We start from the raw sequence: 57,671 nt of genomic DNA, 5'->3' as shown, positions 1-57,671 counted from the left end.
CAGTTGGTTATAGTGCGTCCAAAGCCGATGACAAGTTGGACAATGACAATATTCTGCAATACATCATTCCAAAAGACCTTAAGGAATTTGGTTTGATTCCAGAAATCATTGGGCGACTACCTGTGCTCACCCATATGAACCCATTGGATGCCAAAACATTGCGTGCCATCTTAACGGAACCCAAAAACGCCATCATCAAACAATATGAGAAGTTGTTCGCCATGGACGGTATTACCTTTACCATTACAGAGCAGGCATTGAGTTATATTGTGGACAAGGCGGTAGAATATAAATTAGGTGCAAGGGGACTACGCTCCCTTTGTGAAGCTGTCTTCACCGATGCCATGTTCACACTACCAAGTAGTGATGAAACCGAGTTCAAGGTAAGCAAAGCGTACGCAGAGGAAAAGCTGTCGTACGAAACCATAAAAAAACTAAAAGTGGTCTCCTAGTCAGACCACTTTTTTTGTGACTTGTTCCAAAAGTTCCAAACAGACTTCCGAAATTATTTTTTCATCGGAATAGAGCATGTGGCCGAAACTGGGTACAATCCTAAAATCGGCACCAACTTGTTGTGACCATTTCAAATCTGGTTTATTGGCATCACACTCGCCATAAATAAGGTTAAGACGAGTATCGGGCCTATCTTCCTCAAATCGGATACGGGTCGCCGAAATCGCCGTCAACGATTTCATCGGTAAACCTTGCAATGCCGCTTTATAGGCAATGGTACCTCCGGTGCTAAAAGCCAAATAATGGGCTGGCCTGGTTTCCTTTTTAAGCAAACTGGCAACTGCCGTATCAATGCCGCCTTCAATAAAGGCGCGGTGTACATTTTCTTCGGAAGAAACTGGAAGGTCAATATTTCCCAATTGCTGGCAATCATGAAATACGATGTCATAATATTGTTGAAGGTATCCAAAATAGGATGCTATCCAAAGGCCCTTTTTTGCTCCCCACATATCGGAAAGAACTACAAGTTTTTCTGCCATGATCTTTATGGTTTAGTGTTTAAAAGATTTGCTAGGGGAAATTCAACATTAAACGGGTAAAAACCTTTTTTATTTGTTCAAAAGGAAAGTTTGGACGATAAAAGGTTAAAATTACGAAAACGTTTTCGTAAAGATAGGTAAAATAATGTTACACCCTTGTTTCCATGTTCATTCGGAGCAGTTCATCAATATATCCACGCTCATTGGAAAGCCTCGGGATCTTGTGTTGGCCACCCAGTTTATTCTTGGATTTGAGCCAGTCATGGAACAAATTTTTACGGGCCACATGTACTTTGGGCATTTTTAATGTGATGTTGTTGTAGCGCTTGGCCTCATAATCGGAGTTGAGCGATTTTAGGGCATTGTCCAACACTTCGGTAAAATAGGCCACATCTTCGGGTGGCTTTCTAAACTCGATGATCCATTCATGTGCCCCTTTTTCTTTGCCCGTCATAAAAATGGGTGCGGCGGTATAGTCCATGATCTCCGCATCGGTTTTCTGGCAAATTTGCTTCAGGGCCTCTTCTGCATTTTCAATGATCAGTTCTTCCCCGAATACATTGATGTGGTGTTTGGTCCTACCCGTAATCTTGATGCGGTATGGGTTTTTGGAGGTGAACCGGACGGTATCCCCTATCTTATAACGCCAAAGCCCAGCATTTGTGGTAATCACCATGGCATAGTTGACCCCCAGCTCCACTTCCCACAACGGAATGGCCCAATCTTCAATTCCATTGGAATCCATGGGAATGAACTCATAAAAAATACCGTAATCCAGCATCAACAAAAGCTCATCGGAATTGTTTCGATCTTGTATACCGAAAAATCCTTCGGAGGCATTATAGGTTTCATAAAAATTGAACTTTTTGCGGGGGAGCAGTTTCTTGTATTGGTTCTTGTACGGGGTAAAACTGACCCCTCCATGAAAATACACCTCGAGGTTCTCCCAAATCTCGAACAGGTGACTTTTGCCGGTCTTCTCCAAAACCTGATTGAGCAAAACCAACATCCAAGATGGCACGCCCGCCAAACTGGTCACGTTTTCCCTAATGCTTTCCTCTATGATCGCCTCCAACTTAGATTCCCACTCACTCATTAGGGAAACCCTATTGCTAGGTGTACTGCTATATTCGGCCCATAGGGGCATGTTATCTATTAAAATAGCGGACAAATCGCCAAAAAAGGTTCCATTGTCCTCATAGAGTTCCTTGCTTCCACCCAATCGTAAACTTTTACCGGTAAACAGTTGGGAGTTTTCATTGTTGTTGAGATAAAGACAGAGTAAATCCTTGCTTGATTTGTAATGACAGTCCTCCAAGGCCTCATTACTTACCGGGATGAATTTGCTTTTTGCATTGGTGGTACCACTACTCTTGGCGAACCATTTTATGGTCGTGGGCCAAAAGAGGTTCTGTTCTCCACGACGGGTGCGCTCTATCATGGGTGCCACATCCTCATACCCTACAATGGGAACCCGGTTACGGAATTCGTCATACTTGGGAAGGTCTTCGAACCCATACTGTTTTCCGATCATGGTTTCCTGGGAAAAGTCGAGCAACTGCCTTAACACCTCATCCTGAACATCCAACGGATATTTGAGAAAAAGTTCTATTTGGTGGTAGCGCTTTCTCAATAACCAAGAAGCTATGGAGTTGAATAATGGTATGGGCATTTTAGGTATCTTTAACCAAGAAATTCAGTTGGGTGCAACAGCTAAAATAGCTTTTCTGGCATTCATTTTCAAATAAGAAACAAACATTCATCACAACATGCTGTACGAAGGAGTCCTGCGCAAAATGCATACAGAGAACGGCCACCCCATACAATACTTTTTAACCTTGGGAAGCGATTTTTTGAACCTGAACCAGTTACTGAACAAAGAACTTAAAATTGACTTTATCAAATTTCAATGTTTAAACTGTGAGAAGGACAGACCCATATACCGACAAGGGTTTTGTAAATCATGCTTTTATGAAACACCTTCCGCGGGCGATTGGATCATGAAACCCGAATTGAGTACCGCCCATTTGGACCAGGAAGACCGCGACCTAGAGTACGAGAAAAAAATGCAGTTGCAACCCCATATCGTGTATCTGGCCAATTCCAGTAACATTAAGGTCGGGGTTACCAGAAAATCCCAGATACCTACCCGTTGGATAGACCAGGGAGCCCATGAGGCCATAGAAATTGTGGAAGTACCCAATAGGTATTTAGCCGGAATTACCGAAGTGGCCCTAAAAGACCATGTAAGTGACAAGACCAGTTGGCAAAAAATGCTCACCAACCGAATTGAAGATGTGGATCTGGTGGAATGGCGCAATAAATTGAAACCATTCATCCCTGGTGAAGTGTCCGAATATTTTATAAATAACAACCAAGAGACTCATTTGGACTTCCCCGTGCTGCAATACCCCGAAAAGGTAAAAAGCCTGAATCTGGACAAAACACCAAGTTACCAAGGAATCCTAAAGGGCATCAAGGGACAGTACCTCATTTTTGAGGACAGTACGGTCTTTAATGTTCGGGGTAGTGAAGGATATTATGTTGGGGTCGATTTTAATTAAAAGCTTGAAACAAAAACCAAAATGAGCAAAACCATCGGACTAAGGGAAGCGATTTCCATCGGCATTGGAGGCATGGTGGGAGGTGGTATTTTTGCAGTTCTGGGTTTGGCGGTTTCGTTGGCCAAAGGCGGTACGCCACTTGCGTTTCTTTTTGCCGGGATCATTGCCTTGCTCACTTCATACAGCTATGTAAAACTATCCTTGGCCTACCCCGATCGCGGCGGTACCGTAAAATTTATCAACCAAGGTTTTGGACAAAGTATTTTTAGTGGAGGCATCAACAACCTGCTTTGGTTGAGCTATATCATCATGTTGTCCCTGTATGCTTCGGCCTTTGGTTCCTATGCCCCTAATTTGTACGCCATCACTGGTGGACCAATGGACTTTCATATCTATGCTACCTTTATCATTCTATTGGCATCGGGAATCAACTATTACAGCATCAAGGTGGTTGGGGCTATTGAATCGTATGCCGTGATCATCAAACTGATCATTTTATTGGCCTTTATCGGTGTGGGCATTTATGGGTTGATGGGAAATAGTAATCTGGAACAGCTTTCACCTGCCAATTGGGAAACACCCATCAAATTGTTGACTGGCGGCATGGTCATTTTTGTGGCCTATGAAGGGTTTGAACTCATCGCCAACGCGGCACCCGATATGGAAAATCCCGAAAAAAACATTCCACGCGCCTATTACATCTCAGTCATATTTGTGATTTTGCTCTACATCATCATAGCGGTGGTCACCGTAGGTTCCCTCCCATTTAATGAAATTGCGACGGCCCAAGACTATGTGTTGGCCGAAGCGGCGAAACCGATGTTGGGAAAGGTTGGTTTCACTATCATTACCATTGCAGCCCTTATTTCTACCTTTTCAGCCATCAATGCCTCCTTATACGGCGGTAGTCGTGTAAGTTTTGAGATTGCCGAAGATGACGAATTGCCCCGTGAATTTACCTATCAACTCTGGAATCAGCCCGTCGGCCTTCTGATTACCACTATCCTTACCCTTACCTTAACGAACACATTGAAACTCGAAAGCATTTCCACGGCCGGTAGCGTTGGGTTCCTGTTGATCTTCGCCATGGTAAATCTAACCGGATTCAAATTGGCCAAGGAAACCAAAAGTAACAAGACCATTGCCTTGACAGGATGTATCCTTTGCTCCATTGCCATGTTAGCATTGTTACAACAACAATTCGGTTCCAATATCATGGGGGTAATCGTGGCTGTATCCTTAATTGGCTTTTGCTTTGCCGTGGAGGCCATCTACAAATGGATGGAACGACGTAAGAAATAGATTCTGCTACCCTTTGATTTTCAGTAACTTTTTGTGAAAATTTGTCAAAATAGCTTTATTTTAAGGAAGTTATCTTTCCAAATTATGGAATTTGATAACCTGCCAAACCAAAACCGACCGCATGAAAAACTTTCCCAATGCCTTTGTCATTCTTCTTGGGGTGATTGTCTTTTCCTGGTTGTTCACCTATGTTGTTCCACAGGGCAGTTATGAAAGATTTTTGGAGGAGGAAACCGGAATTACACGGGTAGTTAACAATTCCTATCATTCTGTTGATGCGGAACGACCCAGCTTTTTTGATCTTTTGGTCTCCATTCCTGAAGGACTGGAAAAAGGGGCTGACCTAATCGTCCTGATTTTTCTGATCGGCGGGTGTTTCTATATCATTGAAAATACCGGAGCACTCAGCGAAGGGCTGGCTAAACTGGTCAACACGTTGAATGGCAAGGAATCCTATGCCCTCATTATTTTAACTACATTGTTTACCGCTGGAGGGGTCTCCATTGGTATGCAGGAAGAAGTAGTCGCCTTGGCACCTGTATTGATCTTGTTTGGCAAAAGTTTGGGTTATAATACCCTCACCATGCTCCTTGCAAGTTATGGCTCAACGGTAGTGGGCAGTTCGTTCAGTCCTTCCAATCCTTTTGCGGTTCTTATTGCGCAGAAAGAAGCGGCAATCCCTTTATTGTCTGGGGGAACCTTTCGTATGGCCGTGCTTTTAGCAGCATTTTTAGTATGGATGGTCTACCTTTTGCGTTATGCCCAAAAAAACCGGATTGAGAAAATCTCGATGAATCCCACGCACCAAAAAATGGGAATTCGACATAGCGTCATTTTGTGGTCGCTCTGTCTGACCTTCGTCGTCGTAATTCTTGGCATCCTCTATTTGGAATGGGGTTTTAATGAAATGTCGGCCTGCTTCTTTGCCTTGGGCATTATAGCAGCGTTACTTGCCAAAATGAATTTGAACAAAACCACCGAAAACTATATTGATGGTATGAAGGAAATGCTTTTTGCGGCCCTGATTATGGGATTGTCGAATAGCATCTCCATCATTTTATCGGACGGTATGATCATGGATACCATTGTGTATGGGTTGTTCGGGCCTTTGCAAAACTTTTCCCCGGCCACTTCGGGCATTCTTATGATGGTTTCCCATTCTTTGCTCCACTTTCCGGTCCCCAGCTATTCTGGGCAAGCCGTTCTTACCATGCCCATTTTGGTGCCCTTGTCCGATTTAATAGGTCTCTCCCGACAGACATGCGTATTGGCCTACCAATACGGTGCTGTGATGGCCGATATGATCGTTCCCACCAACGGTGCCCTCATGGCTGTTTTGGCCATCGGCAATGTTCCTTATAACAAATGGTTTAAATTTGCCATCATACCAACCTCGCTCATGCTTTTAATCGGCGCCGCAGCCATTATTGTTGCCGTTGTCATTGGTTATCAATAAAAGTGAATGCGAATACTACCAAAGAATTGAACATGCTCAAATTTTTTAGAAAAATTAGAAAAGGTCTTGTCGAAGAGAGAAAAATCAGCAATTATGCCCTATATGCCATTGGTGAAATTGTATTGGTGGTCATTGGAATCTTAATTGCCCTTGCCATTGACAATGCAAACGAACAACACAATAAACGGGAAAAGGAACAGGTATACCTGATCGGACTGAAAAAGGAATTTGAAACCAGCCAAATCAAATTGAAGGAACTGATCAGTGTAAACAAAAGGAGCTACAAGGATTCCAAGACGATTATCGGCTTCATGCAAGATCCTGAAGACCTTCCCAATGAGGAAGAATTATCCAATCTATTTTACAATGCCTTTGCTTTCGATATTTCCTTCAACCCAAACAATTCGTTGCTTCAAGAAATGATCAATTCAGGAAGTTTAAAGGACCTGTCCAACCCACAACTTAGGGTTTTGCTCACCAACTGGATTTCCAACTTGGAGGATATCACTAAACAAGAGGCAATGCTGGACCAAGAACGGAATCAAATCATCAATATGTTCCGCACGAACGAATATAGCATCAAAACCATTTACGACCTTACAGGGGTTTCCGGTGATCTGGGATTATCGGTTGGAAAGGAACGGTTGAGCAACCTCACCATTTTGAAATCCACGGAATTTGAGAACAATATGTTGATGTTCATCCTAACCAGCATTACTACGGAAACCATGCACTACAGCCCATTAATGCAAGGCATGGACGAGATTCTGGCAACCATCAATAGTGAGATTAGGGAATAAAAAAAGGGGCGATTAATTCGCCCCTTTTGATTTAGTTTACGGTATCCTTTTTCTTTTTCCCCAGCAAACCTCCCAAAACGGATTTTGCTGTGTTCTTTACGTCTTCTTCTTTGGTCGTGGTCTTGGTAGTATCGGTTTTGGTTTCCTTTTGACCTCCCAGTAAATTACCCAAGGCCTCTTTTACCCCAGAAGACTTGGTAGCGGTGGTATCGCCCTCATCCTTTTTGAACACATCAGACAAAAGGTCCTTGGCGGTATCCTTTCCTTTGTTCACCAATTTCTGCTTTTGGATTTCCACCAATTTGGTCGTCAAGGTCTTTACCCCAGAGGTGAGGTCTGTGCTAACGGTGGGATCTGTAAAACTGCCTCCAATATTGGCGGTCACAGGAACGGTCACTTCTTGTAAGCTGTTGTCGTTCAATTTGGCTATCAAGTTGTTCACTTCAGTGCCCAAATACTTGGCGGGAACGTCCAGGGTGGCGGTGTATTTCATCTGCTTGTCAAACGTATGGCTACCGGCCACGTTTATGGCCATGTCCTTGTATTTTAATGTGAAAGGTTTCACCTGAACCGTTCCATTATCGAAACTCAAGGCCGTCTTTAAACCTTCCAAATTGATTTCCTTGGCATTTAAAAAATTGAGTTTGCTGTCCAATGCCGAAACCAAGGGAGCCTTTTGTGTATCTACTTTTGGTGAAAGCAGTTCAGCTAACAAATTTCCGGAAATGGTGGCTAGGTTCGGGGTAAAATCTTCCTTTAAATTTCCTGCTAGTTTGATTTCGGAATTCAACTTACCCTGAATAGCGGTTGCAATAGGCGTCAATACTTTAAAGAGTTCCAATCCGGCAAAAGACTCCCCGATATTGAAATTGCTCATACCCAAATCCACATCGAAAGTGGAATTTTCCCCTTTGGTTGAAACGGCACCGCTCAGACCTAAGGTTCCACCAAACAAATCAGAAGTTAGATTTTTAACTGTTGCCGTTTCATCCTTGATGACCAAAGTACCTTTCACATTTTTCAGTTTCAGGTCATCATACAAAACGGTATTGGCAGCCGCTTCCACCGTACAGTCCAAAAAGGATGGAATCTTGATTCGTTCCTCGCCAGTAGTAGTGGTCTCGGTTTGCGTCTGGCCCTCCGCTACCGTATCCTCCATCATAAAATCGTTCAGGGCGAATTGATTCGAGGTCAACTTGAAATTCCCTTCCACATTTTCATTGTTGAACATAAAGCCCAACAAGTTGGTCAAGGTTCCCGTAGCGTTAAAATCCGTACTGCCCGTTTTCCCCTCAAAAGAATTCAGGGTAACGGTCTGTGGGTTAAAGGTCATGGCAGCATTACTGATGGCCACAGGATTCTTCATTTCTTCAGAAGTATATTCGAACCCGGTCAATTGCATGGTTCCGGCGGTTTGGGTATTCTGGTACTGCTTTTTTTCCAAAGATTCCATGTCAAAACTCGTGGTCACATCCGCATTCAAAATACCCTTCAAATTGAAATCTTCGGGCATTGGATAGGCACTGGAGATATTGGCCAAATTGATCTTACCATCCATGTGGGCGTTCACTTTGGTGTTCCCCATCAGTTCCCGGATCTTGGCATTCATGTTGAATTTATCCTGATCAATGGAGAAGGATAATTTATTGATGTTCACATACGTATCTTCGGTGATACCCGTTTCGTTGTTGATCTCGGTGTCGATATACACGTTGCGAACCGCTTTGGGCAAATCCGGATACTTGAACGAAGCATTGTCCGAATTAATGGCAATCTTGAATGTAGGAATGTGTTCATCGTCCACAATACCCTTAAATTGACCGTTCACCTCAAAGTTCCCGGTAGTTTCCACGGTTTCAATGTTTTTGGAATACGCTTCGGGAATCACGGCCAAAAAGTTTTTGAAATCCGAAGAAGGTGTCTTGAAGGTGATATCCACCTCTTGGTTATCGTCGTTCAACTTCACAAAGCCATCAAAAACCAAAGGCAACTGGTTTACCATGGCCTTGTTCTCCAAAAAGGAATATTTGCTCTCGGCCAGATCAATACCGATCAAGGCATCCAAGTTGATTTTGTTCTTGTTCAGGTACAACGTGCTGTCCATCTCAAAAGAAACCAAGGCATCGGTCATGGTCTTCAATTCAGATTTTTCAAGGGACAGGTCTCCGGTACCGGTATGGTTCATTTCTGAAATGGCCAAACGCATACCACTGGAAAGATCGTGGTATACAATCTCCGAATTGGTGATGCTATAGGAATCCATGGCCAAGGTGAAGTTGTCATCAGATGCATCTGCGGTTTCTGTTGTAGCACTTTCATCCTCCTTGGCGATGTCGTAATTGGCATTTTCATTGACATCTACCTTAATGTTCACCTTAGCATGATCCACATTCAATTTTTGAAGTACGATAGGCTCCTCCGCTGATTTGAACAATTCCTTGATGGACATGGTGAGTTCTATATCGCCCGCATAAAACAACGTATCCCCTTCAAAGGGAGCTTTGTTTACGAGGGAGAGATTGGTGAGTTCCAAATTGGCATTCGGGAAACTCTTGAGCAAGCTCAAACTGGCATCTTCAAAATCGAAGGTAGCGTTGATGCTGTTGTTGACTTTGTCTTTGATGATCTGTTCGATCTTCCCTTGAAGGAACAATGGAAGGGCGATAATCAGAACAAGTAGGATAAGTAGGGTTATACCGGTAATCTTTAGGACTTTTTTCTTCATACCTTGATGTTTTACAGCAAAATAAAGGAGAAGTTGTTAATCCAAAGAAATTTCCTCCCCTATTTTTAAGTTAAATCTTTTACGCATAAGATATACGAGCAAATAGAGGAAAGGGGTGTCCAACACCGCAATAATAATTTTAAAAATAACACCGCTTACGAGCAGACCATAAAATTTATCCCAAGGCAAAACCCCAAAAAGACACAATAGGGTAATCACGGTTAGGGTATCAATAAACTGGGAAGAAAAGGTGGAAAAGTTGTTCCGAAGCCACAACATTCGGCCTTCGGTAACCTTTTTCCAATAATGATAGATTTTTATATCGATGTACTGTGCGGCCAAATAGGCCAGCATGGAGGCCAACACTCCCAAAGGCGACAAGCCAAATACCTTGCTGAAGGTAACATCATCCACTGGAGAAGTGGGAATGGCTTCTGAAAAATTGGCCAAAAGAATGATGCCCATGGAGAAGAAAGAAGCAAAAATACCAGCCGTAACCACCTGATTAGCCTTCCTTTGCCCATACACCTCGGAGACTAAATCCGTAATCAAGAAAGTGACTGGGTAAGGCAAAATCCCCACGGAAAGCTCAAACAACGGCGCACCAAAAACAGTGACTTCCCCAAAGGGGTTCCAGTGAAAAAACTTTTGAAAAATGAGGTTGGACACCACCAACGAGGTAATGAACAGGGCCCCTAGGTAGAGGTAAATGGTAAATGCCGCTCTTTTGTCCCTTTGCGTCATCCCTCCTATTTAATATTCAAACTAAACGGCATCTTGGCCTGTATTCCTTCCTGTTTACTCAGATCCTTAAACTCCTTCAACATCTTGTATGCTTCGGTTCCAATTTCTTCTTGAATGAGTTCCTGCCCAATTTTGGTCTTCATTCCACCCAAATCTTCCATGAAGCGTTCAAAATCGGTTTTGTATTTGGGATATTGACGTATGCCGTAAGATTCCAATCCCGCCATTTCGGCTGCAGCAGCTATGGCATCGTCCAAATTCCCCAGTTCGTCCACCAGACCATTGGCCTTGGCATCCACACCGCTCCACACCCTACCTTGTGCCAACGAATCCACTTGGGCCACGGTCATATTGCGGCCTTGGGCCACACGCTCCAAAAAGGTACCGTACGTTTCCTCTATGCTTTCCAATACTACCTTCCGGAACGAATTGCTCATGGGTTCAAATAAGGAATAATCCACAGAGTTTTTGTTGGTCCCCACCTGCTCTGCGTTGATCCCTACATTCTTGGCCAATTCATTCACGTTGGGAATCGTCCCGAACACTCCAATGGAACCAGTGATGGTAGTGGGTTCGGCAAAAATCTTGTCACCACCTACCCCAATATAATATCCTCCAGAAGCTGCCACGTTTCCAAAAGAGACCACCAAAGGCTTTTCAGCCTTGGCCAATTGCATTTCCCTCCAAATGATATCGGACACTAAGGCACTGCCCCCAGGCGAATCTACCCGGAACACAATGGCCTTTACATTTTCGTTTTTGGCGGCCTTTTTCAACGCGTCCACAATCAGTCCCTGGCCGATGTAGTCTTTACCCCCTTCTCCAAAAAATATTTCCCCTTGAGCATAGATCACGGCAATTTTATCCGAACCGGAAAGCAGCTTGTTCTTGTTAGTATTCTGAATATAATCCGTCAAGGAAACATAGTTTAATTCGTCATTTTCCCCAACACCCATTTTCTCCTTTAGCAATCCTTCATACTGGTCAAAATGCAGGGTGCCATCCAACAACCCTGATGCCACGGCCAATTTTGGTGTTCTGCCACCCAATGTATCGGCTATGGTATTCAAATCAGCTCTGCTGATGTTTCTTGATGCGGACACATCATCCAAGATCACGTCCCAAATAGAAGTAAGCAATTCCTTGATCTGCGTGCGGTTCTCATCGCTCATGGTATTGGACAAAAAGGGTTCCACTGCACTTTTATATTTTCCGTGGCGGATAACTTCCATTTTGATTCCCGTTTTTTCCTGAAGGTCTTTGTAATAAAGGACTTCCGTGGCCAATCCTTTAAAATCCATCGCACCGACAGGGTTCACATATACCTCATCGGCCACACTGGCCAGATAATAATCCTTCTGGGAATAAAAATCGGAATGCGCCATGACAAACTTGCCCGAAGCCTTAAAGTCAAGCAGTGCCTGCCTGATTTCCCGTGTTTGGGCCATCCCTGCCTGTAAAAAACTGGTGGTGATGCTGATTCCCTCAATATCATCGTCCGTTTTGGCCACCTTAATGGCGTGTATAATCTCATCCAGACCCATTTCCGAAGCCCAAAGGCCACCAAAGGGATCGGTATCATCAACTCCCGTATAATCCATGATGGGCATCATCAGTCCGATTTCCAAAATGGAATTCTTTTTCACCAATATGCCTTCCTCCGAATTTCCCATCAAAATCAAAAAGATGAAGAACATCCCCATGATTATTGCAAATGCCACCAAGCTCCCTAAAATGGAAGCCAATAGGTTCCTCAAAAAGTTCATCCAACAAAATTTAATACGTGCCAAATATAACCATTGTAGTATTGTTTTGTTTACTTTGTTCCTTCGATTATGGGCAAAAAACACAAGGTATATTTATCGCTCGGGAGCAATTTGGGAAATCGCCTTGCCAACCTGCAAAAAGCAATATTTCGGATACAACAGCAGGTAGGTCTTGTGCTGGATATTTCCTCTGTGTATGAAAACCCTGCTGTTGGTTTTGAAGGTGACGATTTTCTGAACATTTGTGTTTCGGTGCTGACACCGCTGGATCCAAAGACCTTGCTCGATACTCTTTTGGGCATTGAACAAGAATTTGGCCGGGTGCGTTCCCAAGATGATGGGTACAATTCCCGCACTTTGGACATCGATATCATTTACTATGGTCAAGAAATAATCAACACGGAGGATTTGGTCATCCCGCATCCGCAAATGCAACACCGAAATTTTGTCTTGAAACCACTGTCCGATATTGCCCCGCAGTTTTACCATCCCATATTTCAGAAAGACACCCGAAATCTACTCCAGGAATGCAGGGACAAAAGCAAGTTGACCAAGACAAAGCATAAACTGTTCAAGGACCGAATCGGGCTTTTTTCTCAGTTGCAGTTGATTTCCATTGAAGGGAACATCGGTGCCGGAAAGACGACCCTTTCCACCATGATTGCCCATGATTTCAATGCCAAATTGATTTTGGAACGATTTGCCGATAACCCTTTCCTGCCCAAATTCTATGAGGACCAAGCGCGATATGCATTTCCTTTGGAAATGTCATTTTTGGCGGATCGTTACCAACAATTTATGGACGACACCTCCCAATTTGACCTCTTCAAGAATTTTATGGTGAGTGATTATGACATCTTCAAATCGTTGATCTTTGCCAAGGTGACCCTGCAACGAGAAGAGTACAACCTGTACCGAAAAGTCTTCAACTTTATGTACAAGGAGGTGAAAAAACCGGAAATCTATCTATATCTCTACCAGAACACGGAACGCTTGTTGGCCAACATTAAAAAACGGGGAAGGGATTACGAGCAGAACATTGACCCTGAATATCTTGAAAAAATAAACAGGGGTTATCTGGATTTCATCAAAAGCCATCCGGATCAGAACAGTGTGATCGTGGATATCAGTGAGATGGATTTTGTGCAACGACCCGAGGATTATGAAACCATTTTGCAAAAGCTGGAAGACAACATTCTTTCCTCAAACATTTAAGAGAATTTTTGCAAAATATTTGGATATAACGATTGGTTTTATTTTCTTAGAGCCCTCAAAATACGAAACTAACTAACTCAAGCTTTATACAGAGCCCCATAAAAAAGGGGCTTTTTTCATTTCTGGAGCTCAAGTTTGGACCAAACGTCCCACACCGCTATCCCCGCACTTACCGAAATATTGAGGGAATGCTTGGTTCCCAATTGCGGAATTTCCAAAACAGCATCACTAGCCGATACCACTTCTTGGGAAACCCCCTTCACCTCGTTGCCAAAAATCAATGCAATGGTTTCTGTCGGTTTCACTTGAAACGCATTCAACATGATGGCATTTTCCGCCTGCTCCACTGAAATGACCTTAATCTGGTTGGATTTGAGTTCCTCTACCAATTCCAGGGTATCCTTTCGGTATTCCCAATCCACACTCTCCGTGGCGCCAAGTGCCGTTTTACGAATATCTTTGTGGGGAGGGGTGGCCGTAATGCCACAGAGATAGATCTTTTGCACCAAAAAGGCATCCGCGGTCCTGAACACCGAACCAATATTGTTCAAACTTCGGATGTTATCCAAAACCAAGATGATGGCCGTTTTTTCCGCTTCCTTAAAACTGGCCACATCTAGTCGTTCCAATTCGCTATTTTCCAGTTTTCGATTCATTTTTTTAACCATTGGGGACAAAATATCAACAATAATTTTCGGAACCTGATGAAAGCGATATATTCGTCTTCCACCCAATTTTGGGGCAAAAATAAAAGAATAAAATCGCCTACAAATTGTTATTCCTGTGAAAACAGGAATCCACTCAAGCACGATTGAATAGATTCCGTATCAAGTGCGGAATGACAAACTGTTCTAAAATTTTGTTTGAACGCAACTATGGAATTGATTATAGAGTCTATAATTTTCAAATGAATCGATTTGGCAGCCAATAAGACAAAGAAGGTAACCCCGTTGATGCAACAATACAATGCCATCAAGACCAAACATCCTGATGCATTGTTGCTCTTTCGTGTGGGCGACTTTTATGAAACCTTCGGGGACGATGCCATTAAGGCCGCCAAAATATTGGGCATTATCCTGACCCATCGGAACAATGGTGGCGATAAAACGGAATTGGCCGGATTTCCGCATCATTCCCTAAACACCTATTTGCCGAAGCTCGTAAAGGCTGGGCAACGGGTGGCCATCTGCGACCAGTTGGAAGACCCCAAGATGACCAAGAGTATCGTAAAACGTGGGGTAACGGAATTGGTGACCCCCGGTGTGGCCCTTAATGACGACATCCTTACCGCCAAGAGCAATAACTTTTTATGTGCCGTTCATTTCGGAAGAAACAAACTGGGCATCTCCTTTTTGGATATTTCCACAGGGGAGTTTTTAACCTCCGAAGGTTCCGTGGAACAGGTGGACAAACTCCTTCAAAACTTTGCGCCCAACGAGGTACTGGTCTCCAAAAACCATAAAAAAGAATTTGCCGAATACTTCGGCAACCAATACCATAGTTTTTTTACGGAAGATTGGATCTTTCAGGAAGATTACGCCCAAGAAAGCCTGAACAACCATTTTGGCACCAAAACCCTTAAGGGTTTTGGCATAGACCATCTGAACCATGGCGTTATTGCCTCGGGAGCCGTATTGCATTACCTATCGGAAACACAGCATAGCCGCTTACAGCACATCAACCAGATCCAACGCATTGCCGAGGAGGAATATGTGTGGATGGACCGGTTCACCATCAGAAACCTAGAACTGTACCACTCGCCCCACCAAAATGCGGTGACCTTATTGGACATCATCGACAATACATTATCGCCCATGGGTGGACGTTTGTTGAAACGCTGGTTGGCCCTTCCTTTGAAAAATCTGGAGAAAATCCAGCAGCGCCATCAAGTGGTGGCCCATTTGAAGGAACATGACGGACAATTGGAAAAAATGCAACATTGGATCAAGCAAATGGGCGATCTGGAGCGTCTCATTTCCAAATTGGCGACCGGAAAGATCAATCCCAAGGAAGTCATCCAACTTAAAAATTCGCTGGAAGCCATCGTGCCCATAAAATTAGCGGCACAGGACAGCAGCAACCCTTCCCTCCAAAACATTTGGGAACGCTTGGATGCCTGTGAGGCCCTTCGCGCCAAGATCAAAGAGGTCTTGAACGAGGAGGCCCCCGTAAACATTGCCAAAGGCAACACCATCGCCACAGGTTATTCGGAGGAATTGGACGAGTTGCGCAACCTAGCCTTCTCCGGAAAGGACTATCTGGACAAAATGTTGGAGCGCGAAACGGAACTGACCGGGATTACTTCCCTCAAAATCGATTCCAACAATGTGTTCGGTTATTATATTGAGGTGCGCAACACCCATAAGGATAAGGTTCCTGAAAGTTGGATCCGCAAACAGACCTTGGTGAACGCCGAACGCTATATCACCGAGGAACTCAAGGAATACGAAGCCAAGATCTTGGGGGCCGAAGAGCGTATCCTGCACTTGGAGCAACAATTGTTTGAACGTCTGTTGGTATGGATGCAGGAATTCATCACCCCAGTACAACAAAATGCCCATTTGATCGCGCAACTGGACTGCCTTTGCGGATTTGCACAGCTCGCCAACGAAAATAATTATGTGCAACCGGTCATGGATGAGTCTACCGAACTGGACATTACGGAAGGTAGACACCCTGTTATTGAAAAACAGCTGCCCTTGGGTGAGCAGTACGTGACCAATGATGTATTGCTTAACCGTGAAGACCAACAGATTATCATGATCACGGGACCGAACATGAGTGGTAAATCGGCTTTGTTACGGCAAACGGCACTGATCGTGCTCTTGGCCCAAATGGGAAGTTTTGTACCTGCCTCCGAAGCTAAAATTGGGGTCATTGACAAAATTTTTACCCGTGTGGGGGCCAGCGATAACATTTCCATGGGAGAATCGACCTTTATGGTGGAGATGAACGAGACGGCTTCCATCCTCAACAACCTTTCGGAACGCAGTTTGGTATTGTTGGATGAAATTGGCCGTGGCACCAGCACCTATGACGGGATTTCCATTGCGTGGGCCATTTCGGAGTACTTGCACGAACACCCAGCCAGGGCCAAAACGCTTTTTGCCACCCATTACCACGAGCTGAACGAAATGACCACCACCTTTACCCGTATCAAGAACTACAATGTTTCGGTAAAGGAACTGGAAGACAACGTGCTTTTCCTTCGGAAATTGGTGCCCGGGGGTAGTGAGCACAGCTTCGGGATCCATGTGGCCAAGATGGCGGGCATGCCCCAACAGGTCATCCAAAAAGCGAACAAAATTTTGAAAAAACTGGAAAAATCACATTCCAGTGAAGAAATCTCGGATAAACTCCAAGCTTCCCAAAACGAGATGCAACTGAGCTTTTTCAACTTGGACGACCCGCTGTTGGAAGAGATCAAGGAAGAAATCCTGCATTTGGATATCGACACGCTTACCCCTGTGGAGGCCTTGATGAAACTCAACGAGATCAAACGATTGTTGAGCAAAAAGAAGAAGGCCACTTCCTAGTTCACCCGATTGAATTCCTCTTTTTCCAGATTTCGCGATTTTTTGTTGGCGTTCCCCCCAAAACTTCTGGAATAGGTCAACCGAAAGATTCGGGTAAAAGCCGATTCATCCCGATACCGCGACCGTGTGTCAATATCAAAAACAATAGGGGTCATCCCACTGATATGGGTATGGATATCCAAACTCCGGAACACATCCGAAACACTGAACTGCAAGGTTCCCCAATCGTTCTTGAATTGTTTGGAAACCCCAAAGTTCATCACCCCGAAACCTTCCGTGGAATTGGTGCCGTTGTAGTGGTCAAAATTGTACCAACCCGATAATTCCACATCCATTTGCCAAGGCAATTTGATGCTTTGGTTAAAGTTGAGGCTCTGGTAGAAATAGGTCTTTGCTGCCGGATTGGGGCTGTACGAAATCTTATAATCGCGAATGGCCGAAGTGGATGAAACATTGAGTCTGGCCCAAGGTGCCCATTGCACGGGAACGTTCAAAAAGACACCGATGCTTTTTTGCTCATCCGCATTTTGAGGGGAAATCACCAAAATATCATTCTGCGGGGTGGACGTCAGTTGATACCGGATGATGGGATCGATTTCCTTTTGAAGCGTCAATCCCATGGAAAACCCATTTTTCACATATTCGAGTTGAAGGGTATTTGTGATGCCCGGCCGCAACATGGGATTGCCGGTGAAAATGGCTGTGGGATCGTTGTAGTAAAGACTTGTCACCAAATCGGAATAGGCTGGCCTGCTGATCCGGCGATGGTAATTGAGGTTGAGTTGTTTGTTTTCGGAAAGTTGGTATTGATAAGAAACAGACGGAAAGAATTGACGAATGGCAAAATCCTCTTCTGAAGTGGACAAGGTTCGCCTCCAATCCTCATAACGCAAACCCAGGTTGACCTTCGATTTTTCATGGAGTTGCACATGGAACTGCGAATACAGTGCCCACAGTGTTTCATCACTCTCGATGAGGCTTTGGGAGCGGGAATCCACGATCCATTCATCCTCCACCAAGGTTTCAATCTTGCTATCGTTGGTATTGTCGGAATAGCTTCCCTTAAACCCAAACTCGCCTTCCACTTTATCATTGAAGGTATGGCTGTAATCCAACTTGAGCACCCCCAATTGGATGGTGGACTCGCTAAAACCTCGATTGCCATCCGTGAAAATTTCGTTTTCCGGGTCATAGGGCTCATCGTTTTCATCAAAATACTCGCTCTTTGTGGTGGCAGGGCTGTCATTGGTATAATTGAGATAACTCAAATCCACCCCAAAACTGGAATGGTCGGTTAGGTTGTTAGTCAAATACAGGGAAGAAATCAGATTCGTCTTTGTAGCGGTACCGTCAGAAACCAAATGCGACCTGAAATAATCCTGCCCTTCAATAATTCTTCCATTGTTCACATTGGACATGGATCGGTTCTTGGCAAAATTCAAAGTGAGTTCCCCGCCTAGTTCCACTTTTGGTGAAATTTGATACCCCATTCCTAAATTCAGGTTATGGGCATTGTTGTTATTATTGAAATAGGTTGAAAAAAAGGCCTGACTGGGAGCTCCAAGTATAGGTTGAAAACTCGTTCCCGATCCCTCAAATCCGTTTTTGCCATGGTCATGGAACAGGGAATAACTGGTATTGAGGTGCATTTTTTCCGTTCCGAAGGAATAGCCCAAAGAAGTACTAGCTTTTTCCCAATAGCCATACCCCAAACTAGCACTGTAGTTCCATTGGCTGCCCTCGTTCATTCCTTTTTTAAAGATAATATTGATGATCCCCGCTCCCCCATCCGCATCGTATTTGGCCGAAGGCGAGGTGACAAGTTCCACCTTTTCTATATTGTCCGCCAAGGTGCTCTCCAAAAGGGCCATCACATCTTCCATGGACATCGACACCCTTCGACCGTTGAAAAGGACGGTAACCCCACTTTGCCCGTTCAAGGAAAACTGGTCGTCCCTTCGGTCCAAAATCACCCCGGGTAACCGTTCCAACAGTTGCAGGGCATTGCTTCCCTTGGTCATCACACTGCTCTGTACATTGATCACCTGGCCTTCCGGGGTGCGTTGTACCCAATCCCTTCGCGCCGCCAATACCACCTCATCCAGTTCGTTCACATTTTCGGTCAACACCAAAGTGCCCAATTGAAGTGATGGCACACCTGAATTCAAATGAAAGGGTTCCGTAAAGTGATCAGCAAAACCGAGATAGGTCACCCGTACTCGAAATGGACCTACTCCAGTTGGCTCCAAAGAAAAATGACCCGCGTCGTCCGTGATGGTGCCGGTCACCAACGTGGTATCAGAAGCCTGATACAGCACCACATTGGCAAAAGGTATGGGATTGTCCTGTGCATCGCTCACCCTACCACGAACTTGACCAAAGACTTGCCCTATTCCAATGAACAGCATAAGACCTGCTATGATTTTTTCAGCAGTTAAACTATTGACTTTCATGCATTTTGAATTGATTTCCATCAAATGAAGGCCACTTCAATATGCTTTCATAATTGGATTGACCGCTGGGGATGCTTCATTGATTTCCTGCGTCTTTTCCTAGATAATAATGCAAAATGCAGGTCGTCAATTATTTGTGGCAGGTCGTCAATTTGGTTCGGGCACATAATCAAAAAAAGTAACTTGTACCGATTTATGAATTTGTTGATGGATCTCAACCGACTGAAAAAGACTGCCCTGCGACTCAAACTGTACCATATCCCCTTTTGGTTGGGGTATCATTTGGTATGGCTTACCATCAACGTGGGCAGTCTTTCCGAGGTTTGGGAGTATTTGCTCCACAGCGACTCTTCCCTCAAATTCTATTTTTATGTGATCTTTCAGATCATTGGGGTGTATTTCAACCTGTATTACCTCATCCCAAAGTTGTTGTATGTCGGGCGCTATGCCAGTTATATTTTTTCGGTATTGGCTACCATTTTGGTCTGCAATGCCTTTATTGTGAGCGGTTACTTTTTGGCTTCCTATCTCTCCGGAAAGACCTTGTTCGAGCTCTTTGGGGTGTATCCCAACCAGTTCACTACCATCTATTTTGTGTGGGCCTTGCCCTCCACGATGGCCAGCATGACCTTGGGGATGAGCATTAAACTGGGCAAGAATTGGCTTCAAGCGGAGAAAAGGCGGTTGCGATTGGAAAAGGAACACTTGGAAACCGAGCTCAAATACCTGAAATCGCAGATCAATCCCCATTTTTTGTTCAATACCATCAATTCCATTTTTGCGTTGATCCATAAAAACCCCGATCTGGCGTCTGAATCGCTGGCCAATTTTTCGGACATGTTGCGCTTTCAATTGTACGAGTGCAACGATGAGCAGATTCCGTTGGAAAAGGAACTTCGGTTCATTGAAAACTTCATCGACCTGGAAAAACTGCGGTTGGACCCCGAACATACCGAAATGCAGTTCGATATTTTGGACCAGACGCTGCATCAAAAATCGATTGCCCCCTTCATCCTGATTCCGTTTGTGGAGAATGCGTTCAAACACGTTTCCAAAGGAAAGGGGCAACCCAATTTTATCCGGATGACGCTGAAAGTGACCGACGCCTATCTCAAATTACACATTGAAAACAGTAAAGGCCTCGACGGACTCAACAACGAGGATGAACGGCCCAGGGGCATTGGACTGACCAACGTGGAACGTAGGCTGCATTTATTGTACCCAGAATCGCATTCGCTACTTATTGACGATCAAAAAGATAGATTTTCCGTACTATTGAAACTGGAATGGCAAAAAAGCTGAAGTGCATAATCGTGGATGATGAACCGCTCGCCAGGGAGGTACTGCAGGAATACGTGCAGGTAATCGACCATTTGGAATTGGTGTGCACGGTGGAAAATGCCCTGGAACTGGACCAAATGTTGGAAAAACAGGCCATTGACCTCATCTTTTTGGACATCCAGATGCCGTATCTGACTGGGTTGGATTTTCTAAAAGTCCGCCACGATCTGCCCATGGTCATCATCACCACGGCCTTCCCCAATTATGCTTTGGACGGGTTTCGGTTTGATGTGATCGATTACCTGTTGAAACCCATCACCTTCAACCGTTTTTTTAAGGCGGTGACCAAGGCAGTGCGGTACCATTCCTATAAATCGGGCACCCAGGAACCTACCGAGGCAATAACCGAACAACCTTATTTTTTTGTAAAGTGCGACGGGCGGTACCAAAAAATCTATACCTCGGAAATCCTATTTGTAAAGTCCCTGGAAAATTATGTGCTGATCCACACGACTTCCGACAAGCACATGAGTCTCATGCCGTTAAAGACCATTGAGGAAAATCTGGACACGGATGCCTTTATACGGGTACACAAATCGTACATTGTGCCCATTGCCAAAATTCGGTCTTTGGAGAACCACGAACTGATCTTGGAAGAAGGCCATAAAATTCCCGTAAGCCGAAATTACGCCAAGCAGGTACAGGACAAGGTGCTGAAGGACAAGGTCATCAAGCGGAAAGAGCCCTAAAGGGCTCCCTATTTGGCATTTCAAGAAAGGGGGTGAAGTAAAATTTGGTCGTTTTTCCTCTTTATATTTTTTTTGAAAACACTTTACATTTTAAAGAATTGTATTAAATTTGCATCCGCGCTTAGAAAAAGTGCAGAGTTCTTTAAAATGCGAAAATAGCTCAGTTGGTAGAGCATCACCTTGCCAAGGTGGAGGTCGCGGGTTCGAATCCCGTTTTTCGCTCAAAAACGCTGCTTGCAGCGTTTTTTTGTTTCAAGTCCAGGCTCGAGTGGTGGAACTGGTAGACACGCCGGACTTAAAATCCTGTGGGCATTTGCCCGTGCGGGTTCAAGTCCCGCCTCGAGTACAAAGGAAAAGCCAAGGATTCAACTCCTTGGCTTTTTTATATCAGGTACAACATAGGTACAACAAATCGCGGCTTTAATCTTCTGCTTCTATCTTAATTTTAGATTGTTCCAGCTAAAATTTTATGCTATTACTAAATTAATCTCCGTTTTTCTTTCTTCTCCCTACCCACAAAAGCGCCCTTAGGGCGCAAAATTCTCGGACTATATCCTTCGACCGTATCAAAACCCTAGACTGTTCCCCTTATATTTCGAGAAATCCGTGAACTCGTCCTTGAACCCATTGAAAAGTTCTTCCTCTTTGTAGCCTTTGCCTCCCAATATATTTCCAAGAGCATAGACTCCCTTACGTAAAATACGTGCCTGTTCGTTGGCCATCTGTTTTTGGGAAACCGAGACCAAAGCCTCCTTCAACCCGTTTTCCATATGATGTTCCAGAATTTGTATGGGAAAGTTGGGCCTTACCCCGTCCAAAACGAACAGATAGGCCGCCTTTTTGTACTGCCCCCGCTCTATTAAGTGTGTGGCCCAAAGGCTTTTCAAATCGTCCCGCCCGGATGTCTCGATGTTCTCCAAGATTTCCGGTTGCCCGTCCAAAACCATATTCAGGTCTTTCGACGATTCCAGATAGGCTTGTATTTTCGTGGCGATCGGAACGCTTACCGGATACTTGGAATATATCGACCCGACACAAAGCCTCTCTTCCCTTCTTTCAAAATAGAATCCTTTGGCATTGAAAAACTCTATATAATCTTTCGGGGATTTCTCGAAGGATACCTGTATACGTTCAGCATATTTATGATAGGATTTAAGGCCCAGCCGTTCAAACCGTTGCCTGTATCTTTGTTCCATGGCCGCGTAAAGGTTCGGGAACATCAATGGCAGAAATATCGCCGTCGGGCTAGGGCGGATTTCTTTTTCGGTATTGTCGTTCAGAAGTCCGTCCAATATTTTTTCGTTCTCCTTTATGAAGAAAGGGGAAGCATAAAAGTCGATTTGCTTGGGCAATTTTATTTGGCCCAAGTTCAGTTTGACCTGATATCGATGGGAATTCGAATATCGTAGAACGCCACTACCATAATCGGTGCCAAGGCTTCGAACAAGCTCGAAAAGGATTTTCCGTTGGTTTGGCGTATCGAATAACCGCTTGTCGCTAGCCTGTTTTATAAGTTCGACCTTCCCTTTTAACTGCTGTTCTTCCTTGACCGATTCCGAAACGTACAGCTTGTCCTTTGAGATTTTGAATTGTTCCCGTATCAGTTTGCTCAATTCTTGGTTGCTGATATGCAGATACTTTTTGATAAATTGGAAACGTTCAGATTTGACCATTTCCGTTACTATCGGTTTTATGGGCATCTTTTCAATATGTTCGGAGAAAAGAAACTGCCTCCCCGAACTATGATAGGTGTCCTTATAGGCTTCCTTGTAACACTTTTGAAGTTCCAGTTTTAGCTGCTTGCTTTCCCCGTTTATCTGGGTGTGTTCGGTCTTGAAGAGTTGAGGGTTTTGACGGATTCCGATAGTGTGTGCTATTTCTTCCGCTCTGAGGACGTAGCCCGACTTGTCATAAATGGTAAAGTCTATGGCATTTTCTTCCCTGTCATATTCGATCTTGCAATCCAGGTTTTGATAGGCTCCCAAGATGTCTGGCAAATGTTCGGGGTCTATCGTCCTGAAAAGTCCGTAAGTGGTCTGTAGTTGTTTTTCCAGCCGTTTTTTGACCATCGGCAACAGTTTCGAGCTTTGGTTCCGTTCAAAGACCTTTTGCAGTTTTGGACCGCTCAATTGGGGATGGACGGTATACCCGTTGATGAACCTTGATTTATAGCCATCCTTTACCGCGACTCCATAGGACACTCCTATCCTGCCGTTCCGCTCGACCGTCCTTAATTCGATATGATGATTCTTTAAGTGTTCCTTAAGTTCCTCAAAACTGCGCACCTTGTACTTTTGCAAAGCGATGTTCGTTATGTCCTGTATATAGAACCTGACCCCGTTGATGTCCCGGTTCCGAAATTCTGGCATTTCGTATTTGGGAAGTTTCTTGGTCTGTTTCGTATCTGGCGACGGGGAAAGCCCGAATTCCTTTTCGAGGTATTTCTGGGTCGCTATGCTCCGCCTTATATCGTTGGAAAGGTTGATCTGCAAACAGTCTTCCTTGATGGTGGAAGAGACGATATGCACATGCTCATGTTTGGTATCGTGATGTCTGATGACCACATAGGGCTGTTCGCCATAGCCCATATGGTCCATATAATTTTTGGAGAGCTCGAAAAAGTCGGTGTCGTTCAAATGCTCGCCACGGGGAAGGTTGAGGGAGATGTGCGTATACCTTTTTTCGGAATCGTGGCGATTGCCCAGATGGTAGAGTACCCTGCCGAAAAACTTCATGTCCGTGTCGGTATCGGAATAGGTATTTTGAAAACCGAGTATGGTGCTTTGCGATTTGCCCGTTACATAGTCCAGTACGCCCTGTACATTTTCCCGATATAGGATCCTCGCTATCATTTCTGGTTTTTGGCGTTTATCGTTTCTATCAGTTCGAGCATCAATTCGTTGGCCTTTTGCAATTCCCTTTCGAGGTTCGAGTTCGGGCTTCGCATGTTCTTATAGTTCGCTATTTTGACGAGTTGGTTGATGTTGGCGCCTATCCTATTGATCTGGTAACTGAGGTTGGAAAGACCGTCGGGAACCTGTTTCTGCTTTATGGTCTTTCCGTTCAAAATCAATTTTCTCAGGAAGGGACCGACCGTTCCCCTTTTCCTAAAATCGAGATTATAGGATTGCAATATGGACTTGACCTTTTCCAGTTCCGTACCGTTGAACCGAAGCGTTATGGCATGCTCCCTTTTCCTGTCCCCGAGACGTTTTCTACCACCTTTGTTGCTAGCCATTTCTTGACCCAGTTTTTATCTGTTTTCACTTCGTCAGAAGTAGGCGTTTTTGCGGTGCGCAAAACATCACTTGCTATCCACCTACGTGGATAAATATAGACATTTATTTTTATATATATAATTGATTATCAATTGTTTAAATTGAAAATATAGAACCATATAAGACCATTTGGAACCGATCGGCTTTGTCGTTATATCATATCGAACCAAATAAGGCTTTATGGGTACAGGTTTTGTCATCAAATTTTTTTTGGGAAAGTTGGGAAGTAATCATTTACCCCCCTTTTTTGTGGCCAGGGAGGAAAAAGGTCAAACGGCCCTTTTGGCCGGTTGGGCTTTCGTGCTGTACCGAGGGAGCTGGAAACCGAAGGTGGAAAGCCGACGGTGTACGGGCGGGCGAAGGTCGCCCGAACGGTCGGGCTTGGAGGCGGAGGTTTTTCAGCTTCCGCAGGGGCTTGGGGCAGATCCACCAATAATCCTCTTGACCGACCCCGTAGGCGCCGGCCCATTATATCATGCCATATAATCCTGCCATGTGACCAACACATACTTGTCCTTGCCGTTTTCTTCCTTTTTCAAAAACCCATATTCATAAATAAAGAGATAGACCTCCCCTTTTTATTTTTCCAATAGTGTGTAAAGAACCTCGGATCGAAACCAAGTTCCAGTAGGACCTTTGCCCTAATGGTCACCTTCCCGCCTTTATTGTATTCCTTCAATATCTTACGATTCAACCGCAATTGGTTGTCCACCTTATTATAAGGTATTGCATCGGGGGGAAGTAAATCCGTTTTTCCGGAAATTTCACTACATTGTCCTTTTGTAAACAGATGATCAACTTTCCATTATTTGCCGGTATAGCGGCTTCGGTCCTACACGTAGTTTCGGGCCCCGACCATTTGGCCGCAGTCACTCCTTTGGCTATCGAGACCCGGCGCAAGGTCTGGAAAATCGGGCTGCTATGGGGGCTTGGCCATTTGACCGGAATGTTGCTCATAGGCCTGCTTTTTCTTCTCTTCAAGGAGTATGTTCCCCTAGAAAAGATTTCGGCCCACAGCGAGCAACTGGTAGGGGTCGTACTGATCGCCGTGGGACTTTGGGCCCTGTTCGGTATTTTCCATAAAGGAAAAAACCACAAGCATCCGCATATTCATGGCGGTGAACAGCCCTATATTCATATCCATGAGCACGAACATAGTGAGAACAAACTGAACCATGGCCACACCCATCGTAAAAAGGTCAGGCAAAACCTATGGTCTTCCTTTACCATTGGCGTTCTGCATGGTCTGGCGGGAATCGCGCATTTTATTCTATTGCTTCCGGTACTGGGATTCGAAAATCATATCGACGGCATTCAGTACATCTTGGGGTTTGCCGTTGGAACGGTACTGGCCATGACCGTTTATACCTATTTGCTCGGCCAGATCGCCAATTATTCAAAAAATCGGGGGAATATCTCCCTCTTCAGGGGCATTCGTGTGGCAGGAGGCCTGTTCGCCATCGTTATAGGAATCTATTGGATCTATCTCAGTATCTAGAAATCCATCTTGGTGATCACGATACGGTGATTGCCCGTATCGGCAATGAATAACCGATCTTCTTCCGTGGCGATTGAAAAGGGCCAGTACAAAGAGCTTGAAGTTCCCATCAGGGTCTCTTTGTTCTCGCTCCCGGTATTAAAATCCCGTTTTCCTATAACGGCAGCAGCTTCGGGATTGTTTTCGGATGGAATCTTATCAAACCACAATATCCTGCTATTGCCCGTGTCGTTCACCAAAAGGCCGTCCTTATGGAAACAGGCATCGTACGTCCAGTTCAATGATCTTGAAGAGGGAAACAATCCGAATTGATTTTGTCCGTTGGCCTCAAAATCGGGCTGTCCGATGATCAGATCGGCCGGTTTCAAAAAAGCTTCGTCCGCATTTTTCCAAAGGAGGTTCCTATAAAATTGGGTATCGGCAACTACCATTTGATTTTTACCGTTCACCTTGACGGAATACGGCCAAATGGGATCACGGTGCCCATAATCACGAGTCATAAAGTCGGCTTTCCCGATGACCTTATCGGCAGGCACATAATTGGTTTTGGGGATATTCCCGTAATACAATACTCTACGATTTCCCGTATCGGCGATCCATAGCCGCCCGCCATCGGAGAAAACACCATAGGGCCAATGTAGGGTTCGTGCCGTTGGGTCTTTACCGATCCCACGTACATTGGGTAGGTTCGATATAAAATCGGGCTGTCCTATGACCACATCTGCCGGTTGTCCGTTTTCCCTGGGCAACGAATTCCAAATAAGCACCCGATGGTTCCAGGCGTCACAAACGATCAGCAACGTTCCGTTGCTCCAGATTCCCGAGGGATAATGCAACGTACCTGCCGTCACTTGGCCGCCGGAATTTCTCCCGGTTTCCGATACATCGGACTGGCCCAATACAACATCGGGTTCTTGATATTCGGCAGTTGGCAGTCCGTTCCAAATGAAAACACGGTTCCGTCCGGTGTCGGAAACAAAGAGGTGATTTTTTGCAGTATATACCCCCCGTGGTGCCAAAAAGGGCATCTTTTGGGAACCTTTAAAAACATAGGAATCGCTGACGTGCCGACCGAGGGTTTCAAAGTTCATGCTAGCAGATTCTGGGCAGTTGCTCCCCGGGCAGCATATTGACCACGCGCTTGCCGCCAATGGCACTTTCCAGTATGACCTGCTTGGGGTGTTCTTTGACTACGCTTCCTATAATTTGGGCATTCCGTCCATTTTCATCCTTTCGCAATTCGGCCAAAACGGCATCGGCCCTGGCCTCGGAAACAAAAGCGATAAAAAGTCCCTCATTGGCAACGTACAAAGGATCCAGGCCCAACAGTTCGCATGCGTTTGCCACCTGATCATCGATTGGCAGGTCCTTTTGAAAAATATCCATGCCTACCCCCGTTGATCGGGCGATTTCCTTTAACACGGTCGCGACACCGCCCCGGGTCGGATCGGTCAATAAATGAATATCCGGACCGAACTTTTCGATAAGGCCGATAACGGAATGGTTCAGGTTGGTGGTATCGCTCCGGATCTCGGAATCGAATTCCAGACCTTCCCGAACAGACATAATGGCCATACCGTGGGCAGCAATATTGCCACTTATGATTATTCTATCGCCCATTTGAATATTCTTTGCGCCGATCGTTGCCTTGGGATGAATGGGACCGACACCAGAGGTATTGATGAATAATTTGTCCCCTTTTCCTTTTTCGACCACTTTGGTATCTCCCGTGACCACCTGAACACCGGCCCTCTCGCACGCGAACTTAATGGCGACCAGTATCTCCCAAAATTCCTTTACGGGAAGCCCTTCTTCGATAATGAAGCTCAAAGATAAATATCTGGGCATTGCCCCACACATTGCCAGGTCGTTGACCGTACCGTTTACGGCCAGTTCGCCGATGTTACCCCCCGGAAAAAAGATAGGGGAAACCAAAAAACTGTCCGTTGAAAAAGCGGTCTTACCGTGCAGTTCCAAAAAGGCCCCATCATGGCGTTCATCGAGTATATCATTGCCCAACAGGTCAAAAACCCCGCTATCCAATAGCTTATTGGTCAATACCCCACCGCTTCCATGCCCCAACGTAATGACATCAAAGTCGAGTTTGGGCATAGGGCATTGCAGTTGCATGCGTAATTTTTTATTCTCCGACATTTATTTCTAGATCGATTAGGCTTCTACCATCCCTGAAAAATGGTAATAAGCGGCACAGGCCCCTTCACTGCTTACCATCGGGGCGCCCAGCGGATTCGTAGGCTTGCACGTTTTCCCGAATTGCGAACATTCGAAAGGTTTTTTGATTCCCTTCATAATTTGCCCTGAAATACAGAGTGGGTTCTCGGGGGCTTCCTTTATGGCAACATCGAACTTTTTGGTCGCATCGTAGGCCGCATACTTTTCACGAACGGCGTAGCCACTATCGGGTATTTCACCAATACCGCGCCACACCTGATTACGGATTTCAAAGACCTCATTGATGATCTTTTGCGCATCGGGATTTCCTTCTTCACGAACGATACGCGCATATTGATTTTCGACTTGTGACCTGCTCTGCTCCAATTGCCGCACGACCATTAAGATCCCCTGCAAAACGTCCAAAGGCTCAAAACCGGTGACCACTATCGGTACTTTATATGTTGCCGACAACGGATGGTATTCGGTATTGCCCATGATCGTACAAACGTGCCCTGCGGCCAAAAATCCGTCTATCTTGCTTTCCTCATCGTCGATCACGGCCTTTATCGCCGGGGGAACCAGTACGTGCGATGCCAAGATCGCATAGTTTTTTACGCCCCTTCGATGCGCATGCACAACGGACAGGGCATTGGCCGGAGCCGTGGTTTCAAAACCGACAGCAAAGAAAACCACCTCTTTATCAGGATTATCCTCGGCAATCTTTACAGCCTCAAGCGGAGAATAGAGCACTCGTACATCGGCACCTTCGGCCTTGGCCTCCAACAAACTTTTTTGCGATCCGGGAACCCGGAGCATATCGCCAAAAGAACATAGGACGACCCCTTTTTCCAAGGCCAGATAAACCGCTTTGTCGATCAGGTTCAAAGGGGTCACACAGACCGGGCAACCGGGCCCATGGATCATGGTAATCTTATCGGGCAGCATTTCGATGATGCCGTTCTTCACCAAACTGTGCGTTTGGCCGCCGCAGACCTCCATAATCGACCACGGGCGGGAAACCGTATTCTTGATTTCCTCCAAGTATTTTTTCGCCAATTCAGGGTCGCGATATTCCGATAGGTACTTCATCGTTATTCCGGTTTAGGTAAATACTCATCTACATCTTCCAATTCGCCCAATTCGCCGATCTCTTCCAAATACCGGAACGTTTTTTGCGCTTCTTCCTCGTTGACCTTGCTGATCGCAACGCCAACATGCACCAGCACATAATCATCGACATCGGCATCCGGTAACATTTCGAGGCTTGCCTCTTTGGTAATGCCCCCGAACGACACTTTTGCCATCCGTACCGTACCATTGTACCTGGTCTCTATACTTTTAATTTTTCCTGGAATCGCCAAACACATAATCTATTTTTTAATATGCTGATAATAAGCTAACTGACCAAACGAAACGTTCTCGTCGTTACTAGACAATATACGATTAAATTTTAAATCGGCTTTGGCCTTTTCCGCCAATTTCACGAGCTTTTCGACCAGCAGGGCATTTTGAAAAACACCCCCGCTGCATGCTATTATGGAATAGCCACCTTGTTTGGCCATTTTCAGGACGGCCAATGCCAGGGTATGGATAAAACTATGGGCAATATGGGCCTTTGAAACTCCCGCTTCTTTTGCTTTCCAAATGTTTTTGATGAGCTTTTTAGAGGGAATGGTCTCGTAGGCCACACCTTCCAAAAAATCAATACATCCATCTCCTTTGCAATCTCCTGCCCTATTTTCCAATAGCATGGCGGCCTGCCCTTCATACGAAGCAATATCGACAGTATCCAAAAGGGATGCAACGGCATCGAACAATCGCCCCACTGAGGAGGTTTTCAGTTTATTACCTTCCAACATTTTGGTATAGACCTTCCATTCCGTTTCGGAAAACTTGCCCCGCGCAAGGCCCCTTTCTTCTTCAGGAAGCATGGCGAGCAATGACAGCCGGGGTTCTTTTGCCATTTTATCCGCCGCCAGCCAATCCACATATTCGAAATGGTCCAGGCGTTTCATTTCGTAATTATCATACGAAAAAAACTCCCCTCCCCAAATAGCGGCATCTTCCCCAAATCCGGTGCCGTCCCAGACGACACCCAGTATTTTTTCCTTGGAATCGAAAAGACCGTGTTCGCCCAATACGCTGGCAAAATGGGCTTTGTGATGCTGGACCGGGATAAGCTCCGCATTCCATACTTTAGACAATTCCCTTCCAAGAACGCTACTTTGATACTGGGGATGCGAATCGATCAAAACAACCTCGGGCAATGTTTGAAATAGTTGTATGAATTGATGGATGTTTTTTTTTAACCGTTCCGAAACGTCATAGCTGTCCAGGTTTCCAAAATACGGACTTACATACGTATGGGAATTGGGAACGAAGGCAAACGAGCTTTTCAGATGGGCCCCCATTGCCAAAACTTTCTTTTTGCCCGAATAGGACCGCCCCATATAATTAGGTGCCGATCCACGGGAACGCCGGAGCATGATCTGTTGTTCACCCGCGAACCGAATGACGGAATCATCCTGTGGAAACGAAATTTCCAGATTGTGGTGCAAAAAATAATCGGCAACTTCGGACAATTTCCCAACGGCCTCTTTTTCCGAAGAAATGATCGGGGAACCATGCATATTTCCACTAGTGGCGATTATCGGGGCCTGTAACTCATCCATCAAAAGGGTCAATAACGCCGATGAGGGGAGCATAACCCCCAATTGTCCCAATCCTGGGGCGATACTTTCTTGTTCCAGCCCTTTGATTTCATCCTTTGGGTTCAAAATCACAATGGGAGCGACGGGGGATAACAAGGCTTGCTCTTCTGCGGAGTTCAGTTCAAAATTGTTTTTGACCCTTTCCAGGGAAGGATACAAAAGGGCAAAGGGTTTTGCAGGGCGTTGCTTTTTACCTCGCAAACGCTCAATAACCGCCTTGTTACCGGCATCGCAGCACAATAGATACCCGTTGGTATTCTTAATGGCGATGATATTTCCGTCGGAAATAAGTCCGGAAGTCTTTTTTAAAAGTTCACTCCGAACGACGGAAACCGGTTCTCCCGATGCGCTTGTGAGCCAAAGTCGTATGCCACATTCCGCACAACTGTTGGTCTGTGAATGAAATCTTCGATCAGCGGGATTGGAATATTCTTCTTGACATGACGCACACATTTGAAACGAGGCAACCGTTGTATGTTCCCTCTCAAAAGGGAATTTCGTGGTTATCGCATACCGGGGGCCACAGTTCGTACAGGTAGTGAAAGGATAACCGAACCGGGAATCGCTCGTATCCCTGATCTCGGTTTTACACGATTCGCATATCGCAAAATCGGGGGTCAATGGTATGTCAATTTGATGTAGGGTTTTCGAGGTGGTTATCTGAAAATCATCAAATTGCAGTTGATCCGTTTCCAAAATGGAATGGGATTGAACGATCGAAGCCTCCGGGGCCTTCTCCAATACAGCATTTAGAAATTCAACGGCCCGCTCCCGAGATGCATTGATCAAGATCAACACCCCGTTTTCGTTATTGCAGACCGAGCCCTTTAGATCGAGTTTTCGCGCAAGCTGATACACAAAGGGGCGGAAACCCACCCCTTGAACCTGACCTGAAATAATAAGTTGAAATGTTTGTGGCATTCAGGCATTATGCTTTCTTCTCTTGTACTTTTTCAAGTAGCCAGTCGCACCATTCATCGATTCCTTCATCGGTAAGTGATGAAATCTGAATGACTTCCAGTTCGTGGTTGACCTCCCGCGCGTCTTTGGTAACGGCCTCCACCGAAAAAGGAACATAGGGCAACAGATCGGCCTTGGAGACCAACATCATATCACTGGTCAAAAACATCTTTGGGTATTTCTTGGGCTTATCGTCCCCTTCCGTGGTCGCCATCAGGGTCACCCGATAATCCTCTCCCAGATCAAAGGAAGAAGGGCACACCAGATTGCCTACATTTTCAATGAACAAGAGATCGATTGTTTCCAGATCGAACTGATCGAGCACCTGATGGACCATTTGCGCTTCCAAATGGCAAATGCCCCCGGTAACGATCTGCAGGGCCTGAATTCCAGTTTCGCGAATGCGCTGGGCATCGCGCTCGGTTTCAAGGTCGCCGACCATAACGGCCATCTTGATCTTGTCCTTCAGCTTTTCTGCGGTTTTTTGCATCAGGGTGGTCTTGCCGCTACCTGCCGAGGAGGTGATATTGATCAAAAGGGTCTTGGTCCTCGCCATTTCCTTTTTGATGATATCCGCCACAAAATCATTCGCCTTCAGCAAGTTGATGTTGGTGTTTTCGCATTGTACGGTGCCCCGTGCCGCTTTGTTAGATTTTTCTATCATGGTCTTTTCTTTAAATCAATTTTTTGTCAGTCGTCAAACTCCACTTTGTGGATCAGCATTTCTTCCCCCTGGATCACATTTTTGCTCGGTCGTCCGCAATGGTCACATATAAACCGGTAATTTTTAACATCGGTGATATGGTTGCACACCTCGCACTGTATCTTAAGACTGGTCGATTCAATATGCAGGCTTACATGATGATACCCCGGATTCGTCAAATGATAGGCGCTATAGGCATTATGTAGAAGGCGTGGCTCTATGTTCGATAGAATTCCCACCTTTAAATAAATGGCCTTCATCTTGTTCAACTTCTCCGTTTCAAACTCTTGTTCAAGGGTTCGCATAATGCTGTTTACAATGGATGTCTCGTGCATTAGATCAAGCTTTTGACTTTTTCCAGTTCCTTTAAATGATCATCGGCTTGGGCAATCAGATCGGGATCATTGACCAAGCCTCTGATTTCTTCGGCCTTGGATTTCATTTCTTCATACTTTCTCAATTCTTCCGAACTGTCCTTATTGTGGGTCAGCCAATACAGTTCCAATTGGTTGATCAGGGTCAATGCCCGTTCCAACGGATACGCTTGGGCTGTTCGTATTTCCAATGCTTCGGCAAAAAGCCCCGATGCCTTTTCCAGATTGTCATGTAGCTTCGCAGGGGGAAAATACATTAAAGCGGTGGCATAATTATGGTTCGCCATGGCGTATTCGTACGGATATTCCTCTTTCGTATAAAAAGCCAATACCTCTTTAAAGGAAGAGGCACAGAATGCGGTCCACATAGGTTTTTCCTCGGGCCTCACGGGAATCTCGGAATAGATCAGTGCCAGATTGTGATGTACATCGGCAAATTTTTGTGGATGGGTATCGCGCTTGAACACTTTCAACACGTCTTGAAAAGCATTGATGGCCGCCTTATAATATTGGGGACTGCCGTTTTTGGACCAGGTATAGAGCAACACCGCCTTTTTAAAACCCGCCTCGCCCAAAAACTCGGGAACATCTTCTTGCTTGAAGTATTGAATGGCCTTGTTTATGAGGTCTTTAGAGGTAATAAAATCTTCTTTAAAATTTGCGACTTCCGCGGCATCGATCAACAAAAGTCCTGCTTGAATAGGGAGCCCTTTAGTTTCGTAAAACGCTATATTACGCATTTGCAGTTCCAAAAGGGAGCCCAACAACGCATGGTCATGGGGCAATGAGAGCCGTGCCATTCGAATGGCGGCCAAATGCACCTCCATCGCATGGACGGCTTCATCCGAAATAGCGATCGCACGATGGTTTTTGGCCACTTCAACGGCATCCAACAATAAACCGGCATCCAACAATAAATTCAGGTAATGCTTGGCGGTAAAAACCTTTATCTCGTCATTCTCCGCCCGGTCCAAGGCCTCGGTATATCGGGCCTTGATTTCTAAAAACGCGGCCTTCTGCCGTAATACTCCATAGTGATGGAGTATCGCTAAATTATGCAACGAATGCTTATGGGCGAAACCAAGCATGTCCTCGGAAATATCATACCCGAATTGCATATGTGTCGCAATCAAAAGGTGATGGTATAACGGGCCATCCTCGTTTACAAATTCAAAGGCTTTTTGATGGTTGCCAATCTTATAAAAGACCAAGGCAAGTACATTGTTCCGGGTAAAAGGAAGCTCGGGAAACACGTAAGGTGGTTCCACATCGTACCAATCAAAAGGAATTTTGATGGTATCGGTCTCTACCACCATACTTTTCAGGTCTTCAACGGCCTCCGCCCCTTCAACAATCGTGACCAGCTCGCCCAGCCTGTCTATGGATGCAATCGCTTCCTCTACCTGTTGCCCCGTGCTAGTTGTTGTTAATATCGTAAGCATCTTTGTTTACCTTTTGTGTGCCCCTTGGATCTTTGGCCGCCGTCTGCTGCATGTTCCTTCCATAAATTTCGGCCAAACGTTCCGTTCTGTAATCCCCTATGGTCTGGATCAAAACTTGGTTAGGGTCCCTGGTATTGATAAAAATGAGCGAAACTTCCCAACGCCCTTTTACAGGGGTAATCCTGTACTGCACCTCGGCATCGATAAGCCAGTCATTTTCTTTTTTTGTCATGAAATGCCCACTTTTATCAAACTTGTTTTTTCTATGATTTCATACTCCAAATCCCTATCGCCCGTATCCAGGTCATTATCTATCAAAATTTCCCGGATCGCCAAGGTTTTATCGCCTTTTAAGTTACGGGATTTTAATAGAAACTGGACGGGCTTGTACATTTTAACAAACCATTGGCTGGTAACGGGCGTAATCAAAATTTTCCGCTGTTCCTCGACATAGGCTATATATGCATAATTAACTTCCCCAAAAATGGCTTCGACCAAACCACTATCCAGATAAATGTGCGAGGATTTCAGCTTTACCTTGGCATTCACGTCGGGATCGATTGATTTAAATCCTCCAAAATATGCAGTACCACTTTGTTCCCGGCTTCCTTGACCTTATCGCTTATATCCACCTCCAGTTTCGTGTTTTCGATCGCGATCAAGTACACCTGAATATCATCCGGATACTCGTTCTGCAAAATCTTTTTCGCATACGACAGCGCCTGGTTCCATTTCATTCCGTGGAGAAAGACCATCGGGTCGTCCTCAGGGGCTTTCATTACTTCTTCTGCAGGCAGTTTGAATAGGGTTCCCACCGGTTCGCCACTGTTCAAAACCGCATCGACCAAAATAATTCGGCCATGCCCCTTTAACCCGAACAATACTTCGAAGGCCGCGGTACCCATATCAAAAATGCTGATGTCTTCAGATTCGGAAAGTTTCCCGCGAAGCTGCTCGATTACATAAATACCCACCGCATCATCGCTTCGAACGGGATTTCCAAAACCCATTATAGCCGTCTTCATATGTATCCGATTTCCATTAAATCAAAAACTTTCCCAAGGTTGTCCCTCGGGAAAGTCCCAATAAAACTATATGTCAGAAATTATAGTTTGAACCTTGACAGCTCCACTCCGCTCTGCGCATCATGTGCGTGTACCGTACATACCAAACACGAATCGAACGAGCGAGCCACTATACCCACCTCAACAGGGTCGAGCGGATCTTCAATGGTCGTGCCCAGCAATGCGGTCTCTATAGGGCCCGGATTATCATTGCCATCCTGTGGGCCGACATTCCAAGTGGTTGGTGCCATTACCTGATAGTTTTTGATGACCCCGTTCTTTATTTCTATCCAGTGGGCCAATGCTCCACGGGCCGCTTCCGTGGCACCAAAACCTTTGCCATCCTTTTCAACGGGTTTTGTATAAAACTCCCCATCAAGATCGATCTCCGACAGCCATTGTTCAATGAACTTATAGATTCTCGGGGCTTCATGAACCCTGGCCAAGACCCTTGTAAATACGCTTGGACCGAGTTTTTTAATGATATCACCAAACAAGGGGTCTCTAATTTGATGTTCCTTGTTATTCGGATTGGCGTTCATGACCACCCTTGCCAAAGGACCGGCCTCTGCCGCATGCCCGTCATAACGAGGTGCTTTTGCCCAACTATACTGGCCATCGAAATTTGTATGCTCTAAAGTGCTCGATTGGGCCGGTGTAGGAAGCGGTTCATCCCACGGGTGCAGCCCATCCGCTTGATTGTTGAACCATGAATGCTTCACATGCTCACTTACCTTCAAGTGATCGAACTCATGGTAATTTTCTCCATCGAAGAATCCGCTAGACGAAATCAAAGCGGCATTTCTGCCCTCGATCGTAGGATTGTTGTACATATCTTTGTGCAGGTACGTTCCCGTTGCCAAAAACTTACCTACTCCCTGACCGAATTTATCCAATCCGAACTCCAGACCAGCTCGTATAAATAATCCTAAATCACTATTTCGTTGGGATTCATTCTCATCTACCCAGGCCAACATATCGTCCCACGTCTTGATTTCCATATAACGCTCGATGGAGCAGCCCAACCAGACCGGTTCGAGCCAATCGTTCTTGAACTGCGCCAAAATGGCATGTGCCCGGGTGATATCCTTTAAGGTAGGGGCGCACATAACGCCACCGGGCACCATGTAGCTCGAATGGGGCCACTGCCCACCGAACAATGCATAGATCTGAACAGGAAGAGCACTCGCCGTCAATCCTGTTTGGAAGGTTTCGCCCACATAGGCTGCCCAACGTTTTACCACCTCCTTGTAAAGCGGTTTATCGGCAAACTTTTTATTGGCCAAATCGGTAGCAAAAATGGCATAGTACCATCTTGGAATACTTTGCAATGTTTCGGAAGCCTGGCCAATGGCACGTAATAACAGGGCATTGGGGGTCAACTTGGTTCCCCATGCAGTATCAAGGGCGGAAGACGCACAATATAGGTGGGATCCTCCACAGATCCCACAGATCCTTGGCGTCACGATAAGACCCGATTGCGGGTCCTTGCCTTCCATTATCTTCTCAAACCCCCTGAACATGGCCGCTTGGGTATGTGCACGGGTCACCTTACCGTTATCGATATAGACCTTGACGTCCAAATCGCCTTCTACACGACCGACCGGGGATATATTTAATTCTTTAACTGACATTTGCTGTACTTTTTCGTTGCTATTATTTTGAACCTTCCTGGACCCTATGATTGGTTGGCATTATCTTTTGGAAACCGGCCTCCAGATAATAGGCCACCCTGTTTCTTCCCGTGGGCACTTCCATAGGGAAGCCTCCCACATATTTCATGGTCTTAAAAATACTTCCCTTTTTCAGGTCGTGATGTGGAAAACCAGGTTCCGTACAGCCCAGGCAAGGGTGATTGGCCCGCGTTTTGCTCGACTGTCTGTTCCATAATATATTATTGCAACTTGCCCGGGTCATCGGCCCCCTACAGCCTACTTCATAGAATAGGCATCCGTTGCCACGCTTACCGAAGCCACCGTCCACTTTTTGTGCAAAGTTTACGACGTTCGTACAGCCCGTTTGTACAAAATCGGTGAAGAATGTCTTGGGTCTATGATAATCATCAATTTTCACATCCCCGATTCTTCCCACGGAAATGGCAACGAGAATCTGGGTAATCCAATCCGGGTGCGCCGGACAACCAGGTATATTGATTACCGGCAAACCGCCTTTTGAAACGTAGTTGGCACCCAAAAAACCACCCTTTTTCTTTTTGTGGAATTGCAATCCTGTAGATTCACTAGGGTTTGGAGGGACCGCCGGAATACCGCCCCAGGTAGCACAATCACCGATGGCGACCACGTAACCTGCCACTTTAGATAATTCCTTCACCCATTCCATCATAGGACGGTCGGCAAAGAAATTCATAGAACCGGTGTTGTTCGGACCTTGGATAAGGGAACCTTCATACACAAGGATATCCATTTGAACTTTACCGGCAATAATGTCTTTTAGAAGATCCTGAACCTGGTCCCCTATCTGTAAGCCTGTTGTCGGGTGCCACAAAATGTTCAGACCAAAGTCTGTAATGAGTTCCACCACGGTCGGTTCCTCGGCGTTCAAAAAGGACATGGTGTTGCCACTGCATGCACCTCCTTGTAACCATAGTACATTTGCCATAAGTTGCTAGTTATTTATAATGAAAGTACTGAAATTACGAATATGACATTTATTTAGCAAAACAAATATCACATCCCATATTATTTGTACTGATTCTAAATAATTTGATAAAATTAATTTTCGATCAAAAATTCATCTGGTCTAAAACAAGAATAAACAGCTATAGTGACATCAACTTGGAATCTATTTTCTCAAAACAACTTCTCAAAATTTCAATAGAGCCAAAAAAAAAAAAAAAAAAAAGAATTGATTGGAAAAACCGGAAATGGTTATGAACTGTTGATGCGAGAATGGGCAATTAGGCCGGAGAAAGCCCAGGCCGTAACAATGATCCACCAAACAGGATAGTAAGTGCTATGCCCGCAGGCTTGGGAGTTTGTGAAGTCTGACAAATCTTTTGGATTTGGCAAATGAAAAGGAAAATTTAGAAAAATATTTTAACAAAAGTTAAAAATTAATCACTTTATCAAGGGCATCATCTGTATCTTGATGCATGAAGTTCGCTTGATAGTTTATTGTAGTGGTAATGGAGGTATGGCGATACAATTTTTGCAACATCTGAAGCGGAATGGCATCCCCTGCTATATTACCAAAACTATGGCGTGCAATATGCATGGTCAGTTTTTTATCAATTTTCGCTTTATCCGCAACTCTTGAAAGGTATTTATTAAATTTTTTGGTAGCCGTTTTTGTTTTAGCCAATACGTCCCGAGCATTTTTCAAATTTGCCTTTTTCATTTCGGGAAAAATAAAATCATCCTCGCTTTTTTTATCTTCCTTGTAGTTCCCAATTATTGGGATAACCTTTTCGGGAAGTTTCAAGGATAAAAGCTTTGCATTCTTATTCATGCGATAATGTAAGCGACCATCATAGATATCGGACCACCTAATATTGATTACATCGCCAACTCGCATCCCCGCCAAATAGAAACTGAAAAGCCAAACGTTACGCACATGGGCTTCCTGTGCCGTAAGGGCATCTAGTGCCTCAATAGCCTGTATCTCATCTTTGTTCAAACCGACTTTTTCAGTTTCAGGAAACTTAATTCGGATTTTATCCTTACCGAAGGGATAATGTTTGCGCTCAATAACACCTTGTTTAATCGACCGATTATAAAGCGTTCGTATCACGATCAAGGTGTTAATCACGCTACGAGGAGAAAGCTTTTTTTCGCCTTTCAAATAGCTTATAAAGCGTCTAAGAAACGCTTCATCGATTTCTCTGAAAGTCAGATAATTATTTTGAGCAAAGCGCAATAAATGATTAATACGCGCCTTATCGGTATTATATCGATTGATTTTTTTGTTTGCGTTGAGTTCTTCCAGATAAGCATCGGCCATTTGTTTGAAGGTAACCTTCGACAAAGGCGTAGTAATTTCTTTTTTTATGGATTGGGAAGAATAATCATTTTTTTCGGAGGTCAAAGCAAGAAGGGTTTTATTTGCTTCGGCTAGTTTGACTAACAGCAGATTATTTAATCGTACCGCATTAGGATGTGATTTGCGTACGGTTCTATTAGTTTCATCCCAATATTTAAGGTCTATGTATTGACCAGTATAGAGATAGGTAGAGCGTCTATCCTTGGTAATACGAAGGACAAGCGGATACTCACCCTGTTTGTTCGGTTTTTTGCGAAGGGTTACCTTTATACTTGATGCCATTGCCGTGAGATTTGACTCAAAGGTACAACATAGGTACAACATATTACTGTTTTATTCATAATTTTATAATTTGAAAAATTTATAATTAATACATAATCAATTGATTATAAAGCCATATAACACCATATCAATTCAAAAAGAGCAGAACTTAAAATCCTGTGGCCTTTTTGGCCGTGCGGGTTCAAGTCCCGCCTCGAGTACAGAAATCCCTTTTAACCTATTGGTTATTAGGGATTTTTTGTTATTGTTACCTTGTATTTCCCTTGTAATCTTCCCTTTTATCATATTGTAAAAAATTTTCAAGTAAAGGATTATAAAACAGTTCATTAAGCACTGATTCTTTAAGAAAAATCTTATCTTTTCTTTGATTTTAACCCCGTCATTAATGAAGTGTTTTATTATCTTTTTTTATTTAATACCAATTATTGGCTTTTCACAAATTCAAAACATTGATAAATTATCCAAGGATAAGGTTCTTGTCGAAGAAAATATTAAATTCTGGAATGATTCATTAAAACGAATTCAGAAAGCCCTGGACATTGAAATCGAAAAGGTTACAATTTCCAACAATCAAATTCTGTTTACCAAGCGTGGTGCAGTACTACGGATAGGATCTGGAGCCTTAAGTGAGATAATAGTAGAATTGCCAGTTAATACCAAAATCTATTTAATATCAAAAGAAGAAGCCTATCTTAAGGTAAATTCAGAATATGGTGAAGGTTACGTTTTTCAGTATTATACTAACTATTCTAAGTCAAAAGCAGCCCAAAATTCGATTTCTCCAAGTACAAATAGTCTAACAAAAGAAAAAAGCTCGAATCCACCAACATCAAGCTACAAAAGTTCAACAAGAACTAAAAGTTATTCAACTTCTAGAAGATACATTAGAGGGCCCAGAGGAGGTTGTTATTACATTAACAGTAACGGTAATAAAACCTATGTTGATAGAAGCCTTTGTAATTAATGATAAATCAAATTAAGGTAAAACTTGAATAGTTGCCTTATATGTGATAAACCCCTACGTTTTTATATCGGAACTTTCCAAAACTTCAATTATTATGCTCTCTAATTTTAGAGAAACAAATCCTCCACCTTTAAAAAAAAGGTTATGTCACTGATGGCGTCTTCCATTTTTCCTTTCAAAACAGGGTCTTCCGTATGTTGATTAGCCTTAAAAATGGGGATGACCTTTTCCAAGTCCAGTTTTCCATACAATCGGGCCAAATGACCAAAGCAAATAAACGCACAACCTTTGAGCAGGTTGTCAGGTGAGTTGGAAAATTCCAGCGATTTCTCCATGGCCAGATCATAGTCTTCCCCATAGAGTACTAGCCCAAGCAGACCCGTTATTTTCTCTTCAAGAGGGGTCGTCTCCCCCAGCGACAGCTTTTCAGGCGAAGGGTTATGTGGTATTTCTTCGTATTCCATTAGTAAATGTTACTATACTGAATCCCCAAAATAGGCATAAATCTGTTCATCGACATAGTTTAAAACCTTAGTCACCCCTAATTCTCATATCGCATCTTATACGACTCCCATTGGTAGCCCATCTGCACGCGTCTATAAGCGTAAATGTATTCGCCATCGGTGCGCACGTTGATGATGCCCGGCAATATCTTTTTAAACCTACGCCTCGCCACCGTATTGGAAGCCGATAGGGAAAAATCCAAATCGCCCAAAGTGGTGGGCTCAATAATGTTGGAAGCCGCCACATGCTCCGCATCCTCATCATCTACGAACAAAGCGGACAAAGCGGTGGAAAACAACAAAGGTTCCTCCCCGCGGACCGCCCTTCCGATCGCTCCCAAAAATTTGGCCCTGGGGTGACCATGATCGGGCACTTCGCCAGAAGATACCACCGTGACCATCGGATTCACGGCTTTGAACAGGTCGGGGTCAAACTCATGGCTGCCGTGATGGGGCGCTTTGAACACATGCGCATTCACGTTGAGGGCACCATCGGGTTGGGACAATAGGAGTCCGCTCCCCTCAATGTTCAGGTCGCCGGAGAAAAAAGTGCGTACATGGTTATAGGACATCCGGAACACCAAAGAATGCCCGTTGATGGTATGCGACTTGCCCCCGAACCATTCAAAAGCTCCATTAGGTTTAAGGATCGGCCCCAAAATCTCCACACGAATGTCGGGGTCGCCAATATTGAGGATCCCCGTCGATTTGTCCAGCCGATGGTAGTTGATACCTCTGACCTTGATGGCATCGACCCATTTTTTAAAGGTTCCTTTTAAATCAAACCCATTTAGGTCGGTGAGGGTGCTATGTTTGGTCACCAGTTCGCCGTTCACTTCATTGCCCAATTCTGTATTGAAACCAGAATCGAACAACCCGATACCGTTGTGATAAATGTTGTTCACCGTAATCTGTGGATGCTCGATGAGGGGAATGAGGCCTTCCACATGGTCGGCATCGGCATGGCTCAGGAACATATGGTCTATGGTCACGGTATTGCCGGGGATGTCCAAGCGGTACTTCCAAATGATGAACCCCAAGGCCCGATCGCGAAGGCCTCCGTCCACCAAGATCTTGGTATCGTTGGGCGTCACCACAAAGGCGGCATCGCCTTGGCCCACGTCCAAAAAATACATTTCGAGGCTTCTTTTGTTCACCAAGGACGGATTTTTGATTTCTCCGTCCCTACCCCTATAGTTGATTCGGGTATAACCTGCGGTTGGGGCGTTGCCTTGGAGTGGTTCCACCTCGTCCCCATAAATAAGCACGTAGCTTTTACGTTCACCTTGGTCCTGAAAATAAAAGCGTTGGGTCTTGTTCCCCAAGAATTGTATCGCCATACGAAGTTGAATTTTAATAGTGGGGGAACCATTGTTTTAAAAATAAGGAATTTTCCTATACCCTACCTAGTTTACGCATTATCAAATGGTAAATGAAATTGGGGAAGCCTGTCAATTGCCAAGAAGCTTTTATCAAATGGTTGACCACATCCATCAATTATAACCTTGCCCGTTCACAGCCCCCACTACCTTAGACTTCCAAACTTTAAAATCATGAGACTGAACAGACTACTCGGCCTGTCTATCCTTTGCATAGGATTGACCCTTACCTCTTGCTCCATTGAAGATGGCAAGGATGGCATTGACGGAATCGATGGATTGGATGGTAAGGACGGGGCCAACGGACAGGATGGGGCTCCTGGAGAAGACGGCGCACCTGGGGAGAACGGCGTAGCCGGACAAGATGGGGAGGATGGGGTTGGAATCAATTCGTTAGCTGAATATGGCTGGGTTTCCCTAGAACTTAGCGGTACAAGGCCTGATGAAAATGCCTTTGTGGAATCCTCGGTTTTTTTGTTTACCCCAAATGATCCTGAAGATTGGGAAGATTACAATATTGTTGAGATTACACCAATTGGAAGTGATACAGAGTATTTTTTTAATTTCCGAAGATATTTGAGTACTCCGAATACAGACGTTAATAACAACTTTGTCGATTGGGAAGTATCCATTCTCAATTTGGGGGAACAATCAGAAAGTATTCAATCTATTGTAGTTTTTATAAAACATGGCATATTAGATACTGACAATAAATACTTTATGATTAATGATGAATATCAATCGGGTGACACTGGAGTCTCCGAAATGGTAATCACAGATCTCACATTCAATCCAGAAGATCGCTACCACCTTTTTTTCAATTACTCATTTACTGTAGAAGGAGCCAACAATGACTCAGGTCATTTTTTAAATGTTTCAGGTACAGTAGACATAAACCTTTTTGAGCTAATTACAGCACCATAAAAACCTATATAACAACAACTTGATTATGAAAGCAATGAAACTTTTTGGCATGGTGGCCCTTATAGTGGGGATGACCTTAATTTCCTGCTCCGGTGATGACGGGAAAGATGGTATGGACGGTATAGATGGCGTCAACGGGACCAACGGACAAGATGGTACCGATGGAACGAACGGGATTGGTTTTGATGAACTTACCCGATATGGATCTGTTACGTTAGAATTGAACGGAAACAGACCTGATGGAATTACCATTGATTATTCCACCATTTTTAAGTTCACGCAAACCAATGGCGAGACCTATTCCAGCAATATTTTACATCAGGACAAGGATGTCTTTTTACAGTTCACACGCTTTTATAGTTCCCCCGATGATTATTATAATGGCAACTTCATCCATTTTTATATCCAAATCTCAAATTTTGGGGAAACTACCCAAGCCATCAATTATTCCGAAGTCCAGATCCAAGGTCATCCAGTAATCGGCACGGATAATAAATACTTCATTTTGGACGACCTTTATGAGTCTAACACCAATGGAACTTCAGAAATTGAATATACCGATTTCAATTTTGACCCGGATGACAACCACCTTACCTTCAATTATTCCTTTTTTGTCGATGCTTCGGCAAATGACTCCACGCATCCACTTCATGTAAAAGGCAGTGGTGATGTATATCTTTTAGAGGAAATACAATAAAATAAAAGGGCCGATACAAAGTATCGGCCCTTTTATTTTATAATCAACATCACTTAGGTGATCAAATTCCCATCTTCGTCCCATTCGGCTTTGATACCTCGCTTGCTCTGGTCCACACACTTGGCCAACCATTCTTCCTCATAGGCAACACCATGTTGGGCCAAAACATCCTCGGGCACACCGTCCCAAACGTTGGGCATGTTCCCTTTATACCCGATCTCTTCGATCCCGATCTTGGTGGTATAAAAACCGGTCATGGTCAAATTTCTGACCAATGAGAAGAAGTTCACTTCAAAAGGTCTCTCATCTCCTGGAACCTCAGGGTCATAAAAGGCGATGGGGTCCAAAATGCTCTTTTGTTGTTCCACGGTACAGTCCTTGAACTCTTTGGCGAATTCCGTATTGCACTTGTGGTCCAACCACATCAACCCGCCACGCAGATCGGGCTGGTAACGTGGATTGTCCTTGGCCATGAACTCGATGAACCCGACCACATCGGCATCACTGGCCGCCTTGAACTGTTCGCTCCCCGGTAAAATAAGGTCGCACAAAATAGTAAGGGTGGCCACTTCATGTGGGTTCAGGAATTCTTCTGCCTGCAATTCGGCAATCAGTTCCTCTTCCAAGGGAACCCTGCCCGGATAGGTCATTTTCGGGGATTCCACCAATTCCTCGGTCTCGGCACCGGGCTTGCACCCATGCAATGCCAATCCACCGGCAACAGAACCTAATACGATCGATTTTAAACTCTTTCTCCTATCCATCACTTATATATTTTGTTGTTTCAACTGGTCAACGATATATTCAGAAGCCCGCATGGAAAGGGCCAAAATGGTCCAAGTACAGTTCTTGTCCGCCTGGGATACAAAGGGCCCGGCATCCACGATGAACACATTGTCCACATCGTGTAACTGTTGGTACTTGTTGGTCACTGAAGTTTTGGGGTCGTCACCCATTCGGGTGGTTCCCACTTCGTGAATGATTTTCCCTGGGTTGTGAAGGCCATAGTTGGTCTCCTTGCCTGGTTTCTGGCCCAATGGCTCTCCGCCCATATTGATCAGGATCTCTTCAAAAGTATCCTGCATGTGCTTGGCCTGGTTGATCTCATACTGCGACCACTTATAATTGAAACGCAATACTGGGATACCAAATTCATCCACGGTGGTAGGATCGATCTCGCAATAGTTTTCCTTCCGTGCGATGGATTCTCCACGACCGGCCATACCGACCACGGCACCATAATACTTTTTGGCATCGCTACGCAGTACATCGCCATAGCCCCCGACCTTGGTCCCGAAGAACTTGTTGAACTCGTTCACATTGAACCCGAAGCCGTAGCTGGGCATACCCATACCGCCCCACACTTCAATGTGGTAGCCCCGTGGGAAATCCAGCTTGGAGTTGTCTCCCCACCATGGGGAATACACGTGCATTCCACCTACTCCATCCTCGTTGTAGGATACCTTTCGGTTCATCAGATCGGGGATGAAACCGGCACGGTCGGCACCAGTGGAATCGTGAAGGTACTTCCCTACCACATCACTGCTGTTGCCCAATCCGTTGGGGTGCTGCTTGCTTTTGGAGTTCAAAAGGATCCTGGCAGAGCTACAAGCGGAGGCCCCCAGTACCACGACTTTCCCCTTCAATTTGTATTCCTTTCTATCTTCCTTGTTGATATAGGAAACACCAGTAGCCTTTCCTTCGGCATCGGTGGTTACCTCGCGCACCATACAGTTCACAAAAAGGTCCACCTGGCCACCGTTTTTCTGGGCGGGGAATATCAAACAGGTCCCTGCGGAGAAATCGGCATACACTTGACAGGCTCGGTTACATTGTCCACAATAAAAACACACCCCTCGGTAATCGTTGAGCTTTTTGGTAAGCATGGATAACCTTGCCGGATATACGGGAATGTTGCTCTTTCTTGCTCCTTTGATATAGAACAGCTCGTGCAACCTAGGTTTTGGAGGGGGCAAAAAGAATCCATCCGGATCGTTCGGCAATCCTTCATTGGTACCGAAAACCCCGATCAGTTTGTCCACCTTATCGTAATATGGCTTAATGTCATCATAACTGATGGGCCAATTGTCCCCATGACCATCGATATCCTTATGTTTGAAATCCTTTGGGCCAAATCGCAGGGAAATCCTTCCCCAGTGGTTGGTCCTTCCCCCCAACATACGGGAACGGAACCAATCAAACTGTGTCCCGTCCTTTTGGGTATAGGGTTCTCCCTCAATGTCCCAACCCCCATAAGCGGCGTCGAAGTCGCCAAAGGGCCTAAAACGGGTACTGGCACCCCTTCTTGGACTTTCGTAAGGCCATTTCAATTGGGTCTGGTGTTCTGGAAGGGCGGGGTCAAAAAAGGGCCCGGCCTCTACTACGGCGACCTTCAGGCCCGCCTCGGACAGCACCTTGGTGGCCATCCCGCCCCCTGCCCCCGATCCCACGATGATGGCATCGTAAACAGTGGAATTTTCAATAATCTGCATTGGCTAATCTGGTTTTATTTGTAAGTAGTTATTTGACAACAAGTTAAAATTTTCCATTCAAAGGATTCAAAAATCAACCCTTCCCAAAACAAGGTAAAAAATAACCTTGTAGGTTTTAAAGATACTTTTAAAATGGACAAAAAAAGAAACCTACCCGCAATTTTTCATTTAACAAAATTTGAACAAACACGATGCAAGCACAAGTCGGCAAAATACCCGATATTTGAAAACATAGGAAACAAACCAACTTTAAACCTTTATTCCGAAATGGGAAAACATCTTACTCTAACCGCTCTTTTATTATTGACATTCAATGGTTTATTGGCCCAAAAAGGCAATAATTCCACCCTGAAGATCAAGGACATTATGAAAGGGGATGACTTTGTTGGCCACCTGCCTTCCAACCACCATTGGTCCAGCAATGGCAGTACTCTTTATTTTGACTGGAACCCTGATGGTGCCTTGAGTGATTCGCTCTACGCCTATTCCATCGAAAAAAAAGAAATCAAGAAGGTGGACTTTTTAGCTGCCAATGCGCTGCCATCTTCAAGACTTACCTATAACCAACAAAAGACCAAGGCCATTTATGCCAAGAATGGCGACATCTTCTTATTGGATATGGCTTCTTACAAGTCTACACCCATTACCAAAACACAGGAGAGGGAAAACAATCCACATTTTACCAATAATGGAAAAGGGATTGCCTATACCAAGGACGATGAACTTTATGTTTGGGACATGGCCTCTGGAACTACGGAGCAAATGACCCATTTTGTAAAATCAAAGGATAAGGAGGCCAAACGGGATTCCAAGGATGAATTTCTATACCAAGACCAATTGGACCTTTTTGATGTACTGAGCGAACGTAAGGCAAAAAAGGATGCTGGGGAAGCAATAAGCAAAAAACTGGAGACCTTGGAACCCTTGACACTGGAAACAGGCGGCAAATCCGTAATGGGATTGGAAATATCCCCATCAGGCCAATACATTACCTATCTTTTGGTTGACAGACCCAAAACCAAAGGAACCATTGTACCGCATTACGTTACCGAATCAGGATACACCGAAGACCAAAATACCCGTTCAAAAGTTGGGGACGAACCTACCAAATATGAAATGTTCGTGTACAATTTGGCCAAACGGGAAAGTTATCCCGTGGTCCTTGATAATTTGGAAGGACTTGATTATGTACCGGAATACACCAAGGATTATCCAGACAAACCCTATAAAAATGAGGATAGGATAGGTTTCATCAACGGACCAACATGGAACCCAGAAGGCACCAAGGCTATTTTGGACATTCAAGCCAATGATTACAAAGACCGTTGGATCGTTCTTCTCGATCCCCAAACAGGCAAAGTAGAGCAATTGGACCGCCAACACGATCAGGCTTGGATCGCAGGGCCCGGCATTAGCGGATGGGGAGGTGGTTCCCTAGGCTGGATGCCCAATGGCAAAGAGTTTTGGTTCATGTCAGAAAAAACGGGATATGCCCATTTGTATGCCATGGATATCAATTCTAAAAAGGCAAAGGCATTGACCTCTGGCGAGTTTGAAATCTACGATCCATTCATATCCAAGGATGAGTCCAGATGGTATTTTGGTTCCAACAAGACCCATCCCGGTGATCGACAATTTTACACCATGCCCTTAAAAGGAGGGAAATGGGAACAATTGACCAATATGATCGGTGGCAATGATGTGATACTTTCCCCTGATGAAACCCAAATGGCCATTTTGTATTCATACTCCAATAAGCCTACGGAATTATATCTTCAGGAAAACCCTGTGCATGCCAAAAAACAGACTGAAGTGGTGCAACTGACCCATTCGACCACCAAGGATTTTAAAGCCTATGATTGGAAGGACCCGGAAATCATAACATTCCAAGCCGAGGACGGTGCCAACGTATATGCAAGGCTCTATCAACCTGAATCTTCAGTGAAAAATAAGGCTGCCGTCATATTTGTACACGGGGCCGGTTATTTGCAGAATGCCCACAAGTGGTGGAGTTCCTATTTTAGGGAATATATGTTCCACAACCTATTGGTGGACAATGGATACACCGTTTTGGATATCGACTATCGGGGAAGTGCAGGCTACGGTCGGGATTGGCGTACCGGAATCTACCGACACATGGGTGGAAAAGACCTTTCCGACCAAGTGGATGGCGCCAAAATGTTAGTGGACAAATATGGTATTGATACAGATAAAATTGGCATCTATGGAGGTTCCTACGGCGGATTCATCACTTTGATGGGCATGTTCAATGCACCCGACACCTTTAGCGCCGGCGGGGCAATACGATCTGTTGGGGACTGGGCCGCATACAACCATGGCTACACGGCCCGAATCCTGAACACTCCTGCTACGGATAGTTTGGCCTATCGAAGGAGCTCTCCTATCTATTTTGCGGATGGTTTGAAAGGAAAACTGTTGATCCTTCACGGTATGGTGGACGACAATGTGCATTTTCAGGATATGGTCAGGCTTTCCCAGCGCTTGATCGAACTGGGCAAGGAAAATTGGGAAATGGCCGTTTATCCCGTGGAGCGACATGGCTTTGTGGAGCCCAGCAGTTGGACGGACGAATACACCCGTATTTTCAACCTTTTCGAGGAAGCGTTGCTGGATAAAAAATAATTGGGAAGACAAGTTGCCCCATCTGGAATTTGAACAAAAAAACATATCTTCCCGCTTGAAAATTAACTAACAAGCTGGATGAAAGCATTGTTGAAAGCACTCGGCCCTGGCCTTCTATTCGCCAGCATGGCTATTGGCACCTCGCATTTGGTGCTGTCCACCAAGGCAGGGGCCCAATACGGTTGGATCATGGTCGTCCCGATCCTTTTGGCCAATCTGTTCAAATATCCCTTTTTTGAGTTCGGAATCCGATATACCACCGTGACCGAAAAAAGCTTGATCCAGGGCTACCTGAATTTAGGCAAGACCTATTTGTGGATCTATGCCTTTGTTACCCTGATCAGCACCTTTACCATTTTGGCGGCGTTGTATGTGGTCACCGCCGGATTGTTCATGAACCTGTTTCATATAACTAGTTTGGGCGCTGGCACCATTTCGTTAGGGTTGTTCATTTTTATCAGCTTTTTATTGATTGTTGGGAAATACCGCTTTTTGGAAGAATCGCTGAAAGCCGTTATTGCTATTCTCTTTGTTGCTCTTTTGATCACTACCATCATGGTTTTGCAAAAAGGTGCCGTTCCCGGTTCCGAAACCTACCAACGTCCTGAAATATTCAACGAGGCCGGTATTTTGTTCCTTATCGGTTTGGTGGGATGGATGCCCACCGCTGTGGAAGCTTCCGGTTGGGTGAGCATGTGGGGCATGGAGAATTTAAAGACGATGAAAAGCAAACCTACATTGAAGATTGCCATCCAGGAATTCAACGTTGGTTACATTTTAACGGCTCTGCTAGCGATATTTTTCATGATTATCGGTTGGATAACCCTATATGGCACAGGAACGCAATTGAGCGGTAATGCGGTGGTCTTTGCGGACCAGTTAGTGAGCCTGTTCACCACCCATATAGGCAATTGGGCCTATTTTTTCATTGCCGTGGCAGCATTTGCCACCATGTTCAGTACGTGCATGACCGCCCATGATGCAATTTCTAGGGTAAGTGTGGATATCCTTCAAAAAATCTATCCCGAACAATCCCTGTTTCAAAACAAAAATGCCTTTGCCGTAATGGTCATTTTAATGACCTTGATCAACTGGATGGTCATTACCCTATTTAGTGCCAACATGGGAAATCTTGTTGCGCTGGCCACCTTTGTATCCTTTGTTTTGGCCCCTTTGTTGGGTTGGATGAACCTAAAAACAGTAATGGGTAACGATATACCTGTGGAGCACAGACCCAAATTAGGACTCCGAATCCTCACTTATACAGGCATGGTGTTCCTATCTCTATTTGCACTTTACTATTGCTGGAAAATTTTGGTTTAAACTAGTCGAAGAGAACATTGTCATTGAGGATCACGATCAAGGACCGTTGGTTCTGTTTGTGCAAGGTTTCTATACAGAATACCCCGTTGGTACAATTGTTCAATATTTTATCCTCCCCATACCCAATGGTATACAAAATACTCGTAGCAGGCACCCCTTTGCTCACCAAATACTTTTTGATGGTATCTGAACGCTCTTGGGTAAGTTTAAAATTAGTACTGCTGCCTCCCCTACTATCCGTATAGGTCTCTATTCTTAACTGGGCATCTGGGAAAGCGTTCATGAAAGTCACCACTTTGTCCAATTGTACATCAATTTCAGGGGTAAGCTGGGTAGAACTGTTGGCAAAATAGAACTTATCCATTTTCACTACCATTTGACCCTCCTTTTCCTCTACCAAATCATCATAAAGCGCAAGTTCAACATTGTAGCCGTCACTATTTTGCAATTCTTCCAACTCTTCTTCGGAAAACTGTTTTTTGAAGGTCGAATAACGGTCTGCCGTACTTTCAAGTACCACAGAATCGGTCCATGGGATTTCCAAACGATAATTGCCATTCTCATCGGAGTAGGTTTCTCGCAATATTCCACCTGTATTGTCTATTAAGCGAACCACCGCTTTGTCTATTGATTCCCCTCTACCATAGGGTTTTATCACTCTACCTTTAAAGGTTATGGTCTTTAGACCTGGTTTTTCATTTACTTTAAAACCATAAAGGTCATCCTTACCCTTTCCTCCTGGTCGGTTGGAAGCAAAATAACCCAACAAACCTTCCCCTTCATTACGGATCACAAAGCCAAAATCATCATACTCGGTATTGATTCCATTTCCCAGATTGATGGGTATCCCAAAACCGTCCTTTTCAATATTGGCCTTATAAATGTCCATTCCTCCAAGCCCATAAAAGACATCCGAAGCAAAATAGAAACTATCCTCAAATATATAAGGGGCGATCTCGTTACCTGGGGAGTTGATCCTTGGTCCCAAATTGATGGGTGCCGACATTATCTGGCCATTGGTAGTATATACGAAATAGATATCGGTACCCCCGTAACCATCCTCAAAATCTGCTGCAAAGTACAGTTTGCCACTGGCATCGTCAAAAAAAGGATAGTAGAACGAAGTGCTCAAATCTTTCAATAACAATTGGAAGGCCCCACCAATCCTTTGCATACCAATGGACAAGGCATTCTTTCCATTGTCATCAAATGTCATTTCCCCGTTTTGGGTGTTGGAAAGTACGTAAAATACACTGTTCAACTTATTGGAATAAAAGGGTGTGGACTTATGAAAACCGGTATTGGCCACCTGTCCAAAAGGTTGAATTACAGCAATCTGCCCATTAGTTTGCAAAGTGGACTCATACAAATTGAAATACCCCTCATTGCCTGGATCGTACTTCAACTTTTTGTTCTGTTGTCTACCGCTGGAAAAAAGAAGTTTGTCCTTATAAAAAGCCGGGGCAAAATCGGTTTGGGGACTGTTCCCATCCAAATTGAACAATTCATAGTCCGATCCCGAATTGGCCGAAGCATTTTGCAACAATTGGTTGTTGAAGTCCATGTTCTCCATCAATTCCTTCGGAAAATCGGTGGACATGGTAGCCAAAAAGGCTGTCTTTCGCTCCTTATCGGTTGTTTTGGAAAAGCTCTGGAGCATTTTATTGTAGTGATGCCCATCCATGAGCGTGTCCTTTTTATAAAGCTCTAGATATGCCTCGGAGGCCTTTTCAAAATTATTGGTCTGGAAATAGGAATCTGCCAGGTTCAGGAATTGTTGGGGCGTTAATGTACCATTGGCCAGCTGCACCTCGTAGGCACTTACAGCCTTTTGGTATTCATACTGAAAAAAGAAAAGATCCCCCTTGGACTTTTTGGTTTGCGCAACACAAAACACCATGCCCAAAAAGAACATGAAAATTACCGACCCTATTTTTTTTATTGGAACCATGTTAGAAAAATCTTGGGGAATCAATCTGTTTGCCTTTATTCTTGGTGTTCTTGTTGTTGCCTTTTGTCTTGTTACCGGAGCCAAATCCACCCCTGCCAATATAGAATTTTAAAATGGCTTCATGGGAGCCACCGCTGTACTCACCCAATCCGTTAATGGCATAATCATAAGAATAGCCAATGAACATGCCATTTGATATCTGGAAACCTGCCAATCCGCTAACGGCATTGTCAAACCGGTACGAGGCCCCAATGGTCAAAGCATCAATAAACTGGAAATTGGCGGAAAGGTTTACCGTTACCGGGGCACCTTGCAAATAGTTAACCAAAAAAGCAGGCTTAAACTTGGTACGATCCCCCAATTGAAACACATAGCCCCCAATAGCGTTGAACTGCATATTATCCTCTACAATGGTAGACACTTCGTCATTGTACAGGGCATTGGTCAAGAAGTTCGGAACCGACAACCCAAGATACCAATCTTCTTCATGGTATAGGAACAATCCAGCCCCAACGGTTGGATAAAAATTGTTGTACTTTTCGCCCAAGAGTGAGGGGTCCGAGGGGTCTTCAAAAAAACCCTTGGAATAATCAATGCTCAAGGAGGAGCCACCAGCGTTCAATCCAAAGGATAGTTTGGTATCATTGGAAAGTTGTATTTGGTACGAATAAGCCACATCAAAATAGGTTTGTGTGGAAGGTCCCAATTGATCACTTATGATATTTACCCCTAACCCCATTTTTTCATTTTTGAAGGGAATATTGGCCCCAGCCCTAATGGTTGTAGGAGCACCTTCGATATCTACCCACTGCGCTCGGTACAGTCCAATAATTTCTGGGCTTTCCACCGTACCCACATAGGCAGGATTAAAACTCCCGATGTTGTACATATATTGGGTATACTGCGGTTCTTTTTGGGCATGGAGCAACCCGATACCCATTAACAGCATCAAAAGTGCGATCTTATATATCGATAAACCGAATTTCTTTGGCATTTCTTAATCTCTAATGATTTGTATCCACCCTTTCACCACATCCGTTCCATCTCCCTTGCGATCCAGTATATAGAAGTAGGTTCCTTTGGGCAATTCCCCATTTTTACCTGTTCCGTCCCATGAACTGTCATACCCATCCATCTGGAAGACACTGTTTCCATAGCGATCGAACACTTCAAAGGTATTGTTGGTGTATTCGTTATTTGGGTCGATGAACTTCAACGTGTCATTGATTCCATCCCCATTGGGCGAAAATATATTGCAAATGGTCCCGGGATCCTTGCATTGGCTCTCATTTACCGTCACCGAAGCCGAAGCCGTATCATTGGAGGCCACCCCATCATTCGGGAAAGTGGAGGCAATGGTTGCCGTATTCTGTAATTGACCCGCAGTAACGACGGTCACCGTAATCCGCAACGTAACCACCTCTTCCGCCGTAAGCTCATCAATGGACCATTCCCCGGTTTCGGGATCATAAGTTCCTTTGGAAGCATTGTGCGAAATATAGTTGAATCCGGATGCCAGCAAATCGTTCACTACAATGTCCAATACCCTATCCATGGTCAAGTTCTCCACCGTAATGGTAAAGTTGACCTCGGCGTTCAGCAATACTTCCTCCCTATCCACTTCCTTGGTAATAGCCAAATCAATATCATCAGGGTTACAGTCCGGTGTCAAGAAAGGGTCACAGGCATCCAATGGGTCGGTAGCATTTTCTGGAACCGCGGAGGTATCCGGGTCATCGATGACCAAAACTTCCTCCCCATCGGTCAACCCATCACCATCCGTATCGGGATTGTTCGGATTGGTACCCAAGGCGGCTTCCTCCCCATCCGTTAGTCCGTCCCCATCGGTATCCACAATACAATCGCTCACCGATATGGTCACTTGTACCGATGCATTGGTACAAGGCGCTACAGCTCCCGTTGTCGTATATTCAAAAACATAGTCCCCATCAGGTAAACCGGCAAAATCAACCGTATTGTCCGAACCGATCAGCAAAGCACCGCTGGATGGGTCGGTGATCAAGGACCAAGTTCCCGCATCGGCCTCGGTTAGGGTATCATCCAAATCGATAATGTTTGGTCCTCCGTTGCCTTGTACGCTACAAGCGGTTATATCCGTTGGAGTTCCCGCGGATTGGGTATCGTTCACTACCGCAATCACTTCCACCCTTTCGGATTCACAGCCATTGGCAGATGCCGAAACGTAATAAGAGGTGGTTGTATCTAAATCATTAATGACCAGAGTATTCCCTGTTTGCAAAATGGTGCCACCGGTCGGGGCATCATACCAGCGATAGGTGATGGTGCTTTCGTCTTCCACTGTTGCCGATGCGGTAAGGGTAACTGTACCTTGTCCACAGATGGGCTCCCCTGCATCTGTAATGTTGATCACAGGAGTAAAATTTCGTTCCAAGGTCAGGTCCATGGTTGGACTGGCACAATTATTCGTCTCATCGTAAAAGAAGCCGTAATAGGTACCTGGACCCTCCACAAAACTGCCAATATGGGCATCGACCACCAAGGGATCAGCGTCCACACTCCAAGTAAGCACAGTTCCGTTAGGCGTTGCATTGGTCACATAATCATTTAAATCCACGGCAATGATATCACAGAACTCCAAAGTGGCACTTTGGCCCGGAGCTTCACTACCCGCATTACAGGGAATGGAGCAATCGTTTACCGTAACCGTTACGTTGACACTCTGATTCACACAAGGTGGTGCCGCATTGGTGGTTGTATAGGTAAACACATAACTTCCTGTGGGCTGACCGTTAAAATTCACGATGTTCCCGGCATTGATGACAGCAGATGATCCAGCGGGGGTGGTCAAAATCGACCAATTGCCTGCATCGGCCCCAGTCAAACGATCATCCAAATCGATGAGGTAAATGCCATCCGTGGAACTGTTACACGCCCCTCCATTGGAAGGAGTTCCCGCATTAGGCTCCTCATTTACCGTTAAAACAATCTCCAAAGTAGGACTGGCACAATCGTTTGATGCATCATAGTAAAATCCATAGTAAGTGCCTGCCGCAGTGACCACACTGGAATTAGAAGGCAAATAATCCCCCGAAACACTTGTATCGGCATTGGTAGTCCATCGCAATACCGCCCCGCTCGGTGGGGTACTGCTTATATAATCATTTAGATTCTGTGTAAAATCACCTAAATTTCCCACACAGAATTCGGTAGGTGTACCGCTTTGGACCGGAGTTCCTGAGCCAGCAAAACACGTTTCCTTGGTAACGTTGTCCGTAGCTGGCGTTCCACTACCATTGGTGTTGGAAAGGGTAACGGAAAGGGTCACCGTTCCATTGTTCAATCCACTTAAATCTATTCCTGTAACCTGTTGGTTGGCCGATGATATTGTTCCAGAACCCGTTACATTGGTTCCTCCCCCATCACTACTGAATGTATATTGATAACCGGCATTCACTTCGGCGCCTGAGAAAGTAAAGCCTACCGTATTTTCATTGGTTTGGTCTATGGGGTCTTGATTGATGCTAACCGAATAACCTGAAGGAATTGTAGTAAGTTTTATAGCTGTATCCGTTGTTGGAGCTCCTTCGGTGCCTAAAATATTTGATATTGTTACCGTAAGTGTCACAAGACCATCAGGCAAGCCACTTAAATTAATATTGGAAACTGTTCTGTTTTGGGTTAAAACTGCTCCACTTCCAGAAACAGATGCCACATTTCCATCACCATCACTGGTAAAAGTATAATCAAAGGAAGTTAGGAAAGTTGGCGCATTGGAAAACGTGAAACTTACATTGTTCTGATTGGCTGAATTAATCGGATCATTATTAATAATAACAGTATATCCGGCCGGTTGAATATCGTCTTCACTTACTATAGTCACTGTATCATTATTCGGAGTACCAACAGTATACCCTGTACCCGCAGCCAAAGTCACCACCACGGTTTCATCCAATTCAGTAAGTGAGTCGTCAATTGGGGTTACCAATATGGAAGCATTTGTTTGGCCATCGGAAATAGCAACACTGCCCGAAAGGGTATTATAATCACTACCAGGTGTGGCATCTCCCCCCACAGTATAATCTATTACAATATCGGAACCCGTATTGTTTACGGCACTCAAATTCACAGTAAAAGAACCTGGAGTTGTACCAAGTTCGGTAGCTGTATCATCAGAAGCCGTAATAGTTGCAATAGGGGTGTCGTCATTGTTTATCGTATAGGTCGTTGTGGTCTGGGACCCAAGGGACGCATCCCCCGTGGGGGTGCCCAGGGACAGGTCGATGGTCTCGTCGGACTCGACGTCCGTGTCGCCCGTAATGGTCAGGGCCAGCGCAACCGCCGTGCCATCATATACGCCCGCAGGGATGTTCACCAACTCGGGGCTCGTGAAGGAATAGTCCACACCCGAGGTCGCCGTGCCCGTGCCAAGGTCCGTCACCGTCACCGTGGTCGCGTTGACCACCGTGCCCGTGACAAGCAGTACAGGAAGGTTGCCCCCGCTGTTTTCAGCATCCGAGCCCGTGGCCTGGGAGAACTCGACCGTTACACTGTCGTCATTGTTTATCGTATAGGTCGTTGTGGTCTGGGACCCAAGGGACGCATCCCCCGTCGGGGTGCCCAGGGACAGGTCGATGGTCTCGTCGGACTCGACGTCCGTGTCGCCCGTAATGGTCAGGGCCAGCGCAACCGCCGTGCCCGCCGTGCCGTCATATACGCCCGCAGGGATGTTCACCAACTCGGGGCT

General features: G+C 45.0%; 46 protein-coding genes and 2 tRNA genes (1 of these 48 cut by a window edge). 18 read left to right on the top strand and 30 right to left on the bottom strand.

Features of this window, described 5'->3' with window-relative positions:
* Positions 1–452 carry the 3' end of an ATP-dependent Clp protease ATP-binding subunit ClpX gene (gene clpX / locus GTK07_RS08530; RefSeq protein ID WP_163634859.1) on the top strand. The gene continues 784 nt to the left of window position 1, outside the view, so 452 of the gene's 1,236 nt are visible here — the last part of the coding sequence; the start codon falls outside the window, past its left edge; its stop codon occupies positions 450–452.
* On the opposite strand, the gene GTK07_RS08525 is transcribed toward clpX, so the two are convergent.
* A complete protein-coding gene (locus GTK07_RS08525; RefSeq protein WP_163634858.1) occupies positions 453–992 on the bottom strand; it encodes a hypothetical protein in 540 nt (179 codons plus the stop codon).
* A 148-nt stretch (positions 993–1,140) separates the two neighbouring features.
* The gene (locus GTK07_RS08520) at positions 1,141–2,664 is read right to left on the bottom strand and encodes a GH3 auxin-responsive promoter family protein (protein ID WP_163634857.1); all 1,524 of its coding nucleotides are present in this window, start codon (positions 2,662–2,664) and stop codon (positions 1,141–1,143) included.
* Between the two features lie 97 nt (positions 2,665–2,761).
* Here GTK07_RS08520 and GTK07_RS08515 point away from each other — a divergent pair, with 97 nt between their 5' ends.
* The 4 genes from GTK07_RS08515 to GTK07_RS08500 all read left to right on the top strand — a co-directional run bounded on the left by GTK07_RS08515 (position 2,762) and on the right by GTK07_RS08500 (position 7,114).
* Positions 2,762–3,556 (top strand): DUF2797 domain-containing protein, encoded by a 795-nt coding sequence (locus tag GTK07_RS08515; protein WP_163634856.1) that lies wholly within the window; start codon positions 2,762–2,764, stop codon positions 3,554–3,556.
* Between the two features lie 21 nt (positions 3,557–3,577).
* Positions 3,578–4,858 carry an APC family permease gene (locus GTK07_RS08510; RefSeq protein WP_163634855.1) on the top strand — a complete coding sequence of 427 codons (1,281 nt, stop codon included), beginning with the start codon at positions 3,578–3,580 and terminating at the stop codon, positions 4,856–4,858.
* A 121-nt stretch (positions 4,859–4,979) separates the two neighbouring features.
* Entirely contained in the window at positions 4,980–6,314 is a 1,335-nt protein-coding gene (locus tag GTK07_RS08505) for a YfcC family protein (RefSeq protein ID WP_163634854.1), read from the top strand.
* Between the two features lie 32 nt (positions 6,315–6,346).
* Complete coding sequence (locus tag GTK07_RS08500) at positions 6,347–7,114, top strand: DUF6090 family protein (protein WP_163634853.1); 768 nt, start codon at positions 6,347–6,349, stop codon at positions 7,112–7,114.
* A 31-nt stretch (positions 7,115–7,145) separates the two neighbouring features.
* On the opposite strand, the gene GTK07_RS08495 is transcribed toward GTK07_RS08500, so the two are convergent.
* Genes GTK07_RS08495 through sppA form a run of 3 tightly spaced genes read right to left on the bottom strand, consistent with a single transcriptional unit; the run spans position 7,146 to position 12,349 of the window.
* Entirely contained in the window at positions 7,146–9,839 is a 2,694-nt protein-coding gene (locus tag GTK07_RS08495) for an AsmA-like C-terminal region-containing protein (protein ID WP_163634852.1), read from the bottom strand.
* 36 nt (positions 9,840–9,875) lie between these two features.
* A complete protein-coding gene (locus tag GTK07_RS08490; RefSeq protein ID WP_163634851.1) occupies positions 9,876–10,583 on the bottom strand; it encodes a queuosine precursor transporter in 708 nt (235 codons plus the stop codon).
* Between the two features lie 5 nt (positions 10,584–10,588).
* The gene (sppA, locus tag GTK07_RS08485; protein ID WP_163634850.1) at positions 10,589–12,349 is read right to left on the bottom strand and encodes a signal peptide peptidase SppA; all 1,761 of its coding nucleotides are present in this window, start codon (positions 12,347–12,349) and stop codon (positions 10,589–10,591) included.
* 69 nt (positions 12,350–12,418) lie between these two features.
* On the opposite strand from sppA, the gene folK reads away from it, so the two are divergent.
* Complete coding sequence (gene folK / locus GTK07_RS08480; RefSeq protein ID WP_163634849.1) at positions 12,419–13,564, top strand: 2-amino-4-hydroxy-6-hydroxymethyldihydropteridine diphosphokinase; 1,146 nt, start codon at positions 12,419–12,421, stop codon at positions 13,562–13,564.
* Positions 13,565–13,680: 116 nt separating this feature from the next.
* Here the strand turns inward: folK and GTK07_RS08475 are convergent, their stop codons facing one another.
* The gene (locus tag GTK07_RS08475) at positions 13,681–14,220 is read right to left on the bottom strand and encodes an RNA methyltransferase (protein WP_163634848.1); all 540 of its coding nucleotides are present in this window, start codon (positions 14,218–14,220) and stop codon (positions 13,681–13,683) included.
* A 297-nt stretch (positions 14,221–14,517) separates the two neighbouring features.
* Between GTK07_RS08475 and mutS the strand changes: the two genes are divergently transcribed.
* Positions 14,518–17,100, top strand: a complete 2,583-nt coding sequence (gene mutS, locus GTK07_RS08470; RefSeq protein WP_163634972.1) for a DNA mismatch repair protein MutS — start codon at positions 14,518–14,520, stop codon at positions 17,098–17,100.
* On the opposite strand, the gene GTK07_RS08465 is transcribed toward mutS, so the two are convergent.
* Complete coding sequence (locus GTK07_RS08465) at positions 17,097–19,553, bottom strand: outer membrane beta-barrel family protein (RefSeq protein ID WP_163634847.1); 2,457 nt, start codon at positions 19,551–19,553, stop codon at positions 17,097–17,099. The genes mutS and GTK07_RS08465 overlap by 4 nt on opposite strands.
* 183 nt (positions 19,554–19,736) lie before the next feature.
* Between GTK07_RS08465 and GTK07_RS08460 the strand changes: the two genes are divergently transcribed.
* From GTK07_RS08460 to GTK07_RS08445, 4 genes are all read left to right on the top strand, one after another.
* Entirely contained in the window at positions 19,737–20,855 is a 1,119-nt protein-coding gene (locus GTK07_RS08460; RefSeq protein ID WP_203583756.1) for a sensor histidine kinase, read from the top strand.
* A complete protein-coding gene (locus tag GTK07_RS08455; RefSeq protein ID WP_163634845.1) occupies positions 20,840–21,583 on the top strand; it encodes a LytR/AlgR family response regulator transcription factor in 744 nt (247 codons plus the stop codon). The genes GTK07_RS08460 and GTK07_RS08455 overlap by 16 nt, the downstream gene beginning before the upstream one ends.
* 149 nt (positions 21,584–21,732) lie before the next feature.
* Positions 21,733–21,805 (top strand) — tRNA-Gly (locus GTK07_RS08450).
* Positions 21,806–21,845: 40 nt separating this feature from the next.
* Positions 21,846–21,929, top strand: a tRNA-Leu gene (locus GTK07_RS08445).
* Between the two features lie 220 nt (positions 21,930–22,149).
* On the opposite strand, the gene GTK07_RS08440 is transcribed toward GTK07_RS08445, so the two are convergent.
* Together GTK07_RS08440 and GTK07_RS08435 are read right to left on the bottom strand one after the other, a co-directional pair.
* Positions 22,150–24,435 carry a relaxase/mobilization nuclease domain-containing protein gene (locus tag GTK07_RS08440; protein ID WP_163634844.1) on the bottom strand — a complete coding sequence of 762 codons (2,286 nt, stop codon included), beginning with the start codon at positions 24,433–24,435 and terminating at the stop codon, positions 22,150–22,152.
* Complete coding sequence (locus GTK07_RS08435) at positions 24,432–24,821, bottom strand: hypothetical protein (RefSeq protein ID WP_163634843.1); 390 nt, start codon at positions 24,819–24,821, stop codon at positions 24,432–24,434. Before GTK07_RS08435 ends, GTK07_RS08440 begins: the two co-directional genes overlap by 4 nt.
* 220 nt (positions 24,822–25,041) lie before the next feature.
* Between GTK07_RS08435 and GTK07_RS08430 the strand changes: the two genes are divergently transcribed.
* Positions 25,042–25,347: a hypothetical protein gene (locus tag GTK07_RS08430; protein ID WP_163634842.1), complete on the top strand. Its 306-nt coding sequence runs from the start codon at positions 25,042–25,044 to the stop codon at positions 25,345–25,347.
* A gap of 304 nt (positions 25,348–25,651) precedes the next feature.
* Positions 25,652–26,359 carry an urease accessory protein UreH domain-containing protein gene (locus GTK07_RS08425; protein ID WP_163634841.1) on the top strand — a complete coding sequence of 236 codons (708 nt, stop codon included), beginning with the start codon at positions 25,652–25,654 and terminating at the stop codon, positions 26,357–26,359.
* On the opposite strand, the gene GTK07_RS08420 is transcribed toward GTK07_RS08425, so the two are convergent.
* From GTK07_RS08420 to GTK07_RS08355, 14 genes are all read right to left on the bottom strand, one after another.
* A complete protein-coding gene (locus GTK07_RS08420; protein ID WP_163634840.1) occupies positions 26,356–27,450 on the bottom strand; it encodes an NHL repeat-containing protein in 1,095 nt (364 codons plus the stop codon). The two genes, GTK07_RS08425 and GTK07_RS08420, sit on opposite strands and share 4 nt — an antisense overlap.
* Before the next feature lies 1 nt (position 27,451).
* Positions 27,452–28,489, bottom strand: coding sequence for a hydrogenase expression/formation protein HypE (gene hypE, locus GTK07_RS08415; protein ID WP_235932723.1), 1,038 nt, complete (start codon positions 28,487–28,489; stop codon positions 27,452–27,454).
* A 39-nt stretch (positions 28,490–28,528) separates the two neighbouring features.
* Positions 28,529–29,623, bottom strand: a complete 1,095-nt coding sequence (gene hypD, locus GTK07_RS08410) for a hydrogenase formation protein HypD (RefSeq protein ID WP_163634839.1) — start codon at positions 29,621–29,623, stop codon at positions 28,529–28,531.
* Positions 29,624–29,625: 2 nt separating this feature from the next.
* Entirely contained in the window at positions 29,626–29,901 is a 276-nt protein-coding gene (locus tag GTK07_RS08405; protein WP_163634838.1) for a HypC/HybG/HupF family hydrogenase formation chaperone, read from the bottom strand.
* A 3-nt stretch (positions 29,902–29,904) separates the two neighbouring features.
* Positions 29,905–32,166, bottom strand: coding sequence for a carbamoyltransferase HypF (hypF, locus tag GTK07_RS08400; protein ID WP_163634837.1), 2,262 nt, complete (start codon positions 32,164–32,166; stop codon positions 29,905–29,907).
* Between the two features lie 7 nt (positions 32,167–32,173).
* The gene (hypB, locus tag GTK07_RS08395) at positions 32,174–32,869 is read right to left on the bottom strand and encodes a hydrogenase nickel incorporation protein HypB (protein WP_163634836.1); all 696 of its coding nucleotides are present in this window, start codon (positions 32,867–32,869) and stop codon (positions 32,174–32,176) included.
* A gap of 26 nt (positions 32,870–32,895) precedes the next feature.
* Positions 32,896–33,243, bottom strand: a complete 348-nt coding sequence (locus tag GTK07_RS08390; protein WP_163634835.1) for a hydrogenase maturation nickel metallochaperone HypA/HybF — start codon at positions 33,241–33,243, stop codon at positions 32,896–32,898.
* Positions 33,243–34,724 (bottom strand): hypothetical protein, encoded by a 1,482-nt coding sequence (locus tag GTK07_RS08385; protein ID WP_163634834.1) that lies wholly within the window; start codon positions 34,722–34,724, stop codon positions 33,243–33,245. The genes GTK07_RS08390 and GTK07_RS08385 overlap by 1 nt, the downstream gene beginning before the upstream one ends.
* Entirely contained in the window at positions 34,699–34,956 is a 258-nt protein-coding gene (locus GTK07_RS08380) for a hypothetical protein (RefSeq protein WP_163634833.1), read from the bottom strand. Before GTK07_RS08380 ends, GTK07_RS08385 begins: the two co-directional genes overlap by 26 nt.
* A complete protein-coding gene (locus GTK07_RS08375; protein WP_163634832.1) occupies positions 34,953–35,273 on the bottom strand; it encodes a hypothetical protein in 321 nt (106 codons plus the stop codon). Before GTK07_RS08375 ends, GTK07_RS08380 begins: the two co-directional genes overlap by 4 nt.
* Positions 35,270–35,749, bottom strand: coding sequence for a hydrogenase maturation protease (locus GTK07_RS08370; protein WP_163634831.1), 480 nt, complete (start codon positions 35,747–35,749; stop codon positions 35,270–35,272). Before GTK07_RS08370 ends, GTK07_RS08375 begins: the two co-directional genes overlap by 4 nt.
* Before the next feature lie 80 nt (positions 35,750–35,829).
* Positions 35,830–37,422: a nickel-dependent hydrogenase large subunit gene (locus tag GTK07_RS08365; protein WP_163634830.1), complete on the bottom strand. Its 1,593-nt coding sequence runs from the start codon at positions 37,420–37,422 to the stop codon at positions 35,830–35,832.
* A gap of 22 nt (positions 37,423–37,444) precedes the next feature.
* Positions 37,445–38,407 (bottom strand): NADH-quinone oxidoreductase subunit B family protein, encoded by a 963-nt coding sequence (locus GTK07_RS08360; RefSeq protein ID WP_163634829.1) that lies wholly within the window; start codon positions 38,405–38,407, stop codon positions 37,445–37,447.
* 447 nt (positions 38,408–38,854) lie between these two features.
* Positions 38,855–40,069, bottom strand: coding sequence for a site-specific integrase (locus GTK07_RS08355; RefSeq protein WP_163634828.1), 1,215 nt, complete (start codon positions 40,067–40,069; stop codon positions 38,855–38,857).
* Between the two features lie 385 nt (positions 40,070–40,454).
* On the opposite strand from GTK07_RS08355, the gene GTK07_RS08350 reads away from it, so the two are divergent.
* A complete protein-coding gene (locus GTK07_RS08350) occupies positions 40,455–41,033 on the top strand; it encodes a hypothetical protein (protein WP_163634455.1) in 579 nt (192 codons plus the stop codon).
* A gap of 107 nt (positions 41,034–41,140) precedes the next feature.
* Here GTK07_RS08350 and GTK07_RS08345 read toward each other — a convergent pair whose 3' ends face one another.
* Positions 41,141–41,497 (bottom strand): hypothetical protein, encoded by a 357-nt coding sequence (locus GTK07_RS08345; RefSeq protein WP_163634827.1) that lies wholly within the window; start codon positions 41,495–41,497, stop codon positions 41,141–41,143.
* 77 nt (positions 41,498–41,574) lie between these two features.
* Complete coding sequence (locus GTK07_RS08340; protein WP_163634826.1) at positions 41,575–42,876, bottom strand: ComEC/Rec2 family competence protein; 1,302 nt, start codon at positions 42,874–42,876, stop codon at positions 41,575–41,577.
* Between the two features lie 213 nt (positions 42,877–43,089).
* Between GTK07_RS08340 and GTK07_RS08335 the strand changes: the two genes are divergently transcribed.
* Together GTK07_RS08335 and GTK07_RS08330 are read left to right on the top strand one after the other, a co-directional pair.
* Positions 43,090–43,839 (top strand): collagen-like protein, encoded by a 750-nt coding sequence (locus GTK07_RS08335; protein WP_163634825.1) that lies wholly within the window; start codon positions 43,090–43,092, stop codon positions 43,837–43,839.
* A 25-nt stretch (positions 43,840–43,864) separates the two neighbouring features.
* The gene (locus GTK07_RS08330; RefSeq protein WP_163634453.1) at positions 43,865–44,536 is read left to right on the top strand and encodes a hypothetical protein; all 672 of its coding nucleotides are present in this window, start codon (positions 43,865–43,867) and stop codon (positions 44,534–44,536) included.
* A gap of 53 nt (positions 44,537–44,589) precedes the next feature.
* On the opposite strand, the gene GTK07_RS08325 is transcribed toward GTK07_RS08330, so the two are convergent.
* Positions 44,590–45,300: a gluconate 2-dehydrogenase subunit 3 family protein gene (locus tag GTK07_RS08325; RefSeq protein WP_163634824.1), complete on the bottom strand. Its 711-nt coding sequence runs from the start codon at positions 45,298–45,300 to the stop codon at positions 44,590–44,592.
* A 3-nt stretch (positions 45,301–45,303) separates the two neighbouring features.
* Positions 45,304–47,028, bottom strand: a complete 1,725-nt coding sequence (locus GTK07_RS08320; protein WP_163634823.1) for a GMC family oxidoreductase — start codon at positions 47,026–47,028, stop codon at positions 45,304–45,306.
* Positions 47,029–47,295: 267 nt separating this feature from the next.
* Between GTK07_RS08320 and GTK07_RS08315 the strand changes: the two genes are divergently transcribed.
* Both GTK07_RS08315 and GTK07_RS08310 read left to right on the top strand, forming a co-directional pair.
* Positions 47,296–49,671 carry a S9 family peptidase gene (locus GTK07_RS08315; protein ID WP_163634822.1) on the top strand — a complete coding sequence of 792 codons (2,376 nt, stop codon included), beginning with the start codon at positions 47,296–47,298 and terminating at the stop codon, positions 49,669–49,671.
* A gap of 78 nt (positions 49,672–49,749) precedes the next feature.
* Positions 49,750–50,994: an NRAMP family divalent metal transporter gene (locus GTK07_RS08310; RefSeq protein WP_163634821.1), complete on the top strand. Its 1,245-nt coding sequence runs from the start codon at positions 49,750–49,752 to the stop codon at positions 50,992–50,994.
* A gap of 1 nt (position 50,995) precedes the next feature.
* Here GTK07_RS08310 and GTK07_RS08305 read toward each other — a convergent pair whose 3' ends face one another.
* From GTK07_RS08305 to GTK07_RS08295, 3 genes are all read right to left on the bottom strand, one after another.
* A complete protein-coding gene (locus tag GTK07_RS08305; RefSeq protein ID WP_163634820.1) occupies positions 50,996–52,945 on the bottom strand; it encodes an OmpA family protein in 1,950 nt (649 codons plus the stop codon).
* Between the two features lies 1 nt (position 52,946).
* Entirely contained in the window at positions 52,947–53,939 is a 993-nt protein-coding gene (locus tag GTK07_RS08300) for a PorP/SprF family type IX secretion system membrane protein (protein WP_163634819.1), read from the bottom strand.
* A gap of 3 nt (positions 53,940–53,942) precedes the next feature.
* A partial coding sequence (locus GTK07_RS08295) for a T9SS type B sorting domain-containing protein (RefSeq protein ID WP_163634818.1) occupies positions 53,943–57,671 on the bottom strand: 3,729 nt, incomplete at its 5' end.

This window comes from Flagellimonas sediminis, from assembly GCF_010500845.1.
In the GTDB taxonomy this organism is placed as follows: Bacteria; Bacteroidota; Bacteroidia; order Flavobacteriales; family Flavobacteriaceae; genus Flagellimonas; species Flagellimonas sediminis.
The sequence above is the reverse complement of the archived record's forward strand: the minus strand, read 5'-3'. Positions and strand labels throughout refer to the sequence as shown.

Coding starts and splice junctions, on each gene's coding strand:
- GTK07_RS08320 (WP_163634823.1), bottom strand. CDS start 47,028: ATGCAGATTATTGAAAATTCCACTGTTTACGATGCCATCATCGTGGGA.
- GTK07_RS08465 (WP_163634847.1), bottom strand. CDS start 19,553: ATGAAAGTCAATAGTTTAACTGCTGAAAAAATCATAGCAGGTCTTATG.
- GTK07_RS08430 (WP_163634842.1), top strand. CDS start 25,042: ATGGGTACAGGTTTTGTCATCAAATTTTTTTTGGGAAAGTTGGGAAGT.
- GTK07_RS08515 (WP_163634856.1), top strand. CDS start 2,762: ATGCTGTACGAAGGAGTCCTGCGCAAAATGCATACAGAGAACGGCCAC.
- GTK07_RS08455 (WP_163634845.1), top strand. CDS start 20,840: ATGGCAAAAAAGCTGAAGTGCATAATCGTGGATGATGAACCGCTCGCC.
- GTK07_RS08420 (WP_163634840.1), bottom strand. CDS start 27,450: ATGAACTTTGAAACCCTCGGTCGGCACGTCAGCGATTCCTATGTTTTT.
- GTK07_RS08340 (WP_163634826.1), bottom strand. CDS start 42,876: ATGGCGATACAATTCTTGGGGAACAAGACCCAACGCTTTTATTTTCAG.
- GTK07_RS08475 (WP_163634848.1), bottom strand. CDS start 14,220: ATGAATCGAAAACTGGAAAATAGCGAATTGGAACGACTAGATGTGGCC.
- GTK07_RS08300 (WP_163634819.1), bottom strand. CDS start 53,939: ATGCCAAAGAAATTCGGTTTATCGATATATAAGATCGCACTTTTGATG.
- mutS (WP_163634972.1), top strand. CDS start 14,518: ATGCAACAATACAATGCCATCAAGACCAAACATCCTGATGCATTGTTG.
- GTK07_RS08380 (WP_163634833.1), bottom strand. CDS start 34,956: ATGACAAAAAAAGAAAATGACTGGCTTATCGATGCCGAGGTGCAGTAC.
- GTK07_RS08350 (WP_163634455.1), top strand. CDS start 40,455: ATGAAGTGTTTTATTATCTTTTTTTATTTAATACCAATTATTGGCTTT.
- GTK07_RS08330 (WP_163634453.1), top strand. CDS start 43,865: ATGAAAGCAATGAAACTTTTTGGCATGGTGGCCCTTATAGTGGGGATG.
- GTK07_RS08305 (WP_163634820.1), bottom strand. CDS start 52,945: ATGGTTCCAATAAAAAAAATAGGGTCGGTAATTTTCATGTTCTTTTTG.
- GTK07_RS08405 (WP_163634838.1), bottom strand. CDS start 29,901: ATGTGTTTGGCGATTCCAGGAAAAATTAAAAGTATAGAGACCAGGTAC.
- GTK07_RS08335 (WP_163634825.1), top strand. CDS start 43,090: ATGAGACTGAACAGACTACTCGGCCTGTCTATCCTTTGCATAGGATTG.
- GTK07_RS08510 (WP_163634855.1), top strand. CDS start 3,578: ATGAGCAAAACCATCGGACTAAGGGAAGCGATTTCCATCGGCATTGGA.
- hypD (WP_163634839.1), bottom strand. CDS start 29,623: ATGAAGTACCTATCGGAATATCGCGACCCTGAATTGGCGAAAAAATAC.
- hypE (WP_235932723.1), bottom strand. CDS start 28,489: ATGCAACTGCAATGCCCTATGCCCAAACTCGACTTTGATGTCATTACG.
- GTK07_RS08390 (WP_163634835.1), bottom strand. CDS start 33,243: ATGCACGAGACATCCATTGTAAACAGCATTATGCGAACCCTTGAACAA.
- GTK07_RS08435 (WP_163634843.1), bottom strand. CDS start 24,821: ATGGCTAGCAACAAAGGTGGTAGAAAACGTCTCGGGGACAGGAAAAGG.
- GTK07_RS08440 (WP_163634844.1), bottom strand. CDS start 24,435: ATGATAGCGAGGATCCTATATCGGGAAAATGTACAGGGCGTACTGGAC.
- GTK07_RS08345 (WP_163634827.1), bottom strand. CDS start 41,497: ATGGAATACGAAGAAATACCACATAACCCTTCGCCTGAAAAGCTGTCG.
- GTK07_RS08425 (WP_163634841.1), top strand. CDS start 25,652: ATGATCAACTTTCCATTATTTGCCGGTATAGCGGCTTCGGTCCTACAC.
- GTK07_RS08490 (WP_163634851.1), bottom strand. CDS start 10,583: ATGACGCAAAGGGACAAAAGAGCGGCATTTACCATTTACCTCTACCTA.
- GTK07_RS08355 (WP_163634828.1), bottom strand. CDS start 40,069: ATGGCATCAAGTATAAAGGTAACCCTTCGCAAAAAACCGAACAAACAG.
- GTK07_RS08370 (WP_163634831.1), bottom strand. CDS start 35,749: ATGAAGACGGCTATAATGGGTTTTGGAAATCCCGTTCGAAGCGATGAT.
- folK (WP_163634849.1), top strand. CDS start 12,419: ATGGGCAAAAAACACAAGGTATATTTATCGCTCGGGAGCAATTTGGGA.
- hypF (WP_163634837.1), bottom strand. CDS start 32,166: ATGCCACAAACATTTCAACTTATTATTTCAGGTCAGGTTCAAGGGGTG.
- GTK07_RS08385 (WP_163634834.1), bottom strand. CDS start 34,724: ATGCTTACGATATTAACAACAACTAGCACGGGGCAACAGGTAGAGGAA.
- GTK07_RS08360 (WP_163634829.1), bottom strand. CDS start 38,407: ATGGCAAATGTACTATGGTTACAAGGAGGTGCATGCAGTGGCAACACC.
- GTK07_RS08325 (WP_163634824.1), bottom strand. CDS start 45,300: ATGGATAGGAGAAAGAGTTTAAAATCGATCGTATTAGGTTCTGTTGCC.
- GTK07_RS08500 (WP_163634853.1), top strand. CDS start 6,347: ATGCTCAAATTTTTTAGAAAAATTAGAAAAGGTCTTGTCGAAGAGAGA.
- GTK07_RS08505 (WP_163634854.1), top strand. CDS start 4,980: ATGAAAAACTTTCCCAATGCCTTTGTCATTCTTCTTGGGGTGATTGTC.
- sppA (WP_163634850.1), bottom strand. CDS start 12,349: ATGAACTTTTTGAGGAACCTATTGGCTTCCATTTTAGGGAGCTTGGTG.
- GTK07_RS08495 (WP_163634852.1), bottom strand. CDS start 9,839: ATGAAGAAAAAAGTCCTAAAGATTACCGGTATAACCCTACTTATCCTA.
- GTK07_RS08315 (WP_163634822.1), top strand. CDS start 47,296: ATGGGAAAACATCTTACTCTAACCGCTCTTTTATTATTGACATTCAAT.
- GTK07_RS08310 (WP_163634821.1), top strand. CDS start 49,750: ATGAAAGCATTGTTGAAAGCACTCGGCCCTGGCCTTCTATTCGCCAGC.
- GTK07_RS08525 (WP_163634858.1), bottom strand. CDS start 992: ATGGCAGAAAAACTTGTAGTTCTTTCCGATATGTGGGGAGCAAAAAAG.
- GTK07_RS08520 (WP_163634857.1), bottom strand. CDS start 2,664: ATGCCCATACCATTATTCAACTCCATAGCTTCTTGGTTATTGAGAAAG.
- hypB (WP_163634836.1), bottom strand. CDS start 32,869: ATGATAGAAAAATCTAACAAAGCGGCACGGGGCACCGTACAATGCGAA.
- GTK07_RS08365 (WP_163634830.1), bottom strand. CDS start 37,422: ATGTCAGTTAAAGAATTAAATATATCCCCGGTCGGTCGTGTAGAAGGC.